At 41.2% G+C, this 57,671-nt stretch carries 54 protein-coding genes and 1 pseudogene (1 of these 55 running past the window's edge); 37 read left to right on the forward strand and 18 right to left on the reverse strand.

Annotated features, from left to right (window positions below; translation table 11 throughout):
- From JCM16418_RS09865 to groL, 5 genes are all read left to right on the forward strand, one after another.
- On the forward strand, positions 1-164 hold the 3' end of the coding sequence (locus tag JCM16418_RS09865; RefSeq protein WP_036648210.1) for a MogA/MoaB family molybdenum cofactor biosynthesis protein. The gene continues 322 nt to the left of window position 1, outside the view; 164 of the gene's 486 nt are visible here — the last part of the coding sequence; its start codon lies beyond the left edge, outside the window; its stop codon occupies positions 162-164.
- 203 nt (positions 165-367) lie between these two features.
- The gene (locus tag JCM16418_RS25775; protein ID WP_036648213.1) at positions 368-664 is read left to right on the forward strand and encodes a twin-arginine translocase TatA/TatE family subunit; all 297 of its coding nucleotides are present in this window, start codon (positions 368-370) and stop codon (positions 662-664) included.
- 90 nt (positions 665-754) lie between these two features.
- Entirely contained in the window at positions 755-1,534 is a 780-nt protein-coding gene (tatC, locus tag JCM16418_RS09875) for a twin-arginine translocase subunit TatC (protein WP_036648216.1), read from the forward strand.
- Between the two features lie 316 nt (positions 1,535-1,850).
- Complete coding sequence (groES, locus tag JCM16418_RS09880; protein ID WP_036648220.1) at positions 1,851-2,132, forward strand: co-chaperone GroES; 282 nt, start codon at positions 1,851-1,853, stop codon at positions 2,130-2,132.
- Positions 2,133-2,192: 60 nt separating this feature from the next.
- Positions 2,193-3,824 (forward strand): chaperonin GroEL, encoded by a 1,632-nt coding sequence (groL, locus tag JCM16418_RS09885; RefSeq protein ID WP_036648223.1) that lies wholly within the window; start codon positions 2,193-2,195, stop codon positions 3,822-3,824.
- A 92-nt stretch (positions 3,825-3,916) separates the two neighbouring features.
- On the opposite strand, the gene JCM16418_RS09890 is transcribed toward groL, so the two are convergent.
- Positions 3,917-5,512: a response regulator gene (locus JCM16418_RS09890; RefSeq protein ID WP_036648226.1), complete on the reverse strand. Its 1,596-nt coding sequence runs from the start codon at positions 5,510-5,512 to the stop codon at positions 3,917-3,919.
- Entirely contained in the window at positions 5,509-7,152 is a 1,644-nt protein-coding gene (locus tag JCM16418_RS09895; RefSeq protein WP_242403770.1) for a sensor histidine kinase, read from the reverse strand. The genes JCM16418_RS09890 and JCM16418_RS09895 overlap by 4 nt, the downstream gene beginning before the upstream one ends.
- A 365-nt stretch (positions 7,153-7,517) precedes the next feature.
- On the opposite strand from JCM16418_RS09895, the gene JCM16418_RS09900 reads away from it, so the two are divergent.
- From JCM16418_RS09900 to JCM16418_RS09925, 7 genes are all read left to right on the forward strand, one after another.
- Positions 7,518-8,858, forward strand: coding sequence for an ABC transporter substrate-binding protein (locus tag JCM16418_RS09900; protein ID WP_052020180.1), 1,341 nt, complete (start codon positions 7,518-7,520; stop codon positions 8,856-8,858).
- Positions 8,859-8,932: 74 nt separating this feature from the next.
- A complete protein-coding gene (locus JCM16418_RS09905) occupies positions 8,933-9,817 on the forward strand; it encodes a carbohydrate ABC transporter permease (RefSeq protein WP_036648230.1) in 885 nt (294 codons plus the stop codon).
- Positions 9,818-9,835: 18 nt separating this feature from the next.
- Positions 9,836-10,660, forward strand: coding sequence for a carbohydrate ABC transporter permease (locus JCM16418_RS09910; protein WP_036648232.1), 825 nt, complete (start codon positions 9,836-9,838; stop codon positions 10,658-10,660).
- A 112-nt stretch (positions 10,661-10,772) separates the two neighbouring features.
- Positions 10,773-11,858 carry a beta-N-acetylhexosaminidase gene (locus JCM16418_RS23685; protein ID WP_052020181.1) on the forward strand — a complete coding sequence of 362 codons (1,086 nt, stop codon included), beginning with the start codon at positions 10,773-10,775 and terminating at the stop codon, positions 11,856-11,858.
- Positions 11,859-11,955: 97 nt separating this feature from the next.
- Positions 11,956-12,696: a hypothetical protein gene (locus JCM16418_RS23690; protein WP_052020182.1), complete on the forward strand. Its 741-nt coding sequence runs from the start codon at positions 11,956-11,958 to the stop codon at positions 12,694-12,696.
- A gap of 28 nt (positions 12,697-12,724) precedes the next feature.
- Positions 12,725-14,173, forward strand: coding sequence for an RICIN domain-containing protein (locus JCM16418_RS09920; RefSeq protein ID WP_036648234.1), 1,449 nt, complete (start codon positions 12,725-12,727; stop codon positions 14,171-14,173).
- Positions 14,174-14,411: 238 nt separating this feature from the next.
- Complete coding sequence (locus JCM16418_RS09925; RefSeq protein WP_036648236.1) at positions 14,412-15,539, forward strand: glycosyltransferase family 61 protein; 1,128 nt, start codon at positions 14,412-14,414, stop codon at positions 15,537-15,539.
- Positions 15,540-15,556: 17 nt separating this feature from the next.
- Here the strand turns inward: JCM16418_RS09925 and nagA are convergent, their stop codons facing one another.
- Together nagA and JCM16418_RS09935 are read right to left on the reverse strand one after the other, a co-directional pair.
- Complete coding sequence (gene nagA / locus JCM16418_RS09930) at positions 15,557-16,699, reverse strand: N-acetylglucosamine-6-phosphate deacetylase (RefSeq protein ID WP_036648237.1); 1,143 nt, start codon at positions 16,697-16,699, stop codon at positions 15,557-15,559.
- Between the two features lie 23 nt (positions 16,700-16,722).
- A pseudogene (locus JCM16418_RS09935) lies at positions 16,723-17,453 on the reverse strand (DeoR/GlpR family DNA-binding transcription regulator).
- Positions 17,454-18,070: 617 nt separating this feature from the next.
- On the opposite strand from JCM16418_RS09935, the gene JCM16418_RS09940 reads away from it, so the two are divergent.
- The 5 genes from JCM16418_RS09940 (at position 18,071) to JCM16418_RS09960 (ending at position 27,048) form a co-directional block, all read left to right on the forward strand.
- Positions 18,071-19,471 (forward strand): RHS repeat domain-containing protein, encoded by a 1,401-nt coding sequence (locus JCM16418_RS09940; protein ID WP_036648240.1) that lies wholly within the window; start codon positions 18,071-18,073, stop codon positions 19,469-19,471.
- A 24-nt stretch (positions 19,472-19,495) separates the two neighbouring features.
- The gene (locus JCM16418_RS09945) at positions 19,496-20,380 is read left to right on the forward strand and encodes a selenoprotein S family protein (protein ID WP_036648242.1); all 885 of its coding nucleotides are present in this window, start codon (positions 19,496-19,498) and stop codon (positions 20,378-20,380) included.
- Between the two features lie 4 nt (positions 20,381-20,384).
- Positions 20,385-25,559, forward strand: coding sequence for an RHS repeat-associated core domain-containing protein (locus JCM16418_RS09950; protein ID WP_036648245.1), 5,175 nt, complete (start codon positions 20,385-20,387; stop codon positions 25,557-25,559).
- A gap of 1 nt (position 25,560) precedes the next feature.
- Positions 25,561-25,851 (forward strand): hypothetical protein, encoded by a 291-nt coding sequence (locus JCM16418_RS09955; RefSeq protein ID WP_036648247.1) that lies wholly within the window; start codon positions 25,561-25,563, stop codon positions 25,849-25,851.
- Positions 25,852-26,715: 864 nt separating this feature from the next.
- A complete protein-coding gene (locus JCM16418_RS09960) occupies positions 26,716-27,048 on the forward strand; it encodes a hypothetical protein (protein ID WP_052020183.1) in 333 nt (110 codons plus the stop codon).
- On the opposite strand, the gene JCM16418_RS09965 is transcribed toward JCM16418_RS09960, so the two are convergent.
- The 3 genes from JCM16418_RS09965 to JCM16418_RS09970 form a co-directional block, all read right to left on the reverse strand.
- A complete protein-coding gene (locus JCM16418_RS09965) occupies positions 27,038-27,928 on the reverse strand; it encodes a serine hydrolase domain-containing protein (protein WP_306304767.1) in 891 nt (296 codons plus the stop codon). The genes JCM16418_RS09960 and JCM16418_RS09965 overlap by 11 nt on opposite strands.
- Positions 27,925-28,065, reverse strand: a complete 141-nt coding sequence (locus JCM16418_RS26630) for a hypothetical protein (protein ID WP_306304766.1) — start codon at positions 28,063-28,065, stop codon at positions 27,925-27,927. Before JCM16418_RS26630 ends, JCM16418_RS09965 begins: the two co-directional genes overlap by 4 nt.
- A 159-nt stretch (positions 28,066-28,224) precedes the next feature.
- Positions 28,225-28,767, reverse strand: coding sequence for an NADPH-dependent FMN reductase (locus JCM16418_RS09970; RefSeq protein WP_036648249.1), 543 nt, complete (start codon positions 28,765-28,767; stop codon positions 28,225-28,227).
- 303 nt (positions 28,768-29,070) lie between these two features.
- On the opposite strand from JCM16418_RS09970, the gene cdaS reads away from it, so the two are divergent.
- Complete coding sequence (cdaS, locus tag JCM16418_RS09975) at positions 29,071-29,697, forward strand: sporulation-specific diadenylate cyclase CdaS (RefSeq protein WP_036648418.1); 627 nt, start codon at positions 29,071-29,073, stop codon at positions 29,695-29,697.
- Between the two features lie 108 nt (positions 29,698-29,805).
- Here the strand turns inward: cdaS and JCM16418_RS09980 are convergent, their stop codons facing one another.
- The gene (locus JCM16418_RS09980; RefSeq protein WP_036648251.1) at positions 29,806-30,522 is read right to left on the reverse strand and encodes a hypothetical protein; all 717 of its coding nucleotides are present in this window, start codon (positions 30,520-30,522) and stop codon (positions 29,806-29,808) included.
- Between the two features lie 399 nt (positions 30,523-30,921).
- Here JCM16418_RS09980 and JCM16418_RS09985 point away from each other — a divergent pair, with 399 nt between their 5' ends.
- The gene (locus JCM16418_RS09985) at positions 30,922-31,839 is read left to right on the forward strand and encodes a prenyltransferase (RefSeq protein ID WP_036648254.1); all 918 of its coding nucleotides are present in this window, start codon (positions 30,922-30,924) and stop codon (positions 31,837-31,839) included.
- 36 nt (positions 31,840-31,875) lie between these two features.
- Positions 31,876-32,643 (forward strand): DUF6081 family protein, encoded by a 768-nt coding sequence (locus JCM16418_RS09990; protein WP_052020184.1) that lies wholly within the window; start codon positions 31,876-31,878, stop codon positions 32,641-32,643.
- A gap of 151 nt (positions 32,644-32,794) precedes the next feature.
- On the opposite strand, the gene JCM16418_RS09995 is transcribed toward JCM16418_RS09990, so the two are convergent.
- The 3 genes from JCM16418_RS09995 to JCM16418_RS10005 are packed head-to-tail and all read right to left on the reverse strand — an operon-like array spanning position 32,795 to position 35,739.
- Positions 32,795-33,709: a glycine betaine ABC transporter substrate-binding protein gene (locus JCM16418_RS09995; protein ID WP_036648257.1), complete on the reverse strand. Its 915-nt coding sequence runs from the start codon at positions 33,707-33,709 to the stop codon at positions 32,795-32,797.
- Position 33,710: 1 nt separating this feature from the next.
- Positions 33,711-34,544 carry an ABC transporter permease gene (locus JCM16418_RS10000; RefSeq protein WP_036648259.1) on the reverse strand — a complete coding sequence of 278 codons (834 nt, stop codon included), beginning with the start codon at positions 34,542-34,544 and terminating at the stop codon, positions 33,711-33,713.
- Positions 34,522-35,739 carry a quaternary amine ABC transporter ATP-binding protein gene (locus JCM16418_RS10005; protein ID WP_036648261.1) on the reverse strand — a complete coding sequence of 406 codons (1,218 nt, stop codon included), beginning with the start codon at positions 35,737-35,739 and terminating at the stop codon, positions 34,522-34,524. Before JCM16418_RS10005 ends, JCM16418_RS10000 begins: the two co-directional genes overlap by 23 nt.
- A 326-nt stretch (positions 35,740-36,065) precedes the next feature.
- On the opposite strand from JCM16418_RS10005, the gene JCM16418_RS10010 reads away from it, so the two are divergent.
- The 5 genes from JCM16418_RS10010 (at position 36,066) to JCM16418_RS10030 (ending at position 40,058) form a co-directional block, all read left to right on the forward strand.
- Entirely contained in the window at positions 36,066-36,626 is a 561-nt protein-coding gene (locus tag JCM16418_RS10010; protein WP_036648264.1) for a GbsR/MarR family transcriptional regulator, read from the forward strand.
- Positions 36,627-36,716: 90 nt separating this feature from the next.
- Positions 36,717-37,412 carry a response regulator transcription factor gene (locus tag JCM16418_RS10015; protein WP_036648267.1) on the forward strand — a complete coding sequence of 232 codons (696 nt, stop codon included), beginning with the start codon at positions 36,717-36,719 and terminating at the stop codon, positions 37,410-37,412.
- A gap of 1 nt (position 37,413) precedes the next feature.
- Entirely contained in the window at positions 37,414-38,346 is a 933-nt protein-coding gene (locus JCM16418_RS10020) for a sensor histidine kinase (RefSeq protein WP_036648271.1), read from the forward strand.
- A gap of 106 nt (positions 38,347-38,452) precedes the next feature.
- Complete coding sequence (locus JCM16418_RS10025) at positions 38,453-39,376, forward strand: ATP-binding cassette domain-containing protein (RefSeq protein WP_036648273.1); 924 nt, start codon at positions 38,453-38,455, stop codon at positions 39,374-39,376.
- The gene (locus JCM16418_RS10030) at positions 39,369-40,058 is read left to right on the forward strand and encodes an ABC transporter permease (protein ID WP_036648275.1); all 690 of its coding nucleotides are present in this window, start codon (positions 39,369-39,371) and stop codon (positions 40,056-40,058) included. Before JCM16418_RS10025 ends, JCM16418_RS10030 begins: the two co-directional genes overlap by 8 nt.
- A 24-nt stretch (positions 40,059-40,082) precedes the next feature.
- On the opposite strand, the gene JCM16418_RS10035 is transcribed toward JCM16418_RS10030, so the two are convergent.
- Both JCM16418_RS10035 and JCM16418_RS10040 read right to left on the reverse strand, forming a co-directional pair.
- Complete coding sequence (locus JCM16418_RS10035) at positions 40,083-40,595, reverse strand: DUF4188 domain-containing protein (protein WP_036648277.1); 513 nt, start codon at positions 40,593-40,595, stop codon at positions 40,083-40,085.
- Positions 40,588-41,250: a TetR/AcrR family transcriptional regulator gene (locus tag JCM16418_RS10040; protein ID WP_036648279.1), complete on the reverse strand. Its 663-nt coding sequence runs from the start codon at positions 41,248-41,250 to the stop codon at positions 40,588-40,590. The genes JCM16418_RS10035 and JCM16418_RS10040 overlap by 8 nt, the downstream gene beginning before the upstream one ends.
- A gap of 204 nt (positions 41,251-41,454) precedes the next feature.
- On the opposite strand from JCM16418_RS10040, the gene JCM16418_RS10045 reads away from it, so the two are divergent.
- Together JCM16418_RS10045 and JCM16418_RS10050 are read left to right on the forward strand one after the other, a co-directional pair.
- The gene (locus JCM16418_RS10045; protein ID WP_162832473.1) at positions 41,455-42,057 is read left to right on the forward strand and encodes a YkoP family protein; all 603 of its coding nucleotides are present in this window, start codon (positions 41,455-41,457) and stop codon (positions 42,055-42,057) included.
- Positions 42,054-42,845 (forward strand): polysaccharide deacetylase family protein, encoded by a 792-nt coding sequence (locus JCM16418_RS10050; protein ID WP_081765387.1) that lies wholly within the window; start codon positions 42,054-42,056, stop codon positions 42,843-42,845. Before JCM16418_RS10045 ends, JCM16418_RS10050 begins: the two co-directional genes overlap by 4 nt.
- A gap of 32 nt (positions 42,846-42,877) precedes the next feature.
- Here the strand turns inward: JCM16418_RS10050 and JCM16418_RS10055 are convergent, their stop codons facing one another.
- The gene (locus JCM16418_RS10055; protein WP_036648280.1) at positions 42,878-43,936 is read right to left on the reverse strand and encodes an acyltransferase family protein; all 1,059 of its coding nucleotides are present in this window, start codon (positions 43,934-43,936) and stop codon (positions 42,878-42,880) included.
- 131 nt (positions 43,937-44,067) lie between these two features.
- Positions 44,068-44,628 (reverse strand): QcrA and Rieske domain-containing protein, encoded by a 561-nt coding sequence (locus JCM16418_RS10060; protein ID WP_036648282.1) that lies wholly within the window; start codon positions 44,626-44,628, stop codon positions 44,068-44,070.
- Between the two features lie 462 nt (positions 44,629-45,090).
- Between JCM16418_RS10060 and JCM16418_RS10065 the strand changes: the two genes are divergently transcribed.
- Genes JCM16418_RS10065 through JCM16418_RS10085 form a run of 5 tightly spaced genes read left to right on the forward strand, consistent with a single transcriptional unit; the run spans position 45,091 to position 49,263 of the window.
- A complete protein-coding gene (locus JCM16418_RS10065; RefSeq protein ID WP_256203049.1) occupies positions 45,091-46,542 on the forward strand; it encodes a sulfatase family protein in 1,452 nt (483 codons plus the stop codon).
- Positions 46,543-46,572: 30 nt separating this feature from the next.
- On the forward strand, positions 46,573-47,340 hold the full coding sequence (locus tag JCM16418_RS10070; RefSeq protein ID WP_036648285.1) for an ABC transporter permease: 768 nt from the start codon (positions 46,573-46,575) through the stop codon (positions 47,338-47,340).
- Complete coding sequence (locus JCM16418_RS10075) at positions 47,316-48,167, forward strand: ABC transporter ATP-binding protein (RefSeq protein WP_242403773.1); 852 nt, start codon at positions 47,316-47,318, stop codon at positions 48,165-48,167. Before JCM16418_RS10070 ends, JCM16418_RS10075 begins: the two co-directional genes overlap by 25 nt.
- A complete protein-coding gene (locus tag JCM16418_RS10080) occupies positions 48,164-48,778 on the forward strand; it encodes an ABC transporter substrate-binding protein (RefSeq protein ID WP_036648288.1) in 615 nt (204 codons plus the stop codon). The genes JCM16418_RS10075 and JCM16418_RS10080 overlap by 4 nt, the downstream gene beginning before the upstream one ends.
- A 17-nt stretch (positions 48,779-48,795) precedes the next feature.
- Entirely contained in the window at positions 48,796-49,263 is a 468-nt protein-coding gene (locus tag JCM16418_RS10085; protein ID WP_036648290.1) for an ABC transporter substrate-binding protein, read from the forward strand.
- Here JCM16418_RS10085 and JCM16418_RS10090 read toward each other — a convergent pair.
- From JCM16418_RS10090 to JCM16418_RS10100, 3 genes are read right to left on the reverse strand one after another with little or no spacing between them, the layout of a single operon-like run.
- On the reverse strand, positions 49,260-49,958 hold the full coding sequence (locus tag JCM16418_RS10090) for a response regulator transcription factor (RefSeq protein WP_036648292.1): 699 nt from the start codon (positions 49,956-49,958) through the stop codon (positions 49,260-49,262). The genes JCM16418_RS10085 and JCM16418_RS10090 overlap by 4 nt on opposite strands.
- Before the next feature lie 14 nt (positions 49,959-49,972).
- Entirely contained in the window at positions 49,973-51,472 is a 1,500-nt protein-coding gene (locus tag JCM16418_RS10095) for a sensor histidine kinase (protein ID WP_036648294.1), read from the reverse strand.
- A 40-nt stretch (positions 51,473-51,512) separates the two neighbouring features.
- Positions 51,513-52,349, reverse strand: coding sequence for an AraC family transcriptional regulator (locus tag JCM16418_RS10100; protein ID WP_036648296.1), 837 nt, complete (start codon positions 52,347-52,349; stop codon positions 51,513-51,515).
- A 150-nt stretch (positions 52,350-52,499) separates the two neighbouring features.
- Between JCM16418_RS10100 and JCM16418_RS10105 the strand changes: the two genes are divergently transcribed.
- The 5 genes from JCM16418_RS10105 (at position 52,500) to JCM16418_RS10125 (ending at position 57,623) form a co-directional block, all read left to right on the forward strand.
- The gene (locus tag JCM16418_RS10105; RefSeq protein WP_036648298.1) at positions 52,500-54,011 is read left to right on the forward strand and encodes a sulfatase family protein; all 1,512 of its coding nucleotides are present in this window, start codon (positions 52,500-52,502) and stop codon (positions 54,009-54,011) included.
- Positions 54,012-54,262: 251 nt separating this feature from the next.
- Positions 54,263-55,366 (forward strand): LolA family protein, encoded by a 1,104-nt coding sequence (locus tag JCM16418_RS10110; protein ID WP_036648432.1) that lies wholly within the window; start codon positions 54,263-54,265, stop codon positions 55,364-55,366.
- A gap of 198 nt (positions 55,367-55,564) precedes the next feature.
- Entirely contained in the window at positions 55,565-56,797 is a 1,233-nt protein-coding gene (gene alr, locus JCM16418_RS10115; RefSeq protein ID WP_052020185.1) for an alanine racemase, read from the forward strand.
- A 190-nt stretch (positions 56,798-56,987) separates the two neighbouring features.
- Complete coding sequence (locus JCM16418_RS10120) at positions 56,988-57,269, forward strand: CopG family ribbon-helix-helix protein (protein WP_036648438.1); 282 nt, start codon at positions 56,988-56,990, stop codon at positions 57,267-57,269.
- 3 nt (positions 57,270-57,272) lie between these two features.
- Complete coding sequence (locus tag JCM16418_RS10125) at positions 57,273-57,623, forward strand: type II toxin-antitoxin system PemK/MazF family toxin (protein WP_036648300.1); 351 nt, start codon at positions 57,273-57,275, stop codon at positions 57,621-57,623.
- The last annotated feature ends 48 nt before the right edge of the window (positions 57,624-57,671 follow it).

Raw genomic sequence — 57,671 nt, forward strand, 5'->3', positions numbered from 1 at the left:
AGAACAGCGCAGCAATGCTATTCAGAGGTATTTGCGGAATCCGAGGACGTACGTTAATCGTTAATCTGCCGGGGACTCCGAAGGGTGTTCACGAACATTTGGCAGCCATTATGGATCAACTACCTGAAGCGCTGCTCATGGTAACGGGTCAATATAAACAGTAGGAAATATTTACCCTACTATTTTCAAAATTGTCACACTTATCAGATAGGTATGTGATATCAGTTATGGTATGATGAATTTGTGGCAGAACTTTGTCTATTTCTTGTTATGATGTCGTTGCCACTCTTTTAAATGAACTAAGGAACTGCTTTCTTGTATAAGTTTGAACGAATGCAGACAAGGAAGTATCGAGAGGAGAATAAATATGCTAAGTGGAATCGGTGTACCAGGAATCATTCTACTGGTTATTTTGGCGCTACTGTTGTTCGGACCGAACAAGCTACCTGAATTGGGACGCGCTGTAGGACGTACATTCCGTGAGTTTAAAGATGGTGCTCGCGATATTATCGGTGAAGATGATCCAGCTCCGCGTAAGCAAGAAACACCAACACCTCAACCGCTGGCTTCTCAAAGTCAAACGTATGTTGCTGCTCCGGAGAAGACTCAGACTCCCGATGCTGAACCAATCACAGCTGATCATAATAAACGTCTTCCGGAATAAGCCGTTGCCGGATAGATTGAAGTAGATCCCTTCCTTTCGGGGAGGGATTTTGTTTTGTCTACAAGGCAGATGAAAATAGGTGGTGACAATATGCCAGGCAGGCAGGATGAAATGTCAATCGTCGATCACTTGGGCGAACTGCGCAAACGGATTATTTATATATTAATCGTGCTTGTAGTGGGTTTGATTATCGGTTTGTTCTGTGCCAACCCCGTTTATCAGTACTTAATAAGTGTCGACTCAGCTAAAGATATTCAGCTCCATGCATTTGCGTTCTGGGATGGTATCGGGATGTACATGAAGATCGCTATGGTGGTTGCACTTGTACTTGCCATTCCATTTACTGCTTTTCAGCTATGGGCTTTTGTCAGCCCGGGTCTGAGAGAAGTTGAACGTAGTGCCGCGCTGCGATATGTTCCTTATGTATTTATATTATTTTTAATCGGACTAGCGTTTGGATATTATGTGGTATTCCCTATGGCTCTGTCATTTACAACGACGATTACGAGGAATATGGGGCTGACGGAAACCTATGGGATTAGCCAGTACTTTAATTTCATGTTTACACTGGTTCTTCCGATTGCGTTACTCTTCGAGCTCCCACTCGTGGTGATGTTCCTGACGAAGCTGAGAATTTTGAATCCGAAGCGCTTACGCAAGATGCGGAAGCTTTCATATTTTGCTTTAGTATTTATAGCAGTGATTATTACGCCACCAGACTTTATTTCGGATTTCTTAGTGACGATACCACTTCTGATCTTGTATGAGTTCAGTGTGTTTCTGTCCTCAGTGGTATATCGTAAGCAGCTTGCTGCAGACGAGGCGGCAGAAGAACGTTACCGTTTTCCAGCCAATCCGGACTCTAAATAAAGAGAGTATTCTTTTTCCACTAGGGAGAAGAGTACTCTTTTTTCATGAAAAGATTATAGTTCAACAGGCATATTTTGGCTTACAGTGGATAGAATGATGGAGGGCAGAGGGAGCATAGCGTCTATTATGGGCTTAAATATAGAGATAGATTTATAAAACTCGGAAGATATTTGAAAAAAGAATAAAGAGGACTTGAAATCTGTGCCCAAGTTGAGTATCATAAAAGTTGTTAGCACTGAGACATGTCGAGTGCTAATACATACATGACAACAACAGTAACTTTATCACAACATATTAATTAAGGAGGCTATTTTTCATGATCAAACCTTTAGGTGACCGCGTTTTGGTAGAACCAATCGAACAAGAAGAAACAAATTCATTTGGGATTGTTCTTCCTGACTCTTCAAAAGAAAAGCCGCAAGAAGGTAAAATTATTGCTGTCGGCGGTGGCATTACTAAAGATGGTGCTCGTGTTCCTTTGGAAGTTAAAGAAGGCGACCGCGTATTGTTCTCTAAATATGCTGGAACAGAAATCAAATATGAAGGTAAAGAATATTTGATTATGAAAGAAAGCGACATTCATGCAATTGTAGGCTAAGTGCCTGTATATAGGAAGTATAGAACATTTTTATAATCCATTAGGGAGGTTTTTATCACAATGGCAAAAGATATTCGTTTCAGTGAAGATGCACGTCGCTCGATGCTTCGTGGTGTAGATGCTTTGGCAAACGCAGTAAAAGTTACGCTTGGACCGAAAGGCCGTAACGTTGTTCTTGAGAAAAAATTCGGAAGCCCGCTCATTACAAATGACGGTGTAACGATCGCAAAAGAAATCGAATTGGAAGATGCTTTCGAGAACATGGGCGCACAGCTCGTTAAAGAAGTAGCTACCAAGACAAATGATGTTGCCGGTGACGGTACAACAACTGCTACTGTTCTTGCTCAAGCGATGATTCGCGAAGGTCTGAAGAACGTAACTGCTGGTGCTAACCCAATGGTTATCCGCAAAGGTATTGAGAAAGCAGTTAAAGCAGCTGTAGCTGAATTGAAAAACATCGCTAATGAAGTTCAAGGCAAACATGAAATTGCACAAGTTGCTGCAATCTCTGCTGCTGACGAAGAAGTTGGCGAATTGATCGCTGAAGCTATGGAAAAAGTAGGTAAAGACGGTGTTATCACTGTTGAAGAATCCCGTGGATTCGCTACTGAGCTTGAAGTTGTTGAAGGTATGCAATTCGACCGCGGCTACATTTCTCCATACATGATCACAGATACGGATAAGATGGAAGCCATTCTTGATAATCCTTACATCTTGATCACGGATAAGAAAATCAGCAGCACGCAAGAAATCTTGCCAATTCTTGAGAAGATCGTTCAACAAGCTAGACCGCTTGTGATCATCGCTGAAGATATCGAAGGCGAAGCTCAAGCTATGCTGATCGTAAACAAACTACGCGGAACATTCAATGCTGTTGCTGTTAAAGCTCCAGGCTTTGGTGACCGTCGTGAAGCAATGCTACAAGACATCGCTGCTTTGACTGGTGGTCAAGTGATCACTGAGAAACTTGGTCTTGATTTGAAGAGCACTTCAATCGAGCAACTGGGTAACGCTCGTCAAGTGCGCGTAACGAAAGAAAACACGACAATTGTAGATGGCAGTGGCGACAAGAACGATATCAGCGCTCGCATCTCACAAATTCGTGCTCAACTGGAAGAAACAACTTCCGAGTTCGACAAAGAGAAGCTGCAAGAGCGTCTAGCTAAATTGGCTGGTGGCGTAGCAGTAATCAAAGTCGGAGCTGCAACTGAAACAGAACTTAAAGAGCGCAAACTTCGCATCGAAGATGCCTTGAACGCAACTCGCGCTGCGGTTGAAGAAGGTATCGTATCCGGTGGTGGTACTGCACTTGTGAACGTATATGGTGCTGTAGCTGCTGTAGACGTGACTGGCGACGAAAAAACAGGCGTGAACATTGTTCTACGCGCTTTGGAAGAGCCAATCCGTACAATCGCAGCTAACGCTGGTCAAGAAGGTTCCGTAATCGTGGATCGCTTGAAGAAAGAAAAAGTAGGCATCGGATATAACGCTGCTACGGACGAGTGGGTTAACATGTTCGAAGCAGGTATCGTTGACCCTGCTAAAGTAACACGTTCTGCTCTTCAAAACGCTGCATCTGTAGCTGCAATGTTCCTGACTACTGAAGCGGTAATCGCTGATAAGCCAGAACCAGAAAAAGCAGCCGGCATGCCTGATATGGGCGGCATGGGTGGTATGGGCGGCATGATGTAATAAGGCTGATAAAGCCTTATGCATCAAGCGTTTTCCATATTAATTTAATAAGGCCTCTCAGGTTTCATACCTGAGAGGCCTTTTACATTTCTTTAATTTATAGTATTACGATATTGGTTGGGTGTCACCCCAGTATATTTTTTGAAAACCTGAAAGAAATATTTATCATCGTTGTAACCGACGCTATGTGCAATTTCCGTGAGTTTTAAGCTTCGGTTATGTAAATATTCGCAGGCCTTATCAATACGGATATGATGTAAATATTCCAGGAAACTCATTTTCATTTCTTGCTTGAAGAGTAAACTTAAATAACCCGGCGTAATAAATACTTCACGAGCAACAGTTTCCCGGTTGATATCTTTAGTGTAATTGGTTTGAACATAATCAAGAGCACTTTGAAATAATTTGTTTGTGTTTTTCCGGTTACTTAGTTTATCTGAAATCGTGAGAAGTAAGTCATAGAGCAGGTTTTGAATCAGTTCCAAGCTGGATTGAGACATAATATGGGACAATTTGATCAAATCATCTCCAAATATCTCTCCGGTATTTAAATTTTTCTCGACACAGGTCTTATACAATGTAAACACCAAGGCAATCATGGATCGTACGATATGTTCTTTCGAGCTACTCTCGGGTTTGAGCGCATTGTTAAATTCTTTCAGATGGTTAAGTAATTCTTCTTGCTTCCCCTGAAACAGAGCTTGTAATATTGCTTTCTCCTCTGTTAAAGGATATGAAGAGTGATCAGGATCATCGATGGAGGTCGTATAATCTACGATTTTCGCCAAACCCATGTAATATCGATGGTTGAGGGCTCTTGTTGCTTCCCTATACGAGATGTTTAAATGCCTGACAGATGCTTCAATACTTCCTATCCCAATTGAAACTTCAAAATTGAGATGTTGCTGCACATTCCGTTGTATTTCCTGAGCCAAAGGGGTCAAAGTCCCTGAACTAATTAACTCTTCGCTGTTAAGAATGAGTACGATATCATCCTGATGCTCAAACGCAGCACACATATAAAAAGTAGATGTTGTTTCCTCGGCAATATTTTTGAGGCTGTATTTATATAATTCAATATCTTCGGGACCATACCGTTGCTGAAGAGAATGGAAATTATCGATTTGTAAAACCATCACACCAAAGCATAGATGGGGAAATTCAATTTGGTTAAGTCGTAAAATTGAAAATAGCTGATTAAAGGGCGGATTGGCCGTTGTAACAAGCTTTCTTAAGGTATCTTCTTTTAAAAGAGGGAAGCTCTCACGAAATCCCATGTTTAACTTTTCAAGTGTAAGTTCCTGACGTCTTTGCGATTCAATAATATTAGCTAATTTTATAACGGTGTCCAAAATTTCTTGGGTGCGACTTGGCTTAAGCAAATACTCGGTAACACCAAATTGTATGGCTTTTTTGGCAAAAGAGAACTCGTCAAAACCGCTCATAACGACACATTTGATATGAGGATAATCTCTAGCGACATGCTCAATTAAGGTTAGTCCATCCATCTCTGGCATTCGAATATCTGTAATCAGAATATCAATCTCAATGACCTTGAGCTGCTCCAACGCTTCGATACCGTCCCTGGCTTCAGCTTGGATGCTCACCCCGTATTTGCCCCAATTGATTAATGTCCTTATTCCGGTACGCGCTCGTTCCTCGTCATCCACAATCATGATTCGAATCATTTTGTTTCCTCCTGGTCAGCAAGAATTGCGGGGATTATTAGTTCCACTTGGGTACCTCGTCCAACTTGGCTATCGAAGCGAAGTTGATAGTTGTCGTTGTAATAGTACTGAAGTCTGGAGATGATATTTGAGATTGCATACCCATTGGTATTGAAATCCGTATTAATATTGCTTTCAGGTTGGACCACTAATATATGCTGTAACGTATCCGCATTTATACCTGCTCCAGAATCCTCAATAAGAAATCGCATGCGATTGCCTATCAAATCACCGCTAACGGTTATACTGCCACCCCCTCTTTTTTGCTCGATGCCGTGAACGATCGCATTCTCAATGAAGGGTTGAAGAATCAACTTCATGATCACATAGTTATGGAGTTCGGATGAAATATTAATCTGGTACGTTAACGAATCCTTGAATCTCATTTTCTGCAAAGACAAATAGAGTTCAAGCATTTCAATCTCTCTCTCCACATTCGTAAAACTTTTTCCTCGGTTTAAACTTAAGCGAAACAATCGAGACAAATGGACAATCATCTCACTGATTTGGGATTGTCCTGCTGACTCTGCCTCCCAAAATATCATGTCCAGTGTATTGTAAAGAAAATGTGGATTGATCTGAGATTGAAGCGCCTTCAGTTCAGCTTCTCTTTCTTTTAATTGAAGTACATACACTTCATCCACTAATTTTTTAACGTTTTTGACCATTTTATTATAGCCCCGACTAAGATGACCGATTTCATCACGGTATTTAATATCGACGCGTTCCTCGAAATTCCCATTTTGAAATCTCTCCATGGAAGCGACAAGATTTTTGATAGGAGCGGTAATAATCGTGGTGAGGACCATCATAAATGGCAAGCTTAATAACAGACAAGCAAGAATAATAATGAAGACAAAAACTTTGATTGAACTGAGCTCTTTCGTCAAGATAGATAATGGCACAAGATATACAACCCGCCACCCGTTATCATTCATAGCGCTGTATGTAACAAGCAAATTTTGACCATTAACTTTGATTACGGCATCGCCAGACTCACTACTATGAATAATACTTTTAAATTGTATATCAGATGGGTTCGTGAAACTTGCTTCCATCCCAGCTTGAAGTAGAAAGGTTCCATTCTCATTAAGAATAACGATACCATGCATGTCATCATATAAATTTTTTAAATACTGTTCTCTTATCGTTTTCTGATTAATGCCCATGAAGATGAACCCGATGGGACTTCCATTGTGGATATTGCGAACGATTCGCGTCATACCAATCTTTTCATTTTGGTTATTTTGTATAAATACCGTATCAGAGCTATTGAGGGAAAACCAATAGGAGGCTCCGTTTTTTTTGCGTGCATTTTGATATATTTCAGTTCGTTGAATTTGCTTCAAGCTACCGGAGCCATTGCTTCCGTCTGTAGCTTCTTGAAAGATTGGATAATCTTTATCACCACCATAAAGCGCAAAATAGTCAAAATTTTTAGAAAACAACATTTGGTTCATAATTGAAGCGGTCGGCCCAGAGTACAATGAGGAATCCAGACGGTTTACACTTTGATTCTTTGTAACTAAAGCCTCCTGTATTTCGGGAGCTAGACTGAATACGGTTATCCAGTCTGAAATGCTTCTCTGCATTCCTGTCATATTGTTTCTAATTTCATTGACTATACCAAGATTAGTCATGCTAACTTTGTTTACAATTTGTTTGCTAGAGGTTTGGTAAGAATAGTAACCTAAAGTGATAGAAATTAGGATAATAAGCATATAAACAAATATAAAAATTTTATATTTCATACTTAAGTGCATATATAAGTTCTTCAGTACGTATGCCCTCATTTCTGTAAGCGTTTCAATAATATTAATCGTATTGGTAAATATGATCAATATGTTATCTATCATATTCGATAAATGTAAACCTTGTTCGACTTTTCTCTACTGACGATCATTCTAAGGCGCGTTATGATTCAAAAAGGTAAACTAAGCATCTAAACTATTAGGGGGATTAATCAATGAATATGAAGATTACGTATCGAAAGGTGAATCTCATCACCACTTTCGTTTTAATGGTCGGTATACTGGCTGCATGCGGCAGCGACAATACCAAAGAGGACTCACAAAGCACTGGCAACAAAGAAAATAAGTCAGTTACTTTGCGTTTGTTCTCCAATCAGCCTGACCGTAAATCCGGACAGGGATTGGCGGAGCAAATGGTGGTCGATAACTACATGAAGGAAAATCCGAATGTCAAAATTGAGGTTGAAGCTGTGGGCGATGAGCCTTTTAGGAACAAGCAAAAGGCATATATGGCCTCTAACGAGCCAATCGACATTACCATGGTACACAGCGGGGCTGATCTGAACACATTGATTCAAGCAAAATTTGTAACGGAGCTGAATCCTAAAGATTACGAAGGACAAAATTATAATTTCTTCGATGGAGCATTTAAATCTTTTACGTTTGATGGAAAGCTTTACGGTCTTCCACGCAATAGCGATTATGAAATTATCTACTATAACAAGAAGTTATTTAGCGATAATGGTGTGAAAGTGCCGACAACTTTTAATGAACTTATTGATGCTGCAAAGACATTCCGGTCAAAAGATATAACACCGATGTCTACTAACGGAAAAGAGTTGTGGACTTTTGGCTTATTATTTCAGGATTTTGCTCAGCGCGTTAATGGAGATCCAAATGCTATATTGGATGCTGTGGACCAAAAGAAATCATTTACAGAAGACGACAGTTTTCTTCAAACGGCCAAGCTAATGAAACAGTTTATGGATGTGAAAATGTTCCAAGATGCGTATATGACTGCTGATTACGGTAGTTCTCAAAATTTGTTTACCCAAGGCAAAGCGGCTATGTGGTATATGGGTTCGTGGGAAGCCGGAATGGCGAGCAACGAAAAATTGTCTGCCGATTTTCGGAACAACCTCGGTGTTATGAGAGTGCCTCTGGTAGAAGACGGTAAAGGGAAGGCTACGGATCTGCTCGCATGGAACGGAGGAGGATATGCCTTAACGACATCTTCGATTCATCCTGAGGAAGCTAAGAAATTCTTTGACTATATGATGAGAGCTGATCAATGGGCGAAAGCTGCTTGGGATACGGGTGCAGCCGTACCGGCACAAAAATATCAATTAACAGGAAAAGAAAGCGAGGTTCAAAAACAACTAACGGATATTCTAAATAATGGAACATCGATGCCAGGAGCTTCGTTTATCGATTTCGGTACTCCCGGCTTCAAGGATGATGTCCAAAACGCACTTGGTAAATTCTTTGCTGGTACTGCTACATCGGAGCAGCTTATAGCCGATTTTCAGGCAGCTGCAGCCAAACAGAAAAAATAGACAGTTTATAGAAGTTTAATTAGGGACAGGTTTGCGCCTGTCCTTAATTAATACATAGGATTGGAGTGAGAACGATGCAAAAAGTATTAAGCAATAAGCTGGCTATTTTTTTGTTCGTGTTTCCAGGCATTCTTTTGTTTGCCCTTACATTCTTAGCACCTATTGTTCTAAGCTTTTATTATTCCTTTACAGATACGCTTGGCCCAGGTACCAAGCTCACCATGATCGGATTTGAAAACTATAAACAGTTGCTGTTACACGATTCGCGATTCTGGAGATCGCTGTTGAACGCGGTTCTATTGGGATTGGGATTTATTATTTTGCAGCATCCGGTTTGCATTCTGTTTGCTATTCTTTTGGATAGGCTCGGCGGGAAGGCCGAGAAAATATTTCGTACCATCTTTTTTATCCCTTGTGTAATCTCGGTTGTGGTCATTTCGAGAATGTGGCTAAATCTAATGGATCCTTCCTTTGGTATGGTTAACAAGCTATTGGATATTGTTGGATTAAGCAGCTGGAAGCATGCTTGGCTAGGAGACACATCCACGGCACTCATTTCTTTATTATTCATCCTCATTTGGTCCGGTTTCGGATGGGGACTGCTCTTTTATTACTCGGGTATTAAAGGCATTCCTGAGGATTTATACGAAGCGGCACATTTGGATGGAGCCTCTGGTATCAAACTTCATTGGAAGATTACTGTTCCGCTACTTTCACCAGTAATAGCAGTTCAAGTCACATTAGCTATGATTACAGCACTTAAACAGATGGAAACCGTATTCCTGACCACAAACGGCGGTCCTGGAGATGCAACACAATTTTTAGGTGTTTACTTGTATAATAAAGCCTTTTCTGCAAGCCAATATGGTTATGCAAATGCTATAGCCATTTTGTTTATTATCGTATGCCTTGTAGCTACGTATTTAAGTAATAGATTTATCCCAAGTGAGAATGCGTAATATTTGGAGGTGATAGAAATGAAAACTTGGAATAGATCAATTATATGGATCATTTTTCTCGTCGTCGCATTAGGGCAACTATTCCCGCTAATTTGGCTTATAGACTTTTCTTTTATGAAAAGCAGCGATTTCTTCACGTCTGCCGTTCTAAAATGGCCAAGCTCTCCAGAATGGACGAATTATATCAATGCATGGATCGACGGGAAATTTCCTGAATATTTATTCAATAGTGTGTTGGTATCAGCGACTACCATTATATTAACAGTGATCTTTTCTTTGTTGCTTGGATATGCTTTTACCCGAATGCAATGGAAGCTTCGAGGTCTATTTTTCTCCATCATACTACTTGGAATTATGATTCCGATCCATGCTACCCTTATTCCCAATTTTGCTATTTTTAAAGCGCTTCATTTAACCGACACCTATCTGGGTCTTATTATTCCTTATACGGCTGTATCCGTTCCCCTTGGAACCTTTATTTTATCAGGCTTCCTTCGCAGTCTTCCCAAAGAGATTGAGGAATCGGCTGTCATCGATGGTTGTAGTATTTATCAAATCGTGTTTCGCATCATCATGCCACTCACCATGCCGGCACTGGTTACCATTGCAGTTACAACCTTCATTAGTTGCTGGAATGAATTCATTATGGCTGCGACTTTTCTAAGTAAGGATTCATTAAAGACATTACCCTTCTCCGTGATGAACTTTGCTGGTCAGTATTCCTCTGATTATGGTTCGCAATTTGCTGTTATGGTGCTGACATCAATTCCGGCTATTGTGATCTATGCTTTGTTTAATGAGCAAATTACGAAAGGTATAACAGCCGGTGCTGTTAAAGGTTGATGCCATAAGCTTCTGTAGAACAAATTTTAGAATCGTAAAGATCTACGACACAGAGAACATAAGACGATGACCCTGAAATAAAGAGGAAAAACATGAGGAGGAGATATGTAGGATGAAAATTCATTGTAGCGGGGATGATTCTTCTCTATTCAAAGGTATACACCGTTTGGCAAGCCGCCTTGACCTCCATTTCATCACGGAGAGCCATGTAGATGCCACCACCTTGACATGGGAGAAACGGGAAGGTCCTATTGAGGTGGAATGGAACGGCCAATCGGGAATAATCCGATACGAAAAAACTCACCATGCCTTCCGTGCCTTGGGTTTATGGGTGGAGAAGATGAGGAGTGGTAATGCCGATATAGAACTGCAGCAACATTCATTTACCATCTGTGAAACACCTCAATTCCAATCCGTAGGTACCTTGTTTGATGTGTCTCGTAATGCTGTACCCACCGTTAAATCCATTCAAAATGCCTTGGTAACAATGTCCTTAATGGGCATGAACCAAGTCATGTTGTATACAGAGGATACCTATGAGATCAAGGGATATCCATACTTTGGATATATGAGGGGACGTTACAGTCATGAGGAATTACGTGAGATCGACGATTGGGCATACGAGATGGGAATCGAGGTTATCCCCTGTATTCAGACATTGGCACACTTAACCGAAGCTCTTAAATGGAAATATGCTGCCGAAATAAGGGATACATCCGATATTTTACTCGTTAAGAAAGAGGAGACTTACACATTTATTGAGAACATGATCCGCTCCGCCTCCTCACCATTCCGAAGTCGGCGAATCCATATTGGCATGGATGAGGCACACCAGCTAGGACTAGGGCAATTCTTAAAAGATAATGGCTACCAAAATCGATTCAAGCTGATGAACGAGCATTTGCAACGTGTGCTGGGTATAACAGAGCGACTGGGACTATCTCCTATGATCTGGAGCGATATGTACTTTCATCTAGGCCCCCGCAACGGAGAGCATTATAATGTGGATGAGGTAATTCCCGAGGAGGTGATTAAGGATATTCCAGAGGGAATTAGTCTGGTCTATTGGGATTATTATCACACGGAACAGAGCTTTTACGAATCTTCTATTCAGAAACACCTGAGTATTGGCCGGCTATTATATTCGCTGGTGGAGTATGGACTTGGAATGGTCTTGCACCAAATGTGGGGAAGATGATCTCCACAACTATCCCGGCGCTCCAAGCTTGCAAGGCTATGGGGGTGCAGGAGGTTGTAGCTACAATGTGGGGGGATAACGGGGCGGAGACTCCTGGATGTCAGCATGGTATGGCCTCCAGCTTTACGCTGAATACGCGTATGCCGACACCGTAGATGAGGAACGGCTAGAGGCTAGGTTCCGTTTTTGCACAGGAGGAGAAGCAAGGGATTTTCTGAACCTCGGGAGTTTCGATGAAACGCCGGGTGTAGAGCCGGGGAATGGAAGAGAGTCTAATCCATCTAAGTTCCTGCTATGGCAGGATGTTTTGATCGGACTCTATGATGCAAATATAGCGGGCATCCCGCTAGAAAATCACTATCGTAAGTTGGCTGAGAGTCTGGAGGGTTCTGTAGAACGTAATCTACATTATCAAAGTATGTTCGAATGGTACAGGGAGCTGGCCCAGATTCTAAGTCAAAAGTGTACTTTGGGACTGCGACTTAAGGCTGCCTATGATCAAAATCAGCGGTCCAATCTGGAACAGTTGAAGGAGGATCTACAGAGTTTGATTCCCCAGATGGATAAGCTTCGCCGACTACATCAGAAGCTGTGGTTTGAAGACTTCAAGCCTTTTGGTTGGGAGGTAATCGACATGCGGTACGGATCGATATTAGTTCGGCTTCAGAGTACCGTTGAGCGACTGGAGGATTATTTAGAAGGGAAGGTAATGTTGCTTCCTGAATTAGAGGTGGAACGGCTACCTTTTGATGACGAATGGGGATTTAGCGATGGCACACTAGGAAGAGGGATCTACCACCGAATTGTAAGTCCTAACTGTTTATTTAATCCTGTATAAATTCTTTTAATGAAGGGGAGTAATCTAGATGTCTATTACTAAAGCTATTAAATATGTTGTAATTCTTTGCATAGCTATTGTTATGCTTGTTCCAAGCAAGGTTATGGCAGCTAGTAATACCATTACACCAGGAATCCCTTGGAATGATACAAACGGAAATTTCATTCAAGCGCATGGCGGTGGAATGATCAAAGTCGGAAGTACTTATTATTGGGTTGGCGAGGATAAAACAGGCATTACAGATAGCGGTCGATTTAGAGGCGTCAATATATATTCAACTACAGATTTTGTCAACTTTAAGTTTGAAGTTCAGGCATTAAGCCCACAGCCTTCAGGTGACTTAACGAATGATCGTATCGTAGAGCGTCCTAAAATTATATATAACAGTAGTACAAACAAATACGTGATGTACATGCATATTGATAACTACTGTTATTGTGACGCTAAGGTAGGGATTGCAACCAGTTCATCCATTACTGGACCTTGGACGTACCAAGGATCATTTCGTCCGCTGGACCATGAAATTCGTGATATGACGATTTACAAGGACTCAGATGGAACCGCTTACTTAATGGGGGCGACGGATGAGAATGCCAACTTTACGATATTCAAATTAAGCTCGGATTATTTAAGTGTAACTAGTTTGGTGCACTCATGGAGCAATGTATATTTGGAGGCTCCGGCAGTAGTGAAGAAGAATGGAGTCTATTTCATCCTGACTTCGAGACAGAAAGGTTGGGACCCGACAATTCAGCAGTACGTCTCCGCTACTTCGATGGGCAGCACGTGGAGTGCCTGGAAAACAATAGGGAATAGCAATAATTATAATTCTCAATCTACTTTCGTTATACCTTTAGAAGGTACTACGGGTACAACCTATTTATATATGGCAGACCGCTGGAATCGGTATAACTTGCAAGATTCCCGATATATTTGGCTGCCATTAAGAGTGGAAGGACATGAAATCGCCTATGGTTGGTTTGATCATTGGAATCTGGATGCCGCAGCAGGTTCATTTAGCATCCCATCCAGCTTTACGTCTCTAAATACAAATTCATGGTATAAGATTGTCAACAGAAACAGTGGATTAGTATTAGATGTAAGTGGTCAGTCGACATTGGACGGAGGAAATGTTATTCAGTATACGGATAACGGTGGATGGAATCAACATTGGAAATTCGTCTCGATTGGTGATGGAAACTATCAGTTGATTAATCGAAAGAGTGGTAAGGTGCTCGCTGTCACTAACGGTTCAATTGCTTCTGAGAGCAATATTATTCAATGGAGCAGTACGGGAGGAGCAGACCAGCAATGGTCTTTGCAGAATACAGGTAGCGGGTATTTTAAAATGATGAATATGAACAGCTTAAAACCCGTAGATGTGACTGGTTCGTCTACGGTTCCAGGCAAGCAAGTCATTCAGTGGGATGATCTGTTGCAAAATAATCAGCAATGGTCTATTGTGCCGGTGAACTGAAAGATTGAAGATGATGTATTGTGTTAAGCCACGTTCATTAACAAAACCGGAGAACGCCTATTTGGGGGGTTCTCCGGTTTTGTTTTCAGGTTAATCTTCTGACATATCATAATAAGTATGATATGACGTAGCCCAATTATTGCAACCGAGTGTTGAGGGCGTTCAATGTTACATACGATACTTTAGAGTAAATTATCGAAGATTCTAATGTTGTCTTATAAAGAGGTGTGTATAGCAGATGAATGCGAATACGGATGGAATACGGCCTGCCGGATATGTTGAGAGTACGGAAGATTGGGTAATGGAGAAGAAAAATGCTGGCTTTCATGGCTATTTCATTCAAACTTTTGACTTCGGCGGTGAGTCACATTTTGTTGCTCCTCAAAGCGTAGAGAGTGGACATCATCCTTATTTAACAGCCTACAGCCTAAAGCCACCTAGAGGATTTGTGGCCTCAATTCCCGGGGGTAGGCTATGGGGGCGATCCGCTGCTGTACTGACTCCGGAAGGAAGACTGCTGTCAGATGTATCACATGAATATGACGAGAAGCTACATACCGTAGTAAAAGGGGCGAATCATCCTATTTTCACGGATTGGAACCATTCCAATCTTATTTCTGCACAAGGAACGACAGCGTCGCTAGGCTTTTGTGGCAGCTACAATTATTTTCACTGGATGTACGATGTGATGGCAAGATGGGGAATGCTCCTGGAGACGGGGATATCTTTCGATCAGGTCATGATCAATCCTAATCCATATGGAACGTTTGTTGAACAAACGCTGTCCATGTTAGGTACACCTAAGGAGAAGATCATTCGTACGTATTCTACAATGTACGTGGAGGCGGAGCAATTGCTGGTGCCATCCTTGATTATGGATTCTCATTATCCTGCGTGGGCAACGGAGATGCTACGCAGGATGTTTCTGCCTCACCAACATGTTTCTTATGCAGCTTCAGATCGATTCTATATATGCCGGAAGAGAGCCGGCGCGCGGCGCATCGTTAACGAAGAGCAAGTGATGGATTACTTAGCATCGATTGGTTTTCGCCCGCTGGTACTTGAACAGATGTCCTTAGCCGAGCAAATTCGTGCTTTTGCAGTTTCAAGGGTCATTGTAGCACCACATGGAGCGGGATTAACGAATCTTGCATTTTGCGAGCCAGGTACAAAAGTGATTGAAATCTTTCATCCCGAACATATCATGCCGACCTACTGGATGATCAGCAATCACCGTCAACTGAACTATTACTTCATGTATGCTAACAGGCAGTCAGTGCAAGGGATTACCTTTGCGGGCCTGGAGGATATCTATGTGGATATAGATAAGCTGAAAAGGACACTTCGCCTCGCTGAGATTGAATAAGGTGCTTAAAGATGGTTTTACAATACTTGGCCACCGACCATTGTCCATAGAACTTGAAACTCCTCATCCAATAAGACCAGGTCGGCATCGGAACCAGATGAAACTATACCCTTGTGTTGTAATCCTAAAATATTGGCTGGTGTAGTTGACGCCATCTGAACGGCATCCAACAAGGGAATTCCAGTTTCGACGGTATAACGTAATGCTTCATTCATGGTAACTGTGCTGGAGGCTAGCGTTCCATCTGCCAGTCTTGCAATGCCATCGGATACCGTAACATGATGGCCGCCAAACATATAATCTCCATCGCCCATACCCATTGCTTGTAAAGCGTCAGTGATTAATACCATTCCTTCCGGTCCTTTCAAGGTATGCATCAATCGAATAATAGCAGGATGTAGATGGACATGATCCACAATAGCTTGAAGACTCACATGTTTCTCTTCGAAAGCTGCCACGATTAGACCCGGATCTCGATGATGAATCGGCCTCATGCCATTAAAACAATGCGTAACATGGCTTGCACCGGCTGTAAAGGCTTCTTTGGCTTCCTCGTATGTGGCATCAGAGTGAGCAATGGCTATAACGACTCCTTTGTTCTTCAAAAAAGAAATTAAGTCCATTCCTCCTGGTAATTCAGGAGCAATCGTAACCATTTTAATGAGTGAACCTGCTTCCTTAAAAATGATCTCCATTTCATCCAAATTTGGATGCCGTAAATACTTCTCGTTCTGCATTCCTTTTCGCTTTGGATTTAGATAAGGTCCCTCTAAGTGAATCCCTGCGATCTTAGCTCCCACTTCATGTCCTATTACTCGTTTGACACTACGAATCATTTCTAGTAGATCTTCTATTGTAGAACTGACCGATGTAGCTAGAAAAGAGGTGCATCCCGTTGAAGCACAAGCACGTGACACTTCTTGAATACTTTCTTCAGTTCCATCCATCATGTCAAAACCATTAGCGCCGTGGATATGAACGTCAATCATTCCAGGTATTAATAAATGTCCGCTACCATCAATCAGTTCATGTTCTCCCTTTGGAATAGTTAGATCTTCTGTATCGATTCTCATAATTTTCCCTTCAAGAATCCACACATTGGCTGATGGAATGATTCTGTCTGGAAGTACCGCTTGTACATGATGCAAAATAGTATACATCGTTAACCTTCCCCTCACTTTGGTTATTCATCGTTCTTTTGAACCTCATCAATTTCTTCACGGCATTCAATAACCGTAATGTTCTTCTGATCTAGGACTTCTCTGATTTCAATCGGAATTTCTCGATTTGTAATGATTATGTCAACGAATTCAAAGTCTAGACGATGAAATGATTTACCATTAAATTTGGTGTGATCAGCCACGACAATAACCTGATCTGACCTACCGGCCATTTCTCTTTTTACTCGAGCATCTTCTTCATAGGAATAATAGAGACCATCAGCCTGATTGCCACTGCCCCAATAAAAGCTTTATCCGCACGAATTTCACTTAGTTTAGTTATAATAGAAGGCCCATATAAAGCACGATCCTTCACATTTAAGTAACCACCAAGAATATAAATTTGAAGATCATCTCGATTTGATAGGATGCCTACATTATCAATCGAGTGCGTGACAACCGTAATATGTTTGGCGTTAATTTGTTCTGCAACAAATTGAACCGTGGTGGATACATCTAAAATCACAGTCTCATGATCTTGAATAAGTTTCGCACCAATCGTTCCTATTCTTTGCTTACTCTCCGATTCATCAATCAATCGATCCTTATAGGATAATATTTCTTGCTTTAACTCAGGTAAAGACAGACCCCCATGAGTTCGAATAACAACGCCTTCTTGTACTAATCTAACAATATCCCTTCGTGCCGTATCTCTTGATACTTCAAACTGTGTACATATATCTACAACACTCATCGTTTGGTGTTCTTTCAAGTATTCGAGAATTTTCAATAAACGTTCTTCTTGATACACAATGCATGCACCTCCTTAAGTAATTGTAATTATTAGTATAAGTAAATGCAAGTAATTATATTTAAATTTTGCGTTAATGAAAGTAATTATTAATAATATACGTATATAATTCATAGAAATAAACGAGCTTCATTTAAATTTATTTTGAATGAATACGAAGTAGTTTAGTTATTTTAAACCAATTTATTGAATAAGAGTATGATATTATAAAATCGTTCTCTAAGGGGGATTTAATTGAAAAAGTTTTTATTAAGCTGTTTCATTACGATCGTAATCATAATTGTTTTATATTATGTAATTATGAGTGTTATATGGAATGAACCTTAAATTTTTGACAACTTTATCTTTTATACTTCGATGCTAACAAAGCTTAACTGCTAACAATTCATCATCATAAAAAACTCGAAGAATACTTGATATGGGTGGCCTAATTTAATAGGGATTAGTACCTTATAGGAAAATTGTTACTATCTATTTCTTACTTAAAAAGGTTTCATGGGGTTTATCCAACTCATGTGAAGCCTTTTTTTGTATACAGTTTAGTTTTGGAGGAAATGGATATGATCCATGAAACAGAGAAGAAGAAAAGATATTCATTAGTTATTATTTTTCTAGCCTTATTAATATTCTTGAATTCGAACTATGGAGTTAATGCAGCAGACAATAACAATGAAGAAGCATACAAGCAAGAACCTGATGTGGCTTCACAAGATAAATCAGCGGTTACTGATAAAGAATCTTCAGCAAAGGATAGCCCAGATACTAAGGATACAAAGGAGTCTTCACGAAATAAAATATTTGATATTCGAAAAGAGGACAGAGAATTACTAAAGCTTGAGAATACTCTGCTATCAATAAGGAAAATTGCTGCTGAAAATAAAGATGGTGAACTTTCTAGAGAAATATACATGAAGTATCTTGAATTAAATCAAGAAAATATTACATTACATGATTTTAATTATCATTATGAAAAGAACAAAGATGCGGAATATATCAGATTAGAGAATAATTACTATGAGTATAAAAAGGCTGAATTTTTAAAATTACAAGATAAGTATGAAACTCTGATATCTGATTACGCAGGGTTATTAAAGTCATCTCCAAGTGTATTAAATCTATCTAAAAGTGAAATAAGCACAAAGTTAGATTCTCAGAATTCAATTAATCAACCAGTTGACGATATTTCTATCAACAAGCCCCTTATTTCTAAGCTTCCCAAGATTTCCGTTACAGTAACTGTTTATTACGTACAACCAGATAATATAGAAACTTTGAGTGTGACTGATGATGTATATATTCCCGAAGAAAACAATATAGTTTTTTTTCAGAAAACCTATGAAAATGTCATAACGGGTAAAGATTTTGAATTTTCTCTTCCAAAAGATCCAACGATTTCAGATGGAACATATCTAGTAGAAATGAAATATTCAGATTCTGAGATGACAACGGATTATTTTAGAGTAGCGGCAGTACCACTTGCTCTTACAAGTAATCGGACAATTAATGTGAATGATTCTTTTGACGTAAGCTTAGGAGCTGGTGAGACTCAAGTATTTGAATTTACTGCTACTAGTTCTAAGGCTCACCGGATATTTACTAACCCTTATGGTGGTGTTGGTGGTTCGAACGATACGGTTCTAGAGATTTATAGTGATGCAGCCTTAACTAATATGATATCTAGAAATGATGATTATAACGGAACGGTCTTCTCATCTATTAGTTTTAAAACAGTTATGGGAACTAAATATTATGTTAAGTTGCGTACGTATAGTAGTTCAGGTTCTCTATATTGCCGACTAAGTCTATTATCTCTAGAACCAATCGTCTTTACAGAAACATCAGCTCAGTATGTGTATAATGCATCCAACAGAATAAGCTATATTTTGTACGCATCAGGAAGACAAATCATATACCTATATGATAATAACGGCAATTTATTGAGAAAAGTGCTATTAAATTAATTTCAAATAGAAAAGGTGAGGGAATTGAGAAAAAAGCAAAATAAAACGAAAAAATTAATGATATGGGCAGTCTGTGGTGGTTTAGTTGTCTCCATGTTTTCTTCTGTAACAACAGGGTTTGCAGAAGAAGTTGTAAATCAAGTCAATGAAACTATTCTAGGGTTACCTTCAAATGATCATACGATACAGGTTCCTCATTCTGATCCGAATATTGTAGCTGATCAAAATGACCATTTACCTAAATTCACTGGATTTCAGAGTGAAGAAACGAAAATTCATACATCCAAGGAGATTCAGCCTAAAGTCAATTCCAAAGTTGCAAAGTCGCTTATTGTGGATACAGCAAAAAAGAAGGATGTTTACAATTTGAGTCCTGATCAGATAGAAAGCTTGATAACAAAAGGATATTCAATTGATGATCTCTACCAAGTAGACGAGCTCTCAAATCGTTTTCTAATGGATCCACAAACATTAATCGAGCGTAAAGAAGCAACTGAGGCTGACTGGGCTACATTAAAAAAAGTGTTACAAAAAGAGAATGATGAACAAAATTTGCTGGAGTTAAAAGAAAAATATCCTGAGGAATTTAAGCAGTTAGAACAAGAAAGTCTGAAAGCTCAAGAGAAGATATTATTGCTTAGTCTATATGAACAGGGAAAAGGAACTTTGGCGCAATTACTTCAACAATATAAAACAAATGGAGAAAAAGGAGTCATTAACTATAAAAGTATTGAACAAAAAAGTGCAGCAAGTAAATCCTTTAAGTTAAATACAAATGCAGTACCTGAAGATGTCTTAGCTAATCTAAAAGAAATTTCGCAAAACACAGGTGAGCCTTTAAATGAATTGATTTCGAAATACAATATTGCTAAAGAACTGAGTAAGCAAGTTTTAGTAGAAAAGGAGTAAGGCGATGAGAAAAATTTGGATATATTTCAGGAATATAACTCTAGCATTAATTATATTTGTGATGGGTTCACAATTAAACCAGTCTACGGCACATGCAGCGGTTGATACAAATGTTCTAGAAAAAGTATTAAATGGATTAGTTACTCCTAAATTAGTAAACGGTTCTAATAAACCACAGCTTTCAGACCGTAATCAAACGAATGAAGTAATTGATCCTGCAACAGGTACGCTATCATTGAATGAAACAGACTTAAGTCTTCCTGGTAAGGATGGTTTGAATTTAAATTTGGCAAGATATTATAATTCAAGTCAAGCAGAAGTGGGGACGAAGAGAGTATCTGTTACTTCGAGTACGAGTCAACTTCAAGGTTATGGATCAGGATATTATCTAACCATTCTTTATTACAATAACAGTACACGAAATTATGAAACTTATGTTCCAGGCTATTACTCTACATATAATCAGGCTTATGAGCAATCTAGATATTATGATAAACAAGATTCAAATGGTAGATCTTTCGTGAGTTATAGTATTGATTATAAAGATGTATTGTACACACAAATCACTTATACAACAACAACAACAGTTTATCCGGATGAGAATTCCTATAGTCGTTTACGATATGATCTTGGCGGTGGATGGAGTTTTGCATTTCCTTCCCTACAAATAGAAGGGGGTTATGTTCATTATCATAATGGTAGCGGTGGCGCATATGTCGTTAAGTTTGATGGAAGCAACCGAGGTACGTTAGAAGACTACGGACGAACGGATGTAGCATTATTATATGATTCGGGCTATTCTAATGGACAAATGAACTCCACATATGTATTTGTAGATGAGACTCAGAACAAAACGTATTTTGGGAGTGATGGTCGGTTACTTGGAGTCAGAGACCTCTTAGGAAATGAGATAAAATTTACGCATATTAATCGAAATATGAATGGTCGTACGTATCCTGTGATTTCTAATATTGTTGATACCATCGGTCGAAATATTAGTTTTAATTATGAAACAAAGTTAAATGACCCCAACTTTGACACACAGAATATGACAGAGAATATTACTGTCACAGTTACACATCCTTCGACAAATGAGAAGATTACTCTTACTTATGCAAAGAAGAGAGAAGGGGTAAGTAAATTTGAGAATGGGAACTTAATAAGTAAATGGTATGAGCCATATTTATTCTCTGTAAAAGACACTAAGGGTTACAGTACGTATTATGATTATTACTTAGCTTCCGAGAAATTTGATGCAACTAGTAAATATTTAAACAATTCTGCAGGCACGGCAGTGTACTTACTTAAATATGCTATGTATCCGCATTCAACATCTTTCTATCAATACAACAGTCCTGTAACTAGAAATTGGGGTGCAGATGGGGCTTACCAAGGCTTTCAAGTGAGTAACCGCTGGGATAGTCTTAATATTTATGAGTATGATAAACCTAACCCTCAAATTGCTGGACGTGGTCTTTATAATGGAAGAGATTATACTTATTTTGGAGATGTGACAGGGTATCCAACCTATTATTCAGAAGAATCCATTCCAGAGTCCTATCGTTTTGGATCAGAGGTAGTAAATAACGATCAAGTAAGAACGAAATATACCTTCAACGGGAAGAAACAGTTATTAACAACTGAACAAACTGCAAAAAATGGGGAGAAATCAGTAGAAACGGTTCAATCCTATGATAGCAATTTTAAATATAAACCAACCAGAATTGAAAACAAGACAATTAGTGGTAGCCGTGAAAATAATTTGTATACTCTGTATCAATATTATAATTGGGGAGATATACAAACACAGACACAACCATTGACATCTTCACAGTTAAATAATACGAATCAGCTCAAAGAAAATACAATGTCCTATGAATATGATCCAACATTAAAATTGCCAACGAAGAAGCAATTCTATCAAAATGCGAGTGCATTACTTACAGAAACTTTTACATACGATACTCAAGGTAGATTGAAAACTTCACAAAATGCAAATGGAGAAATTACGACAGTTAATTATTCAACTTCAGCAAGTGGGAAAACGGAAGAAGTAACTAAACAACTAGAGAATGGTAAGACTGCTAAATCGATTTCATTTTACAGTCAGACTTCATATCAATTATTCCCTACTTCTGTGAAAAATGTATATACAAATGATTCGGGTCTATTGATAGAATCCGAGAATAAACAAACCTATAACGTACTACTCGGGGTTGTTACTTCAACTACAGATGCGGATAACAAAACAATACAATATCAGTATGACGCATATGGAAGGCTAGCTAAAACGATATATCCTGTCACTAATAATCAAAGCGGACAATTATATCAGGTTGAAGATGTTATCGACTACCAAGATCAGACTGTCGATAACTCTCCAAATTATTTTGATAGTGAAAATAAATATTTAATTACAACAAGAGTAGATGGGTATACCAAAACAACTCGACGAAGCGATAATGCAGTGAGTTATGATAATGTAACACATTCTTTTTACGATGGATTTGGAAATTTAGTATTACAAGGGCAATTTGACGGTGTAAAGAACTCTGAATTGGTAATGGCACAGTACCATTATGACATTATGGCGCGTCCAGAATATGTAGTGGATACGAAAGGGAACACGTCTACTGTTAAATACGATACTTGGGGTAGAGCATTTGAAACGATTGATCCGTTTGGGAATTTATATCGATCAGATGTAGATATTATTGATCGCTCAAATACATCCTATTTGGTTGCCGCAAATGATATTTCAACCTTTAGAAGTAATCCAACGAATAATTTGAAAAAAAATGTTCTTCAATCTTATTCTGACGCTTGGGGAAGGGAAGTAACACGTAAAGCTTATCCTAATTGGCCAAGTATGAACGTAGTGGTCGAAGGAAATTATGAATATGATGACTTGAGTAATATGATTGGCTACACGGATCCCAATCGTCGACGAACAAGTTACGCATATGATAAATTAAATCGATTAATCTCAACTACAGATCCACTAAACCAAACAACAAGCTATGCATATAATACTCTTGGAAATCTTAAATCGACTACACAATCAGATGGGGCAAGTACATGGGTAACTGCCAAGGATTATGATGAAACAGGTTTTCTAAAGAGTAATGCTGATGCCAATAATAGTAAGGATATTTTCACGCGTAATGTACTAGGACAAATTTCTACTCGTAAGGATGCAAATAACAATTTAATTAATTATGTATATGATGAGACAGGTAGAACTATTATTAAAAATGTAAATAATACACAACTGAAAAACGAATATCAGTTTAGGCCATTTGGACCAGCTGTGCAGCGTGAATATCGCAATGGTTCTAATATAAAGAATGTAGTGAATGATTACGATATATTAGGAAACCAAAAGTATAAAAGAGTCGTATATAACGCAGTGGACGCTACAGTTCTTCATCAATATGACTATCAATCGAGATTGTTAAATGTAACGGATCCATTTAATTTCATGACCCAATATGCGTACGATAAAACGAGAATTAATCGAGTTCAAACGAATGGTTTGTCAGTTATGAATACTTCGGATAGCAATAATGCAAAATATGAATATGAAGCAGATGGAAAGCTTAAAAGTGTGACTTATCCAACATTATCAAACGGTATAGTGATCAAAAGTGAAAATAGTTATGATAGCATCGGAAGACTTCTTAAGGTAACGAATCGGAAAGGAACGGAAATACTATCTGAATTTCAATATTCTTATGATAACAATGGCAACATTCTATCCGTGACCGATAAAACGGGGACGACAAGTTATCAGTATGATGTATTAAATCGCTTGACAAAAACTACTCGTCCTACAGGACAAGCAATCTCATACACATATGATGTACGAGGTAATCGTAGCACAGTCGCATCTGCAGATTTAGTGCAATCTTATTCAGATATAACAGCTACTTATAATGAATGGGATCAACTCAAAACTTCTACAAACAATGGTATTACTACTAATTATGATTATGAGTTACAAGGATTGCGTCTAACTAAGAATACAGATTCTTCGTCCACTAACTACGCTTATAATAATAGTGGTCAGATTATATCAGAATCCAATGCATCGAATCAGGTTACAGCAAATTATGTGTGGGGGCCTGATCGTTTACTGGCTAAAAAAGATGTAGCCGCAAGTCAAAACTATTATTATATATATAATGGACATGGTGACGTGGTTCAAATTATTGATGCTAGTGGACAAGTTACGAACAAGTATCAATATGATGAGTGGGGAAATATATTAACTCAAGAAGAGAAAGTACCAAATTCGTTTAAGTATGCAGGAGAATACCAAGATGAAGAAACTGGGTATTATTATCTCCGGTCAAGGTATTATGATCCCTCCGACGGTCGGTTTATTAGCAAGGATTCGTATGAGGGGCAGATCAGTAACCCTTTGAGTATGAATCAATATACGTATGTGCATAATAATCCGTTGAGATACTTTGATCCATCGGGGCATCGTATTGATAATGATAAAAATTTAACTAAAGTAGATCAGAAATTAATTGATCAATATACTAATGATTTTAATAATGCTAAAAAAGCAGGTAATAAGACTGCTATGCAAATAGCACATAATAATGCAGTCAACGTGCGTTTGGGAAGTGGTAACTATGAGCAGGTGAGAAAAACCGATTATACTACTGGAAAGTTTACAGATATTACAGTTCATTCTGGGTCAGCTAGGGAAGATTGGTTGTCCACATCATTAGCAGTTCCTGCCTTAGCAGCTGGTATATTTTACGCACCTATAGTTGCACCAACAGTATTTGCAACGGCAGATGTCGCTACAATGGGGACAACATTATCAACAGGTACGGTTATTGCAGCACAAGCAATAAATACTAGTTCCAAAGTTGTTACTTTATACAGATCAATGAATGAATCTGAATTAGTTGGAATAGCAAAAACAAATGCCTTTGATGATGGGTTCAACATGTCGGGTAAATGGTTTGCGACTAACTTTGAGGATGCCTCGAAATGGGGGGCTGTTATGGGAGGGAATCCGAGAATTGTATCAATGACTATTCCTAAAAGTATGCTAGAGTCAGCGTATTATTCGAAAAAACTTGACAATATTGGTCCAGCATATTATTTTGAACTAGATCTTCTAAATTCGGGTTTTGGTAAAGTAACGGTGGTGAAATAAGATGAATAAAAAAATTATTGCTAGAATTAGATGGGTTCCTACAGATCAAGATGGGAAGAAAAGATTTCCGTTAACTGAATATTCAACTGCAGCACATTTTCATACTGATGAAAATGGTCAAGATTGGAGTGTTGTATTAAAGAATTTTTCAAGTCATAATAATTATGAAATGATTTGTGATCTTTGTTTCTTATTTCCTGACAATGTACCAAATAGATTGCTATTTATCGGAAGTAAATTTGAACTCTACGAATCTAAAAAAGTTGCAGATGGAGAAATAATAGAATGTTAGATTAAAAATTCTAGTGACCACATGTGAGTATGACATCTCCATGTGGTTTTTTAGGTACCCCCAGCACTGTGGCTATCTCTAGGGTTCAAGTATTGAATTTGCGCTAAACTGATCCACTTTATGAAGATGTTCTCGATGAATATTGAAGGAAACAAGATTCAATTAACTAATCACTGACAATATAAACGATGAAATAGACCCATCAGAGAAAGTATTTTTTATAGAAATTAATTTATAATTGTGCAACTCACCTTGATTGGATTCATGCCTTCCAGTACCGAATGAAAATATTAATCAACGAATAACACACTTAACCTGTGTAATATTGCTATAATTATTTCTTGATTACCACTTTTGACATAAATGCTTGAAAAGTATAACATAAGCCATTACAACAAACAGGTTGATTTGGTCAGATACCACAATTAATATTTTGTTACTAAATTCTAAATCACTATCAAATATTATTAATCTAATGAAAAAAATGTTGACAGCTTATACTAAGCATAGAGTTGAATTTTATGATAAGGAGGCAATCTTCTAATGCTACTGAACATAAGCCAAGTAGAACTGAAGGATATCACATTAGAATGCAAGCAAACCTAGGATAGATCATTTCACTTCAATCGATGAGCGTCTAAGTCATATTTCATATACATTTATCGCTGGTAATGCGTATGGAATAGCTAGCAAGCCTGGGAGTGGGGGTGGAGCATTGCCCTATTTGCTATCTGGTAAATCGAGGGATTATCGAGGTCGTATTTATATAGATCATGTATTAGCTCAAAACGAATTACTTAGTTCATGTGGATGATACGTTGGCGAAGGTCAAATTTTAAAAATGCATGAGGATTTCCTCAAAAAATGACTATTCGAGAACAGTTAGAGCGTGCGACTTCGAACCATTTCTCTATGAGTGAATTGATATATTTACTTGAGCTTTCACCTTCAAGGTTGGATCGAGAAATGAAACATATCAGTAATGAGCGATGGAATGCTTCGATAGCCATTGGAATGGGCCAAGGAAAACGTATATTTTGTTTTCCTTGGCTTAACCATGTCTGGAAGGATGCTCTTAAAGTAAGATTGGAACATTGTTCTGGAGTGTTAAAACAACTCAACTGCATATTGCTTATTCCCACTCACAGCCCAACGATTATTGAGGACATTGTGGATGAAATGATATTTATACATTAAACCATTCATCTTCGATCGCAGAAATCATCTCATAAGCACCATCGGATTGATTCGAGCACACCACAATTTTCAAGGCAGTATCCTTATAAAATGCTGCGCGGAAATTCACTCCTGGATCGTACCCCATTAGAACATACTTTATCACTTTCTTATCATGCATCTTAATCCATACACCGTACCCATATGCAGCATCTTCTCCAGCTTCGCAGTGAGGATACAACAATTGATCGGTTAACTCTTCATTCAGCAGCTGATAGCTCGTTAAAGCATCCCATAACTTAACCATATCGGTCGCAGTAACGTATGCCCCTCCGTCAGAGCCACCTTTTGCAGGGAGTGAGTATATATTCGTTCTCCAGCTACCATCAGGCGAATCGATATACCCGATTGCCGTTCTTGCTGGTAATGCGTCCATTTCAAAATAACCTGAATCAAACATCGATGCTTTTTTGAAAATATTTTCTACTACATACTGATCGAAGGGAATCCCGCTTGCTTGTTCAACAATCAAACCTAACAAGATATAACCTGAGTTATTATAATGAAACTTACTGCCAGGCGTAAATTTCATCGGTTCATTTTTGAATAGAGGTAGGAAGTCTTGTAGCTTTCTAACATGATACATTGGCGTTTTCACCCAAAGCTCCTCGAAATTGTCCATGATGTCTTCATCAAAATAATCAGCTACACCCGAAGTATGCGTCAATAAATGATGAACGGTTATGCTGTCATCAAAGTTAGGAAAGTTTATATCTAAGCATTCTTTTATCGGAGAATGGAAGGACATCTTTCCTTGTTCTACAAGCTGGCATATGGCGATGGATGTGAAAATTTTACACCCAGAAGCGATACCGTAACGCGTGTTGGTCTGATTTTCTATTTTCTCAGAACGGTTGGCGTAGCATAGCTTATATCTGCTACAATATTTTCCCCATTTTGTACGATTACGGTTCCGGAAAAATGATTGTCGTTCTGCAAAGATTGGATACGCTCGATCAAGCTACTATGTATTGTCATTTGGTAAAAACCTCCTTTTAAATATCATAACATGAAAATATAAAGGATAAGGACATCGTAGTAAAATCTAACACAAAAAGAGGCATCACACGAAAGTTCAACGAACTCGTGATATGCCTCTTTCTTATAAACATTTGAAGCTTACAAACCTTGCAAATATTATGAACGCAATGTTTTCAATGCACCGCTCCAAGCATTTACTTGGTCAAGCATGCCATTTAGATTTACAAGGTGAAGATCAGCAGGTATGAACACAGTTCCGTTCTCAAAGTCAGTGAATAGGGAGAGTGCAGGATGTATACGAACATCTGCTACAGACAATTCTCCCAAAATTCCACGTAGATGCTCAGCTGCACGAGCGCCACCTACGGAACCATAACTTACGATACCTGCTGCTTTGTTGTTCCATGCGTCACGAGCGTAATCAAGTGCGTTCTTCAATGATGCTGAGATACTGTGATTGTATTCTTGAACAATAAACACGAAGCCATCCAAGCTAGCTAGCTTCGTATTCCAAGCTGTCGCTTGTTCTGTAGCATCGGCTTCACCTAGCAGTGGAAGCTTGAAGTCTGCAATATCAACGATTTCATAATTAGCATCTCCGCGTTGGTTAGCTACTTGAAGTACCCATTCCCCAACTTGTGGACTTAAACGACCTTGACGCGTACTTCCTAAGATAATTCCGATATTTAATTTTGACATTGTATTTTCCCCCTCAGTAGTTGTTCTACCTAATAATTTATTTAAAAAACCCATGTATTCCACCGCCTATTCACACTATCTTTAATTAAAGTATTTTGAATATGAGATAATAATAATGAATTACATTTCTTTTGTCAAGTTACTTTATAAAAGTTAGTTATTGGAGTTATCGGAATTGGTGGAGTGATAAGAATAAGACGCAAACGTATAAAAGATGGGGAGATAAACAAACTAAATATGATTTGTTGTCTAGAGGCTTTAATCCGTTAAAAAGAGGGTGGCAATGTGGACAGTGTAGAACCGATGGAAACCAATCAATGTGATTTCTCTCCTTTGAAATTGGAGGTGAAAAATCAACTATTGCAAATCAATGTATCCATAGACATGTTGCTAACAGGATTAGACCATGATGCAACCCACTGTATGCTAAATGAGTTCCATAATATGAGAGAACGATTTGTAGAAACAGAATCTCTCGCATCCACCTTTTATTTGAAATGCTATCTCGCGCCGTATACTGCAAAATATGATGAATTATCGCAAGCAATTATCCATTTATCACAGCGGAGGCATGGGGCACTTATTGTTATAAGAAGATCCGATCCAATTGACTCATTCATAACGCCTGGTGTAATTGTAGCTGCTACGTTGACACATGCCTTGCTGGAGTCAATTTTCATTCCCGGTAGTCCGCTGCATGATGGGGCAGTCTTCATTCAAGATGACATGATCTTCTCAGCGGCTAATGTGCTTCCCTTAACGCAGAGAATACATACACAAGAGAAAATGGGAACAAGGCATCGTGCTGGATTGGGATTATCTGAATTATGCGATGCACTTGTCATTATCGTATCGGAAGAAACGGGACAAGCATCGTTTAGTTTAAATGGAAATTTATATCCTTTTTCTCCACAGAGGCCTATAGGATAGATTTCTGCGTTTTTTGTTCTTCTACATAGAAAAAAAGCTGATACCGATAAATTATCGGCACCAGCTTTAGGTTTAAGAATCTTTAATTATAACCTTTGGTTGGTTAGGTTAAGGTATCCAAACCGCGATAAGTGGTTTATTGGCTCCTAGCCATCCGGAATCTGGGTCAGCAAGAATCAGTTTGGTGAGCGGCTTATTCTTCAAATCCCAGTAGTTCACAACAAGCTGATGCGGCTGGCCATCATTCGGAATTCTGATATAACCATCGTTAGCATACAGTTCATTTTTGACAAAAGCATACCATTGGCCTGCATAATCTTTATTTGTCGTATTGGTTACGTTAAAATAGGTTTTGCTGCCCTCAGTTCTATCAAACTGAATATCTATTTTTTTCTCTACCTCACATACAGCAGGCTTGTATTGAAGAGATTTATAGTCTTTATTAGCGATATCTAACCGGGCGGGGATGTTTTGGCCAGAGAACTCGCCCCATTTCGTAATGTTGAACTCAATGCTGACTTCTTCACCAGCAGCAATATTAGGCAGCCAATGATCTTTGACGATCCAGCCTTGACCATCCTCAGTGTGATTACGGGCAATCCAATAACCTCCATTTGGCCAACTACTACTGTAGTCAAAGGAGGTGGGGTTTTTGATTGTCCAAATTTGAAGGGTTTCTGTTGAAGAACAATCATATGTAATTACCAGATCTGATTCGGTGACATTCTGCGAACTTTCAGCGAAAGATGCAAGAGGTAAAGCTAGTAAAAAAATGAGGGTAAATAAGCTTAAGCTAAGCCATCGGATACCTTTTTTGTGATTCATTAATAGGATCATCCTTTCACTTTATAAAGTATTGAAGTGGTGCATAATTCAAACTATGTGAACGGATACAATAACATTCCTAAGTCATGTTCAAGAAGGGTTAATCTGATTTATCCGCATTCTATGATCGGAAGAAGGTAAATATCTACAACTTCATGACAAAATTCGATAAAATGTGATATTCTTATTAGTGAAAAATGACTTTCTTCTAATAAGCAAATCTTAAGCAAATCAGATTGGTTCTGATTCGTAGGGAAGGGCTTATCTTGAAGATTATACTTTGTGAAATTTGTCATTTGATGAATTTCTTAAGATATTTTGATTTTTCCGTGTTCGATACCATTGTTTTTGATACAAAAAGTACAGCACGGGTATTTTATAGAGAAAGGGGCTGTGGATATGAACAAGCTCAAAACATTTATGAAGGCTACGCGTTTTGGCGTTGTTCCAGTTATGCTGATTCCCGTAGCTTTGGGAGCATTCGGAGCATTTGTTTGGAATGGAACATTTCATGTTTGGTTATTCTTACTTACATTGCTGGGTGCAGCAGCTGCCCATTTGTTTTCCAATATGGTGAATGACTTGTGGGATTTCAAGAGCGGAACGGATACGGCTGCAAAAGAAGCTGTTGATGCTGTTTCCACAAACTCTGGATTTTTGACGAATGAAATCTGGAGCTATCGAACATTTGCATTGGTAACATGGGCATTATTAGGGGTCGCTGCCGTATGCGGCATCGTACTAACTATTTTTACAGGACCTTGGGCGTTGATTTTTGCCGTAATAGGTGGTTTAATTGCCTATTTCTATGTAGCACCTCCGCTACAGTTTGGTTACAGAGGGAAGGGCTATAGTGAAGTCGCTATCTTGCTTTCCTTTGGTGTATTGCCCGTTATGGGGTCTTATTATGTGCAGACTTCGCATTTAGATATGCGTGCACTACTCCTTTCCCTACCTATTGGTCTACTGACCACACTGATTCTATTTAACCATCATTTTCTGCACTGGCAGGCAGATCGTCAAGCGGGTAAACGCACCTTAGTTGTAGTTTGGGGAGAGAAAAGAGCACTTGGCTTCTCTAGAGTCTTATTATTCTTAGCTGTGATTACTCTCATTATAAGTATCATTGCGGGTGCACTTCCGATTTATGGACTACTCGCACTACCTGCATTAATTCCACTCTACTTGGTTTATGGCAAACTTAACGATGAAAATAATTCGCATGCTTATATACCTTTGATGGGTGCTTCAGTAAAAGCGGCGCAACGCTGTGGATTAATTATGATTGTGGCGTTATGTATCCAAGGTCTAATCTGATTTAAGATATAAATATGAAGGGAAGTCGAAATCAGCATGGAAAAACAACAAGTTATCGGTGATTTTCATACGATCTTATCTGAAGGTGAAGTATGGAAGGTTGGTGGATTCCCATTGCCTGATGGTACGTTCTGGGAATACCGTGAACCTAATGCTGTCGTGATTGTTCGCAATGGTATCCTGTATGTGCGTGCACCACTCAGCCGTCAGAACAACCAAATTCAAATTCTGGATAATGCGAAGCATATGTATTATTCGGTTGAGACGATTAAAGTGCCAGAAGCCGGAGAAGTAAGCTTTGAGCTACAAATTCGTGCTCGTTCTGAGAATACGGCTCCAAACGATCTGTACGACGGTTACGTTTCCCTTAATCTATTGGACTTCTCCACAGGTGCTGCACTAGACTTCTTCGCTGGAAACGATAAGTACGCAAGTGTGTACGCTGTGCTTCCATTCCCAGGTGTCGAAGTTCCGCCATCCGATAAAACTCGTTTCTTTTGTATCTTTAAGGAAGACACGAACTTTAAGCCTCGTGAATTTAATACGTACAAAATCACGTATGACCGCGGCAATGACGAAGCCGTATTCTATCTTAACGGCGTTGAAATTCGCCGCGAGAAGAATGTTCCCGTTAAATTCAATGAGTTTACCATTGCACTTGGTATCATGACGGAAAAGGATCTTACTCCACAAGGAAGTGTATCGGTACATGGACAAACGGTTATTGCCGAATACTCTCCAATTACGGTGACAATAAATGATCGTAGTGAAGTTAAGAGAACTCCAATAAGCACAGAAGAATAAGACAATATAGCTTTTGTGAATCACGCGAAAATAAGAATAATGACAAAGAAATCCCAAACCTTTATAAAGGATTGGGATTTCTTTAATTTCAAAAAGTGAATTCATTTTATCAAATATAAGAGTTGATTTGAGTAGGTTATAAGTTCTGACCTTATTTCTTCAAATCCTCAATGGAATTGATATCTACATAAGACGGTACAACGAGACCCGTTTTCACACCGGTCATATTGGCTCCTAGATCATCAAACTTACCTTTAAATTTCTCATAATAGTCCGCATGAGTTAGAGGAAGCCATGCCGCTGCAGTTGCATCAATATCGCCCTTAGCTACGCCAGTCCACATCGGTCCAGCTTCAACTTGAAGCGCAGTTACTTTGTATCCTAATTTATTTTCTAAAATATATTTAAGCAGATTTGTACTTGCTATTTCGGAATCCCAAGCAACATAACCTAGCTTAATCGCCTTACCATTAACAGGTTTCAAATCTTTAATCCACTCATTGACGCGGTCGCTATGGTCATCGGCCCACTTCTTAGCGGCTGCTTCCGGCTGCTCACCATCCTCAATAGCAGTCATGATTTCACCCATTTCATCCGACGACCATTCAAAACGATCAAGGAACGTATACGCTACAGGTTGATCCTCTTTCAATCCTTTGCGAGCAAGGGTATGAATTTCTTCCGCCTCGCCGTAAACCTTCTTAGGATCATCCAAATACTTGAGATCATATTTGGAGAACATCCAGTGAGGTGTCCAGCCCGTAATGATGATGGGTTTCTTATTCTTCATATCTTTCGCTAGTGTAGCTGTCATCGCAGCACCTGATCCTTCAATTAGTTTCCAGTCGGTTAGTTCATACTCTTGCAGTGCTTTGTTGGTAGCCTTCATAATGCCAGCACCAGGATCGATACCAATAATCTCATACTTCACTTGTTTACCGAAGGATTCGCTGTTAGAACCTGGTTCTTTATCACCACTGCTTGCGTTATTGTTCGAATTGCAGGCAGAAAGCATGAGTACACTAGCGAGTCCTAGCATCATCATCCATTTGGTTTGTTTTTTCATATTATCGTCTCCTTTTATTCGAAGTAAATAATCGTTGCGTAAAGCGATCTAATACGATAGCCAAAATAACTACAGCAAGTCCAGCTTCAAAACCTTTACCAATTTGGAGCTGTGTAACTGCGCGGTATACTTCGGCACCAATACCTTGGGCACCAATCATGGAAGCAATGACAACCATAGAGAGGGATAACATAATCGTCTGATTAATTCCTGCCATTAATGTTGGTAATGCCAAAGGAATCTGTACTTTAAAGAGCTTCTGCATCGATGTTGATCCAAAGGCGTCCGCTGCTTCAGTAAGCTCGCCCGATACTTGCTTAATGCCGAGTAGCGTCAAGCGAATTGTAGGGGGAATAGCAAAGATAACAGATGCAATGACACCCGGTACCACACCAAGACTAAAGAATGTCACAGCTGGGAGCAGATATACGAATGCTGGCATGGTTTGCATGAAATCGAGCAAAGGAGTAATGATTCGTGCTGCGCCTTTGCTATATGCACACCATATTCCAATCGGAACTCCGAGAATAACGGAGATCAATGCTGATGTAATGACTAGACTAAGCGTATCCATGGTCTGTGACCAGAAGCCCAAGTTGTAGATTAACAGAAACCCGACTACAGAGAACAAGGTCAATGAAATCCGTCCTACCAAGAAGGCGAGAACACCAAGTATGGCAATAAACAGCAGCGGATGGGGAAGCATGAACAGCCAATTAAAGGCGTTTACGACCCCTTCAATGACAGAGGATATAATGTCAAACAAGAATACTAAATGATCCTCCATCCAGCTAACGATCGTTTCAATCCAATCAGCTAATGGTATTTTCTGCATTAGGGCCCACCTCCTTGGCATTGCTTTCTCCAGCGAGTGCACCGAGAACGGCTCCTCGCACGATGACGCCGACTAATCGGTTACTATCATCGACAACGGCCAAAGGTACCTTGGCCAGACTTGTTACTTCAAATAGTTCATTAATAAGAACATCCGGATGTACACGTGGTCCATCCACAATGAGTATATCTTCGAGTGTTCTACCACTGCGCATGGCTTCAGAAGCATCCTCTGCTGTAATTACGCCTAACATCCGCTTGCTGCGGTCGATGACGAATAGATTAGAAATTCCGCGCTCACGCATCAGTTCCAGTGCTACACGAGGTCCTCGGTCGATCATGATTGTCTCTGGGCGGCGCATCACATGAGAGGCTGTAAGAACTTTAGATAAATCTACGTCCTCGACAAACCGTTCCACATAGGAGTTCGCAGGCTGGGTCAATATCTCTTCAGGCGTACCTATTTGTACCACAGCCCCATCCTTCATTAAGGCAATTCGATCTCCAATCCGCAAGGCTTCATCGAGGTCATGTGTAATGAAGATAATAGTCTTCTTCATTTTCTCTTGTAGCTCCAGTAATTCATCTTGCATATCCCGGCGAATGAGCGGATCGAGTGCACTGAAGGCCTCATCCATCAGTAACACTTCAGGATCATTGGCTAATGCTCTTGCGAGTCCGACACGTTGCTGCATACCACCGCTTAACTCATCTGGACGTTTATTCTCCCAACCTTCGAGTCCAACCAAAGCAAGTGATTGTTTGGCTTTGTCACGGCGCTTTTGTTTATCTTTCTTTTGAATTTCTAGGCCGTACTCTACATTTTCGAGAACCGTACGATGTGGAAATAGCGCAAACTTCTGAAAGACCATACTGATGGTCTCGCGTCGAACCTTACGCAACTGTTCCTTGTTCATTTTCATTAAATCCTTGCCATGAACAAGAATTTCTCCCCCCGTAGGCTCGATAAGTCTGTTTAACATTCGCACTAAAGTAGACTTACCACTACCGGATAGACCCATAATGACGAAGATCTCACCTTCCTCAATAGAGAGGCTGGCACGATTAACGCCAACCGTTACAGATTTTTCTTTGGCTAGCTTCTCTTTAGTCCAGCCTTGTTCGAGGAGCTCTAAACTCTGCTCGGCATGTGGACCGAACAATTTACTCACTTGTTTAATTTGTAAGATGGACATCATATACCCCCTTGATTGCTTTTCCTATAAAAAGAACCTTCGAACGCTCATGATACTTAAAAACCTATGCATAACATTGTAACAATCAGTCTATATAGTATCAAACGTTTTAACGGTATGTAAAGAACGTACAGATAAAACTGTACAAAGCATACTCCGATTTCCTTCGAGTTTCTCCCAATCGCTGACTTGTTGCCAGCTTTACATTTAAAAATGGTTTTTTTACAATAGACATTGAAGGTTTGGCCTTATTAATTTCTGCTTGGATGATGGATAATATACAAAAGGCATGTAAAGAATGGTTGAACTATAAGGAGGTTGCAAGCATGGGCTTGGACCAATTCAGTGAAGAACACGACGAAGCTTTGCATAAGATGCGAAAGCGCGTCATTGAAACAATAGGAAGAAACATGGATTTATATGGAATATCTCAATCTACAGGACATCTATACGGCATGTTATTTTTTGCAGATCAACCGATGACGCTGGACCAAATGGGCAGTGAGATGAAGATGAGCAAGACCAGTATGAGTACGGGTATACGAACATTACTGGATTTGAAAATGGTTAATAAGGTGTGGGAAAAAGGATCACGTAAGGATTTGTATGAGGTTGAGTATGATTGGTATCAAACCTTCACCGACTTTTTTGATGTTAAATGGAGAAAATCAGTTGAAGCAAACATTATGATACTTAGAAAATCCATAGATGAGATGGATCGAATGCTGGAAGAGTATGCGGGGAATCCTGAACTCTTCGCTGCGCTTCAGAAGGATAAGATGAAGCTTCACGAGGCAGTATCATATTATCAATGGCTGGACAGGCTTATTGATACGTTTGAGAGTGGGGAAATATTTAAGTTGGTCCCGAAGGAGCCACCTATGTAATTTGATAAAGACTGGAAACCGGATACTCTTGTATCCGGTTTTTTAGCGTATAGTATACTTATACATATTTGAGGGATAGGCGGGGATAAAATGACGGTAAGTATACTACTTGTTGAAGATGACTCTTCTATTGGCGAAATGGTAGAAAGCTATTTAACGATGGAGGGATTTCGCATTGTACATGCGAAGGATGGCGAAGAAGCGCTTAAGCGATTCAGCGAGGAACCGTTCGATCTGGTACTGCTGGATATGATGCTTCCTAAGATCAGTGGAATGGATTTTCTGAAGAAGATTAGGCAAAACAGTCATGTGCCCGTCCTGATCGTATCCGCCAAAGATAGCGAGGTGGATAAAGCCCTTGGACTAGGCTTCGGCGCGGATGATTACATTACGAAACCATTTTCAATGATTGAACTTACAGCTAGAGTGAAGGCGGCTGTTAGGCGTGCAACGCATTATATCATCCCTCAAGAAAAGCCCGCGCAGGTTGTTCAAATCCATCAGCTAAGTATGGATATGGATAATCTGACTGTAAGCAAGAATGGTGTGGAGCTCAAGCTAACTGCGAAAGAATTACAGCTTTTGAAGTTATTTTTACTAAATCCCAAAAAGGTATTTACGAAGCAGCAAATTTTCAATTCCGTGTGGAATGATGATTATTTCGGGGATGAGAATGTCATTAACGTACATATGAGTCGTTTACGTGAGAAGATTGAGGACAACCCTTCTGAGCCTATGTACATCAAAACCCTATGGGGAATCGGCTATCGGTTAGGTGAATTTTAAAATGATCCTTGCGTTGCTGGTTGTTATTGCGCTGCTGCTCTTCTGGAATGGTTTTCAGTACTTTTCTAGGAAAAATCGTAATCAGGATATACAGTATATGACGTCTAAGCTAAGCCGTATTTTGAATGAATCTTCCTCGGAGCAATTAATGGTCGTTACGGATGATCATCATATTCGGTCCTTATTAAGCGTGATAAATGAAATGCTAACAATGAAGCTTCAGACGGAGGCGGATTTTACCCGCACAGAACTTGCTATGCGAAGAATGCTTTCGAATATTTCACATGATCTAAAGACACCTCTAACGGTTGTGCTCGGATACATGGAAACGCTGCTAAGGCATCCGGAACTAAGCCCTTTGGAAAGAGAGAAGTTATTAATTAAGGTACATGCGAAGGCAGGAGAGGTGGTTGAATTAATGAACCGATTTTTCGATCTTGCGAAGCTAGAATCAGGGGATAAAGAGCTTCCCCTTACCCGTGTACATATGAATGAAATTTGTCGTAACAATATGCTGATGTTCTATGATTCCATAGAGTCTCATGGTTTTGAAGTGGTGATTGATATCCAAGACGCACCGATCTATGCATGGGCAAATGAAGAAGCACTTGACCGCGCTCTGGGCAATTTGTTATCCAATGCGATCAGGTATGGTAATGATGGGAAGGCCATAGGCATGGCGCTACGCAGCGATGAGCAACATGTATACATCGATGTGTGGGATCAAGGAAAGGGAATAAGTGAACGTGAGCAAGAGCTTATTTTTGAACGAATGTATACGCTAGAAGATTCTAGGAACAAAGCTTTTCAAGGAAGTGGACTTGGACTCACGATAACGAAAAGACTGATCGAACAGCTTGAAGGTGATATCCAGGTGCGTAGTAAGCCCTATGCTCAAACCGTGTTCACGATTCGTTTGCGACGTCTTTCTTAACCTCAGACATGAACCTTAAGATATTCGTAAGAATTAAGCAACAAAAATGAAAATGTTAAGGGATAGAATGATCTTAAGGAAGTAAATAAGAGGGGGCAAGAGCCAAATGAGTTACATCGTGAGCACACGTCATGTTAGTAAAATATATAAAGGTAAAGAAGTCGTTTCAGATGTGAGTTTAAACATCACTAAAGGTCAAATTTACGGTTTTCTAGGTCCCAATGGAGCAGGTAAGACGACTTTAATGAGAATGCTCTTAAATTTGGTGAAGCCAACTAGCGGGGAAATTGAACTTTTCGGAGAGCAATTGAAGCCAGGCTCGGTAGAATTGTTTAAGCGAATGGGTAGCATTATTGAATATCCAGTATTTTATGAAAAATTAACAGCTAAAGAAAACATGGAGCTACACTGCGAATATATGGGTTTACATAATACGAAGGCCATTGGAGAGGCGCTAGAAATGGTTAAGCTCACTTCGATTGACGGCAAGGCAGTAGGAGAATTTTCCTTGGGAATGAAGCAGAGGCTCGGAATGGCTCGTGCGATTGTTACCAAGCCTGAACTGCTCATTCTAGATGAACCCATCAATGGACTAGACCCAGTGGGTATCAAGGAGTTTAGAAGTCTGTTCCGTATGCTCAGTAAGGAATATCGTATGACCCTGTTTATTTCGAGTCATCTGCTTAGCGAAATTGAGCAGGTCGCCGATACGATTGGCATCATCCAGAACGGCAAGTTTATGGAAGAAATAGCTATGGATGATATCCGTAATCGTAATACCGATTACATTGAAGTCGTCACACCGCAATGCAAACAAGCAGCATTCATTCTGGAAAATGACCTGAACATTCGTAATTTTCGTATTATCGGAAATAATATCATTCGTATTTATGAATCGGGCATCTCGCAACCAGAAGTGACGAAAGTGCTAGTCCTTAACGATATATCTATTGAATCGATCAACCATAAACACACTTCACTTGAGGAATACTTCATGCATCAGATCGACGGAGGTGAGAAATATGCTTAAACTAATCAAGCTCGAAATGAAAAAGAATAAGTTTGGATGGTATTGGAAAGGTGCAGCGATTGCCAATATTGTTATTCTTCTCTTTATCTGGCTAATCGCATTTACTCAAGAGAGTGAGGATGTAGCATTCTCTAACTTTGAGGAGTTATATTCTACGATTGGTATTTTTGTCAGAGCTACGTTCGCTATATTCGCTTCCGTATTAATTAGTAGACTGATCATTGATGAGTATAAGAATAAGACCATGACCGTACTTTTTACCTATCCTATCTCTAGGAAGAAATTAATGATTGCTAAACTCATTTTGATTATCGGAATGACCTTGGTTTCGATTCTGGTTTCCATGCTTTTTGTATCCACTACGTTTACCATCTTGAATGCTTATTTTCAATTTATTCCTGGATCGCCGAATGCTGATCTTCTGTTCAATCAAGGATTTCACCTCCTAATCGTAGCCATTTCTACAGCCGGGTTAAGCTTGATTCCACTATACTTTGGGATGCGTAAGAAGTCAGTATCTGCAACAATCGTATCTTCGGTTCTTATCATTTCTGTGATTAGCTCCTCGAATAAGGATTTCTCACTTGGTTCATTTCTGAGTGTATCCATTTCGCTTGGGATTCTCGGTCTCTTCATTGCTTACTTGTCATTCCGAAATGTAGATCGTACGGATATTGTGTAAATAAAGGACTGAACGAATACTCAATCATGCTTTAGGATTAGGCGGCGATGGCACAGCAGGTTCTCGGTTTAGACCGAGTCTGCGGCCTGCCGTCTCTTTTTTTCCTACTGCGGGTACGTGCATGCCTGCTTTGGCAAGACCAGAGATTGGCATATTGTTGTATACCGCTTCATATTGACCCTGCGGAATAAGATAAGTCTCGTGAAAAATACCTACGGTACCATCTGTTCCAATACTACGGTTAAAATCACGCCAAGCCTTAAGATGATTCTCCCCGTGCCGTGCATACTTCTCTAATTGTTCAAAAGATGACCAATATTGAACAAGCAGAACCCCTCGCCAAGACAGATGGTAACTACCATCCAAGAATCCAAGCTCACGGTTTATATACAGTTCCTTAATCATACGTGGCATCGCCATGAATACAGGTAACCATTTATGCACAGCCCATAGTCGGTTGATCCGCATACCAATGTGAAATACAACGAAAGAATCATCCATTTGTGCGGTATATCTACCTGGAACAACTTTACTCATCACTAAATTCCTCCTTAGATTGTTGCTTCTCAATTCGTTTCAAATGATCTTCGTATACTGGAAATACATCGGCAGCTGCATAAATTCGTGAGGTCAGAAATGCACCATAAAACACAGTGAATAAAAACTGTACTGCATCAAGCACACTTACCCCCGGCTTTAATTGCCCGTCTTGTTCCGCCTCGGACATACATTTACGGAATACCTCGAACATATCGGGCGTCCGGGCACCTTGTTCTTCATGTCCCTCAAAGAGGAGGTGGACCTCTGCCTGACTGAGTTCGGGCATTTTCGGATGCATGTTCATTTCTGCCAAGAAAGCGATAAGACTCGGCATGAGTCCATGATTTGCTCGTGACATTTCCGCAACTTGACCAAGTATATATCGCACACCTTCAAACCCGCGTAAGGATCGTTCTTCGATGTCAATGATCCATTGGGTTAACAAGACACGCATCGTATACACAAGCAAATCTTCTTTTTTAGGAAAAAATTTAAAGAAGGTCACACGTGACACTTCTGCTTGCCTGCATATATCATCCAGCATCACATCCCGGAACATCTGATCTCCAATCAATGACATGCTGGCTTGGAACAATGCAATTTTGGTCTTGGCTTTTTTAAGTTCACGTAGAGGGAACAGGGTGTAGTTCATGAGAGATGTCCTCCTTTAATCATTAACTTATGTAAATAAATTAACTTAAGTACAGTTATTTTGTCAAGATGAAGCGAGCTGGGTTGAGGTATAGTCTTAAGAAATTCGTAAGGTCCGAGTAAGAGAAAAGAGAGCCTTGTTCTATACAATATCAATTAGAGAGAGGGTAACATCGAATAAGGTTTTTCACAGGGAGAGAATACAATGACAATGATGAATATGATTAGTACAGCATCCAGAACAGGGATACAATCAGCATGGATGATATGGGAAGGTATATTCGATCAAATCACAAAGCTGCGGAGCATATCTGTTACACAATATGGCATATGTAAGCTGGTCATCAAGAAACACCGCGGGAGAACTATGACTTGTGCGGACGGATGCATGATACATGCTGGAGATTGGGTGGGGGAGCTTCATCTGGATAATCGAATGGTGTTGGAGCTGTCACGTACGAATGGACCAGAGCGAACGGCACTCATGACGGCACGGATGCTGCGTAAATCGCTTGAGCAAATCAGCAATGAAGCAGAGCATAATCCTGAGCTTAGAACGTTACAAGCCTTATCAGGTATCACACTGCTACATCGAGGCATTATTCACGGTTTAGGGTTCGAACTACATCCGATTAAATCAAAATGGCTCAGAAGGTGGATGACATTCTATCTTAGATTCTTACTTCGGGTGCTAAATCCGGTAGGTAAACAACGTGTAAAGCAGAATACTGCTAAACTTGTTCCCATGATGCTGTTAATGTCTAGAGAATCGCTGATCCATCGTTATCGAAAAGAAGTGATGTTATGAATCTAATGAACTCGTGGTTGCCGTTAGCTTTTTTATTCTGCTCCTTTGTGTACATGATGATCCCAGTTGTAATGTCGCGAGTGCTTGGTCTAGGTGTTTATAAGAAGGGAAAACAATCACAACAGGCTGAAGTAGCCTTCACCTTTGATGACGGTCCTGATCCTTGCTATACACCAGAACTACTAGATTTACTGAAGCAATTTGAAGTGAAGGCTACCTTCTTTGTACTTGGTAGTAAAGCCGAACAGTATCCGGATTTGATACGGAGAATACATGATGAGGGGCATCAAATTGGTATTCACAATTATACGCATACATGTAACTTAGTCATTTGCCCTTGGAAAATAAAGCGTCAGCATATTGATCGCACAGCTGATATTATTGAAGCGATAATCGGGGAGAGACCGTCTAGCTATCGTCCCCCTTGGGGGATACTAAATCTAGCTGATTTATTGTGGCTGCGCAAATCCTACCAAATTGTATTGTGGTCTGTGATGGGTTGGGATTGGAAGCGTCAAGAGAGTTCTCATAAGTTAACAGACCGATTACTTCGTAACATTAAACCCGGATCGATCGTTCTCCTGCATGATAGTGGTGATACGGCAGGCGCGGATGTAGACGCACCAAAGCAGATGCTGGAGGGATTACGTATCGTGCTGCAAGAGCTTAAGTCCAAGCCTTATTCGTATGTTCGGACAGATAAACTTTTACATAAGAGAGTCGTTAGCGGATATCGGATGGACCAAAACATCCACTCGTCACGACATATTAAATCCCGGATTATATGAATAACCCGGGATGAATGTGTCGTTTTTCATATCTAAGCTTTTAGGATCGTGGAGGAAGGACTTTCATGCATCGGTTTGAGACGCTTCCGCATTGTCATTGGTTTACCTATTACAAAAGGAAAATACTTATTAATAATCAGTATGACTGGCATGGAGATTAGTAATGCGACTATCGTGTAGGCGATACTAGTTAACAGGGATAGATACGCAGGAACGTCTGTTGGTAGCTGGATTAATTTACGGATGATCGCCAGTATAAATGGATGAAATACAAGTAGAACTAACGTATTAACACCGATAAACGTTACTATTATTTGACTCTGAATGGCTTGGGACAGCATTATGATTACGAAAATCCCGCTGATCGCTGAGACGTAGAATAAGATATAGTTTCCATAGGCTCCTGAGAAAATATCAATTTTCGTGTTCAATAGACCGGTTATTAGATTCATAATGAAAAAGAGGGACAGAAACTTATAATTGAAGTAAGGAGTAAGCTTATGTTGATACTGCTTAAATAGATGACCTAATCCGAAGAAAGGTAATACGATCATTGCGGCATCTAGATTCCATAGGAGCGGCTTAGCAAATAATAGATTATAGAGTAGACCAGCGATGGCAATTGCGATAATGACCATCATAAAATGCGAAGGACTATGGTGGAATTTTTTGTGAATAACATAGTACATCATTTCAACAACAAATAGACAAATGACGAACCACAAAGTACCTGTATGGCTTGTCCAATCTGTATTTCGGATGGCTAGAAATGTACCGAGAATGGGCTTAATGACAGAGATGTCTGGATGCTCGCCTGATTTCCATTCGAGAAACCACCAGGCATACGAGGGTATCGAGAATATTAGATAAGGAAGCAAAAGGGTCTTTGATTTTTTTGCCAACATCTGTTTGAATTTCGGATATCGTTCTGAGGAGAATAAGTATCCCGAAATGAAGAAGAATAGCGGCATATGAAATGTGTAAATAAATTTGAGTAAAGGATTAGGAAGTAGTAGGGTGTGACCCCATATTACGAAAATCATCCCGAACCCTTTAGAGATATCTAACCATCCGACTCTCTTGGTATTCATGTGAAACGCCCCTTATCTATGAATATATTAGCGATACAATTTGTATCATTAATACATTCATATTATCTTCCTTATATTGGTAATGTCAATCATTTATATAGGTCTTAAGGGTAAGACAAGAGTACATTGTATTATTTATTGGATGTATTAGCTGTCGTTCCCTTGATTGGCGATAAAATATCAATTAACAATTTGCCTCCTGCAATAATAGGTTGAAAGGTTTCGAGTCCCACCAATACGACACCACCTATTGCATTTCCCTTGAAGTCAAATTCGGCACCATGACAAGGACATCGAAAGAAGAGACCATCCGTCATACGACGTTCCGTTTCAGGTGCAGGGAGAACATCACATCCTAAGTGAGAGCATACCGATGACATAATGGACAAATCCCGGTCGGCATTACTTGTGACATAAATAAAACCTTTAACGTTTTTTTTGCTAATTCCATCTCCTATCGTGGTATTATATCCAATCCTGTTAACCCCATTAATTACTTTGAATTGGTTAAGATCGCCAAGTTCTATGAGATTATCTTCTTTTTTCGAGGGAATCCCACCTTGTTGCCTGATGGCTCCATAGTATAAGAAACTGGTTAAACCAGCTACAATACCAACCGCTCCTAATGCTATTTTACCGGAGGTTCCTAAGAATAATCTTCTAGTGATCTTGTTTGGAAAACGTCTGCTCACTGCCTGTACACATCTCCCCTCAATCGTTTGCTATTATATTCGTTAGATACACTTATTTTCCTTTTAATGGATAATAATCTGAATGATACGCTGAACAATCATTTTTGCTACATTTATAACATGGTCATTATTAGCCCTAATCGTTATTCCTGAGCTTCGCTTATCTGATCCAGGCTTATGAAGACAACGAGCATCCTGATACTATACCCCTTCAAATAGACACTAAGAAACCTAATGTGATTACAGGAGGAAACGAGTGAACTTGGAGGGGATTTTTGTTATGACTTTTTTTAATTCCCGCAAAAGGATGTCGTTGATAATGGTTCTCCAGAAAAAGTTGTAAAAAAGTTCAACCTTTTGTATTCAAGAAATCAAAATTATACTTAATTAATGAAAGCGGATACATATCAGTGATAGCAACTTAAACAAAATTTTGGAGCAAAGGATTTGATAAGCATGAGAATGATCTATCTGGATATTGACTCGCTCCGCCCGGATCATATGAGCTGCTATGGTTATCACCGGAAGACAACACCGAATCTGGACCGAATTGCAGCGGAAGGAATGCGGTTCGATCGCTGTTATACCGTATCTTCTCCGTGCGTGCCATCGCGCGCAAGCTTTATGTCCGGTCGATTTGGCGTCAATCATGGTGCGCTTACTCACTGGGGACCGGGCTGCGACTTTCAGTATCCGGAAGGGGATGGGCACAGCGAACGCATTCCTTTCTTTACCCGCTACCTGCGCAAGGCAGGCATGAAGACGGTCACCTTCTCGACGTTCGGGGATCGGCATCACGCCTGGTGGTATTTTGCCGGCTGGAATGAGGTTCACACCCATACGCTGAAGGAAGGAAACGAGAATGCGGACGAGGTGAACGCGGCCGTGATTCCTTGGCTTAAAGCTCACGGGAAGGAGGATAATTACTTTCTGCATATTCAGTACTGGGACCCGCACAGCTTTTATACGTATCCAAGATCATACATGGATCAGTGGAAGGATTCACCTGTTGGAGCCTTCCCGGACGAAGCGCAGATTGAAGAACAGCAAAAGAACACCTTCCCGCGTTCTGCATCCTTTCTGCACTGGGGAGATCAATATCCAGAGACGATGCCTGGTGCGATTCGCAGCCGTGAGGATTTCAAACATCTAATCGATGGCTATGACGGAGCGGTATCCTATATGGATTCCTTCGTGGGAGAATTAATGGATACGCTGCAAAAACTCGGCATTGAAGACGAGGTTTGCATCGTCGTCAGCGCGGATCATGCGGAATCGATGGGAGAGCAGGGGATCTATGTAGAGCATCCATGCGCAACGGAAGCGGTGCATCACATTCCGCTAATTATTAAGGCGCCTGGCATCGCGAAGGTACGCGGAACCTATGATGGTTTCCTCTATAATGTGGACGCTATCGCCACAATCACCGACATGGTTGGGCTGCCGATCCCACGCGGCTGGGATGGAAGGTCGTATCTTCAAGCGCTTCAAGGCGAGGAAATGGAAGGCCGTGATTATCTGGTCATGGAGCATGCCTTGTATACGTGTCAACGTTCGGTCCGTGATCCCAAGTGGTTCTTTTTAAGGACTTATCACACAGGACTCTACGACTTTGAAGAAGTAATTCTGTATGACATGGAGCAGGATCCCCATCAGACGCGGAATGTAGCTGCGGAGTACCCGGAGGTTGTGAACCTCATGGAGCATCGCATCGCAAACTGGCTGCAGGAGCAAATGAATAAACCGGGATACAAGGCCGATCCCATGCAAAAGGTGATTGAAACAGGACCTTATAAATACCTAACAGAGAACGACTGGGTCAGCCGCCTGCGCAGCAGAGGGTATGAGGAAGCTGCATCGAAGCTTCTCAGCCGGAGGACAGATGAGGGAATGAAGCCCGCTTATGAATTTTAGTACAGCATGAATAAGAGGAGGGGCAATAACATGAACGCAAGCCGCGTATCTACACGACTCATTACGCCACTCTCGGTCATTTGTGGGATATTGATCTGGTATGCTTTATCCAAAATACCGAGCGTGGGCGCTATTATTACGGATCCGATCCGTATCGCCAAAACGCTGTTCGCGGAAGCAAAGGCTGGAAGCCTCTGGACGAATATATCCGCCAGCATGCTGCGCGTGCTCGGGGGCTTTAGTCTTGGGCTTGTCGTAGCTATACCTGTCGCGTTTGTCATGGGCTGGTATAAGAATATCAGGGCGGCCATTGAGCCTTGGATCCAGTTTTTTCGTACCATTCCGCCCATTGCATTAATTCCGCTGGTCATTGTATCTCAAGGAATCGGGGAGTCAGCGAAGATTGCCGTTATTTTTATCGCAACCTTCCTGGTTATGGTGATCTCCATTTTTCAGGGTGTGCGTAACGTCGATCCAACGCTGATTAAAGCCGCACGTGTGCTGGGCGCAACCGACCGTCATATATTCTTTGAAGTAGTGGTTCCGGCCTCATTTCCTTATATTCTAATTGGTGTCCGGCTGGGTTTGGCTAGTGCCTGGACCACACTGGTTGCTGCAGAAATGACCGGAGCAAACAAGGGGCTGGGCAACATGATTATGGAAGCGAGTCTCTACTTCAGGATGGACCTTGTCATTATGGGTATTTTCGTCATCGGTGTTATTGGCCTCGCTATGGACAAAGGCGTACTCTATCTCGAAAGGAGACTGACAGGATGGCAGGAACTGCGCAAATCGTAACCCCGGGCGTAACCACATTAGAGCAGCCCAAAATCAAAATTGAGAATCTACGTAAGACATATGAGGTGCGAGGCGGTGAGGTGATTGCGCTGAATGATGCTAACCTGGACATTATGCCCAATGAATTTATCAGCGTGGTCGGACCCAGTGGCTGCGGCAAAACCACTTTACTGAACATCATTGCCGGGTTAGAAAAGGCCACCTCAGGCCGGGTAGAAGTGGATGGTAAGCTTGTTACTGAACCAGGAAAGGATCGGGGGGTCGTATTTCAGCAGTATGCCTTGTTTCCTTGGAAAACCGTCATTAAAAATATCGAGTTTGGTCTGAAGCTGCGCGGATACAACAAGGCCGAGCGGCGCGAAAAAGCTGAACAGTACCTAGAGTACGTCAACCTAAAGGATTTTGCCCATGCATATCCGAAGGAGCTGTCAGGGGGGATGAAGCAGCGTGTCGCGATTGCACGAGCCTATGCAGTTCAGCCGGAGGTACTGCTTATGGATGAGCCATTCGGTGCGCTGGATGCCCAGACAAGAGCACAGCTGCAGGAGGATCTGCTTAAGACATGGCAAACGGAGAAAAAGACCTGCTTCTTTATCACCCATGATGTGGAGGAGGCTGTCATTCTCGCCCAGCGTGTAGTCATCATGAGTGCAAGACCGGTAGAATCAAGGAAATTATCGATGTGGATATTCCGTATCCACGGGATCAAACGACGAAGATGGATCCGAAATTTATCGCAATCAAGAATGAGATTTGGGCTAAAGTATACAAGGAGTATCTGGAAGTACAAAAATAAGAAATGCCAAGGGGGAATGGGTTGTTTATGAAAACAAATACAAAAAAAGGCTTTCGTGCTTCTCTTCTGTTATCTGTAGTGATATGTTTGACACTTATGATAAGCGCCTGCGGTTCTGGCACCAAAACGGCTACAGGGGAAACGGCTGTGGAGACATCCGGGCAAGAGGCTCCTAAGGAAACTAAGACTGACTCTCCCAAATCGATTGTGAAAATCAACGTTGGATACATACCCGATCTAAATGGAGCTGCGCCGATTGTGGTGGCGGATGAAAAGGGCTATTTCAAGGATGCGGGCCTAAATGTTAACGCAGTTAAATTTTTGAGCGGTCCGCCTGAATTCCAGGCAATGGCTTCTGGCGATTTGGATATCGCCTATATTGGACCGGGTGCAACCTTCTTGGCTGCCCAAGGCCAAGGCAAGATTATCGCGCTGGCCAGCCTTGGCTTCGGTGATATGGTCTATGCGACCAAGAAATCCGGCATTCAGGATTGGAAGGATCTCAAAGGAAAAACCGTTGGAGTGCCCAAGGGAACCTCGGGTGAAATGATTCTAAACCTAGGTATTGAAAAGGGTGGACTTAAGCCATCGGATGTCAACATCGTCAACATTGACGTTGCTGGGGCGGTCTCAGCTTCGTAGCGAACAAGGTAGATGCAGTGGCTATCTGGTCACCATATACGAAGGAAATTGAGAAGCAGCTTGGCAAAGAGAATATCGTGAAGCTTGGGGATAACCGTACGTTCTATCCAGACTATGTATTCCCAGCAAGCTGGGTCGTAAATCCGAAGTTTCTGGAAGAGAAGCCTGAGGTCGTGCAGCAATTCCTAGAGGCATGGGTTAAAGCAAATGACTATAAAATCAAAAACGTGGATGAGACGATCGCTCTGACCTCAAAGTATACGCAGGTTCCGGAGGATTCATTGAAAGAGCAGTATGAAACGATGGAATGGATTGAATCCTCCAAGATCGCAGGGTATATGAAGGACGGAACAAGTGTGAAATGGTTTGAAAATTTGGAGAAGATGTTCGTGGCGAACGGCAAAATGGCTGAAGTTGTACCAGGCGACAAGTTTATCGCCACCGAACCGTTTGTGAAAGCGCAGGAAGCAGCCGGCGGCAATTAAGGCGCGCCGCGCACCTTATGGATTAAATGAATGATATTCAGCTCGCGGAGCAGGGAGATGACCTCCTTGCTCCGTTTCTTTTGGAATTTTTTCAGAATGACGTTGATCTGCGACTTAATCGTGGAAATCTCCACCTGCCGCTGCTTGGCAATTTCGGAAGTCTTGTAGCCACTGTATAGCAAATGGATGATTTCAAGCTCACTTGGCGTCAGCTGGGACAGGATCATAGTGGCCTGAAACAGGTTTTCCTGATTCTTGCGGATGCGTGTAAATTCATTCTTGATCTTACTGGTGATTTCCGGATGCATTTGTGACATACCTTCATGCGCACTGCGGACCCGCTGGACGATTTCTTGATCCGGACGGGTCTTAAGTACATAATCCACGGCTCCAGTCTCAAAGGCACTGAAGATGGTTTCATCATCCTCATGAACCGTCAGGAATACGATTCGGGCATGGGGGAATTCTTCTAAAATATGCTGCGCATAAATAATGCCGTCATGCTTGGCGTCCATCTCAATATCCATCAGAAGCACATCGGCACCAATCGTCCGCATTAGCTGTAGTGCCTGCTTGCCACTCGCGGCTTTCCCAGCAATCTGGATATCCTTATGTATGCTAAGGATGGAACAGAAATGCTCACGCAGTATGTCTAAATCCTCCGCAACGATGACCTGAATGGGTACGGTGTTCATATCGATGTTCCTCCCTAAGCTGTATGCTTTTGATAGATTGGCAGAACAATTTGAAAGGTGGTTCCATAATCAGGCTCGCTCTCGACATGAATACGCCCGTCATGACCATGCACGATCTGCTTGGCATAGGATAGACCTACGCCCCAGTTGCGGGTCGTATTTTTGCTTGTGACAAAGGGGTCGAAGATGGTTTGCAACTGTTTCTTTTCCATGCCGCAGCCATTGTCCGTCACGCTGATAATGTTGAAATTGCCCTCAGGATAGGAAGTGATCTGGATGAAGCCGCGTATCTCCTCCGGAATGGCTTCCGCCGCATTGGTCAGAATATTGTAAATCGCCTCAGACAGATGAGCCTGATCAGCGAGAATGGTGATTCCTTCATCCTCCAAGCGGATACGGACCTCAAGCTGCCTTGAACCTGAATCGAATCGGCTTAGGATGTTATTCATCAGCTCGTGCACGTACACGGAACGCAGCTGCAGGTGGGTGGTTTTGATGGAACGATACAGCTGATCCAGACGCTCGAGCGTCTCGGATACGACGATGTTGGCCTTCCCCAGTGGATCCTTACTAGTGTCAGTGCCGTGTTCATTCACAGAGGGATTCAATTTGGCTTGATTCAGCAGCACCTGAATCATCAGCAGCTGATTCTTAATTCCATGTGTGAATACCTTGATACCCATATCTGCCGTCTTTAGCTTGCGATCCAGCATTAGGGTTTCCTCTCCCATTCTCTTCTCAATATCAGTGTAACGCCATATAGATAAGAGGCTGACTGTGGATAGAATTCCTGTAATACCGATGCCAAGATACCACTCAAACAGGTTCAGCGGCGGATTGAAGTTGGTGAAATCGGAGTACAGTACATAATAAGTGTGAACATCCGTGACCTGCATGGGCCCCATGAAACCCAAATAAAAATAAAACATAACCAGCGCAAACACGCCATAGAGAATATGCTTGATCTGCCTTTTCAGCCAGGGAATTGTGACATGGGAATAATAGTAAACGATAAGCGAAGTGGCGTAGAGCGCTGATATAACAAGCCATCCGCGGGTAATAAAGCTGATGATATAAGTGCTTCTCGGACTAAGCAAGCTAAGCATGGGTTTATAAATGACAGGATCATAAAAAATGATATTGATGAGAGGTAGAATGGCATGAAGCGTCAATACCAGAAAACGATGCTTTATATGATTATTGTAGAAGAGAGAAAGGGACAGGCCTATAAAGCCAAATATGAATAGAGATCTGCCGATCGTAATCATGCGGCTGACGCCATCGATGCTGATTGGGGAATGAAGCAGCATGTTGCGAATCATGTCATTGAAAAAGAGCACAATGTTGACGCGATAATAGAATCCGCCGTATTTGGCGATAAACAGGACGAGTCCGGACATGCTGAGGAACCATCCAAGCAAAACAATCGACATCCAGTAGACGGACGGATTCTTGGCTTTGGTAATAAACATGATAATCATGGCCGACATGAGGAGGATTAGTAGAATCGTCATATCTGTAAAGCTCCTTTGATGGTTCTATTAGCTACGCCTTCTATTTGTAGTAGTGGGTTGGCGCGGAGCCGAAATAACGATGGAATGCCCGTGAAAATGAGGCGGTGTCCGAATATCCCAGACTTAGGGCTGTTTCCAGAACCGAGTGGCCTTGCTTCAGCATAAGGAGTGCTTTGTCCATTTTCAGCCGCTTCAGATATCGGGTAGGTGTGGTGCCAACGCGTTCGGTGAATAGTTTAGAAAAATAAGAGCGATGCACCCCTACATAGGCCGCGGCACTCTGAACGGTAATATCCTCGGTAAAGTGGGTATCCATATAATTTTTACTGTCCTCGATCCAGTGATCTGGTTTGGTTAGAATGCTGTTCACCGGTTCCGTAGGTAGCAGCAGGCTGAGTAACCGATACAGCAGAATAGAGCGGTTCAAACGATCATGCACAGAGCTTCCTGTTCCGATATGAAGCAGTTGCTCGAAGGAAAGCAGGAACTCACGTGTCACTTTTTGCGATGCATAGGGTACCGATTCAACGAGTGGGATCGAGGTAAGAATGAAGGAGGCCTGCTCACCTTGAAAAGCAACCCATCCCATGCGCAGCTTGTCCGGGTTCGGATGAATACGGTACGTGTAGGTATGATCTGGGAATAGACAGAATATATCGCCCTTATGCAAGATAACCGTCTGCTTACCTGTATTTAACTCCATAGCACCTGAATTTACAAAATGCAAACTATAGTAGGGTACCATTCGCGGCCCGGCATGATAACCTGGCTTGGCTTCATTCATACCCGCATGAATGGGCCAAATCCCTCCGCTTTTATCATATTCATCAGGGTTGAAATGGGTAACGTTATAGTACTCTTCAGCCCGTTCCAGCAAGAATGTATCCCCTTTCATAATACATGAATTTGCCTGAATTGTACCATACAACCTGACAAAATGTTAAAGATAGGCAACTTGCGATCATTGTTGAACGGCCTTGCTGGCAGATAAGATGATAGAAACGAACCCAGCAAAGGATGAAATGCTATGCCAAAGCCCAATATTTTACTTATTACAAGCGATCAGCAGCATTGGGACACCATCGGTGCATTTAACCCGGAAATATCAACGCCTCATTTGGATCGTCTAGTTAAAGAGGGGGCTACATTTACTAGAGCGTACTGTCCTAATTCGACCTGCACGCCTTCACGATCATCGATCATTACGGGCAAGTATCCAAGCCAGCATGGTGCATGGACGCTAGGAACAAAGCTGCCAGAAGAAGAAGTAACCGTCGGCGATTTATTGCAGGAACAAGGCTATCGGACGGCTCTGATAGGGAAAGCACATTTTCAGCCTATCTTCACCAAGGAACCATACACGACGCTGGAGGGGCGCGATCAGCTTCATAATTTTGAATTTTGGCGTGATTTTCATGGTCCATTTTATGGCTTCGAGCATGTTGAACTGCTGCGAAATCATACTAATGAATATTTAGTAGGCCAGCATTACGCGCTTTGGATGGAAGAAAGAGGCTGTGAGAATTGGCGAGATTATTATTCGGCTCCGACCGGTACGATGGATGAATCCATACAATTCTCATGGCCGATCCCTGAAGAAGTTCATTACAATACATGGATTGCCGAGCGGTCTAATCAGCTTATGGAGAAGTATAGCGGGGAGGAAGAACCATTTATGCTATGGGCCAGCTTTCCGGATCCACATCCTCCTTATCTGGTACCAGAGCCGTGGGCAAGTATGTATGATCCTGATCATTTGACGGTGCCACAGATTGTGCCGGGTGAGCATGATCATAATCCACCGCATTTTCAAATGACCCAGCAAAGAAATCCTGACTTTTCAGAATATAAAGAAACTGGCTACGGTATTCACGGTTATCATTCACATCTGGGCATGACGGAAGAGGAGCATCGGAAAGCGGTGGCTACATATTATGGGATGATCAGCTTTATGGATGAAGCGATTGGCAGCATTCTAAATAAACTGGATGAACTCGGAATTGCTGATCATACCATTATCGTATTTACGACAGATCACGGGCATCTGTTCGGCCAGCACGGCATGATGTTCAAGGGCGGCTTTCATTATGAAGACTTGCTGCGTCTTCCTTTCATCGTGAGATACCCAGGACAAACGCCTGCCGGCGTGGTCTCAGATTCCATTCAGTCGCTGGTTGATTTGGCTCCGACTTTTCTTAGATTCGCAGGTGCCATCCCGCCTCATGACATGACAGGCGTGGACCAGTCCGAAGTATGGCTTGCTCCGGAGAAGTCCGTCCGCGATCATGCAATTTGCGAATTCCGGCATGAACCGACTACGATTCATCAGAAAACCTATGTGGGTCATCGTTATAAAATTACGGTCTATTACAACCAAACCTATGGGGAACTGTTCGATTTAGAGGAGGATCCGCAAGAGATTCATAACCTATGGGATCAGGCAGAATGTCAGTCTTTGAAAATGGAGCTGCTGATGAAGTATATATGGGCGGAACTGGGGAAGGAATCGATGCCCATGCCGCGCGTATCCCATGCGTGAGCATCAGAGTTGATCATCATGCGCCCCATACGCATGTATGGGGCATGCCGTGTATACACTGTGGCCTAAATGTCAGTTTTCCGCCGTCCTAGTTGCAGATGAATCCTGGTTTGCTGCATCTGCATGCCCGAAGGCGGTAAGGAAAAATGTACATTCATCCTTCAGCTTGTCATGCTAGTCTGCATAATGTGACCAAGTCCCTCATAGACATGTATCATCAATTCAAAACAAGTGCTAAAGGGGATGATGTCATGCGCCGGATATCATGGGTTCTCGCCATGATCTTGTGCGTTACTGTGGTGTTAGCAGGATGCGGCAAGAAGGATGCTACTGCTGTGGTCAAGGATTTAAATGATGTGGCCGATACACTTCAGAGTAAGCAAGGATCGTACAAAGGTTCAGGCACGATGACGCTGTACACAGGCGAAAAGCCGCAGGATTATCAGGTGGAAGTATGGTACCAGAACCCGTCTTATTACCGGATCAGTTTAGCGAATGCTCAAAAGGACGTTAAACAAATCGTCCTGCGTAATGATGAAGGAGTTTTCGTACTAACGCCGAGCCTCAATAAGAGCTTCCGTTTCCAAAGTGATTGGCCGGATAATCAGGGGCAGGTTTACTTGTATCAGACTCTGGTACGGGGAATTCTGAGTGATAATACTCGTCAGTTTGTTAACGACAAGGATAGCTATGTCTTTGATGTTGCTGCTAATTATCACAGTCCATCTCTTGTACGGCAGAAAATTTGGCTTAATAAAGATAACTATGCACCTAAACAGGTTCAAGTGTCTGATTCCGAGGCTCATGTCGTGGTTGAAGTGAAGTTTACACAATTTGATTTTGACGCTAAGTTCGATAAGGATTCCTTCGATATGAAGCGTAATATGTCGGCAATGAACGATTCTTCCATCGGCACGGTTGCTCAAGTGGATGAGAACGGAAATTTAATAGATGTTGATGGAATGGCAACAGGCGATGATGATTCTACAGATACTCCAGTTACCAAAGAATTAGGGGATTTCGGTCTCATTATTCCTGACTATGTTCCCGCAGGAGTGAAGGTTAAAGATACGAATAAACTAGAAAACAGCTCGAATCACACAGCGCTATTACGGTATGATGGTACATACCAATATACAATTATGGAATCCCGTCCGCTGGACCGGGCCGTATCCCTCACTTCCGGTACCGTGGTGGATTTAGGGTTTACGGCAGGGCTGTTAACTGGTGATGAACAACAGACGTTAACATGGATGAATGATCAGGGTGTAGAGTTCCGAATTACGAGCGCAAATCTCCCAGTTAGTGAAATGTCGCAAATTGCCGCGTCTTTAGAGGCACAATCGGGTAAATAACATAAAGTAGGCGGAACCCTGAGTTGTTAGAGCTATTTTCCCTCTACCATTTCAGGGATTCGTCTATTCTTTATTTCAAAGCTGTGGTACGGGAAACATGCTCAAATCCGATCGGTTGTGGTTCATTGACAGTGGCTCTCTTGAACATTACGATTAGTTTAACAATGTAGTGTTAAAACTTAGAGAAGGTGACTGTAATTGCAAGGACAATATAGACCTACAACTGTAGAAGTGAACTTAGATCATTTACGCGCCAATTACGAAGCATTTCGCCAAGCATTGCCTACAGACATGAAGCTACTTGCTTGTGTCAAAGCCGATGCGTATGGACATGGTGCGGTTGAAGTGGCGCGTGAGATGGAGAGAGCTGGAGCAGATTATTTGAGCGTAGCATTTCTAGATGAAGCAATAGAGCTTCGAGAAGCTGGATTGAAGATGCCGATACTCGTACTGGGATATACACCGCCAGAAGGGGTTCAAGCAGCTAGAGATTATAATGTGACGCTCACATTATTCAGTTTGGATGTGCTCCAAGCCATCAAGGAGCTTCCATTTCAGGATGATCTACTGCCACTCAAGGTTCATATCAAAATTGATAGCGGAATGGGCAGACTGGGGCTATTTCCAGGACAGGATGCCATTTCATTTATCATGGAGGCTCTTTCATTACCACAAATTCAGGTCGAAGGCATGTTTACTCATTTTGCCAAAGCAGATGAACAAGATAAAAGCTATACACTGATGCAGTTCCAGCGTTTTCAGGATGTGGTGGTTGCACTGGGGGAGAAAGGATACACCCTCCCTATAATACATACGGGCAACAGTGCTGCTGCAATTGATACACCTCAGCTTTCGTTTAACATGGTTCGTGTAGGCATTAGTCTATATGGTCTATATCCATCGGATGAGGTAAATCGACAGACCGTGGAATTAACCCCGGTCTTGACGCTGAAGACACAGGTTGTATTTGTCAAAACGCTTCCACCAAACTCGGGCATCAGCTACGGTACGCGGTATATAACTGAGCATGACGAAGTCATTGCTACCCTGCCGATTGGTTACGCTGACGGTTATTCCCGAATGTTGAGTGGTAAAGCGGAGGTACTGATTCGCGGCCACCGCGTTCCTGTTGTTGGAACCATCTGCATGGACCAGTGTATGGTTACGCTACAATCTTTTGCTGAAGAGGCAGAAGAAATTAAAGCAGGTGAGGAGGTTGTGCTCATCGGTCAGCAGTCTGGCGCACAAATTACGGCAGATGAGCTGGCTTCTCAGCTAGGTACGATTCACTACGAAGTGATCTGCATGATAGCTCACCGAGTACCGCGTCTGTATATCAAAGACAGTTCTTTATATACTCGGGTAAATCCACTGATTCACTCAAAACATTGCCCTGTACCAGACCAGAATATTGATTTATATGAGGATTGAAGGAATATGAGACCAGAGTCACGAATATAGGTTGTGACGAGATAGTCTATACGTAAAGGCCGACATTAGTTTATAATGAATGCAGCATACCTGATATATCTTCGGCATATATATTCCTTTGTATAAATTTCCTTGAATAAAGTTATACTGGTGCACAGGGTGAGAAGGTATTGTGGGGGTGGAAGAGAAGGTGGCTAATATGCAGAATACCAAAAGAATAATGATCAGCTTGCCGGATCATCTTTTGCAGGAAGTGGATGGAATCGTTGCCATGGAGAATTCTAACCGCAGTGAATTAATCAGGCAAGCCATGAAACTGTATTTGACTGAACGGAAGAAGCGTTATATTCGGGAGTCCATGCAGCGTGGCTATATGGAAATGGCCAAAATCAATTTGACTATGGCCTCTGAAGCCTTTCACGCGGAAGAAGATGCAGACAGCACTCTTGGCCGCTTAGTGAGCGGGGTGTAAACATTGATCGTAAAACGCGGAGACGTCTTTTTTGCGGATCTTTCACCCGTTGTCGGTTCTGAACAAGGTGGAGTAAGACCCGTTCTGGTGATCCAGAATGATATTGGTAACCGATTCAGCCCAACCGTTATTGTGGCGGCGATTACCGCGCAAATTCAGAAGGCTAAGCTGCCTACGCATGTTGAAATTGATGCAGCTTCGCATGGATTTGACCGGGACTCCGTTATTTTGCTGGAGCAAATTCGCACCATTGATAAACAAAGGCTAACGGATAAGATTACCCATCTTGATGAAGAAACGATGAAAAAGGTGGATGACTCGCTCCAAATTAGTCTGAGCTTAATTGATTTTTGAACTTGAGTATACGAAGTACTAAATCATGAAGGCGTGCCCTATGGGTAC

Origin of the sequence: Paenibacillus pini JCM 16418 (genome assembly GCF_000576305.1) — a bacterium.
Classification (GTDB): Bacteria; Bacillota; Bacilli; order Paenibacillales; family Paenibacillaceae; genus Paenibacillus_AQ; species Paenibacillus_AQ pini.

Bases quoted from the DNA above. Each gene is read 5' to 3' on its own strand.
- JCM16418_RS09950 (WP_036648245.1), top strand. From the start codon at position 20,385: ATGAGAAAAATTTGGATATATTTCAGGAATATAACTCTAGCATTAATT.
- cdaS (WP_036648418.1), top strand. From the start codon at position 29,071: ATGGAAACCAATCAATGTGATTTCTCTCCTTTGAAATTGGAGGTGAAA.
- JCM16418_RS09900 (WP_052020180.1), top strand. From the start codon at position 7,518: ATGAATATGAAGATTACGTATCGAAAGGTGAATCTCATCACCACTTTC.
- JCM16418_RS26630 (WP_306304766.1), bottom strand. From the start codon at position 28,065: ATGACAATACATAGTAGCTTGATCGAGCGTATCCAATCTTTGCAGAAC.
- JCM16418_RS10015 (WP_036648267.1), top strand. From the start codon at position 36,717: ATGACGGTAAGTATACTACTTGTTGAAGATGACTCTTCTATTGGCGAA.
- JCM16418_RS09920 (WP_036648234.1), top strand. From the start codon at position 12,725: ATGTCTATTACTAAAGCTATTAAATATGTTGTAATTCTTTGCATAGCT.
- JCM16418_RS10080 (WP_036648288.1), top strand. From the start codon at position 48,164: ATGAAAACAAATACAAAAAAAGGCTTTCGTGCTTCTCTTCTGTTATCT.
- JCM16418_RS10075 (WP_242403773.1), top strand. From the start codon at position 47,316: ATGGCAGGAACTGCGCAAATCGTAACCCCGGGCGTAACCACATTAGAG.
- JCM16418_RS25775 (WP_036648213.1), top strand. From the start codon at position 368: ATGCTAAGTGGAATCGGTGTACCAGGAATCATTCTACTGGTTATTTTG.
- JCM16418_RS09985 (WP_036648254.1), top strand. From the start codon at position 30,922: ATGAACAAGCTCAAAACATTTATGAAGGCTACGCGTTTTGGCGTTGTT.
- JCM16418_RS10000 (WP_036648259.1), bottom strand. From the start codon at position 34,544: ATGCAGAAAATACCATTAGCTGATTGGATTGAAACGATCGTTAGCTGG.
- JCM16418_RS10035 (WP_036648277.1), bottom strand. From the start codon at position 40,595: ATGAGTAAAGTTGTTCCAGGTAGATATACCGCACAAATGGATGATTCT.
- JCM16418_RS23690 (WP_052020182.1), top strand. From the start codon at position 11,956: ATGTCAGCATGGTATGGCCTCCAGCTTTACGCTGAATACGCGTATGCC.
- groL (WP_036648223.1), top strand. From the start codon at position 2,193: ATGGCAAAAGATATTCGTTTCAGTGAAGATGCACGTCGCTCGATGCTT.
- JCM16418_RS23685 (WP_052020181.1), top strand. From the start codon at position 10,773: ATGAAAATTCATTGTAGCGGGGATGATTCTTCTCTATTCAAAGGTATA.
- JCM16418_RS09995 (WP_036648257.1), bottom strand. From the start codon at position 33,709: ATGAAAAAACAAACCAAATGGATGATGATGCTAGGACTCGCTAGTGTA.
- groES (WP_036648220.1), top strand. From the start codon at position 1,851: ATGATCAAACCTTTAGGTGACCGCGTTTTGGTAGAACCAATCGAACAA.
- JCM16418_RS09925 (WP_036648236.1), top strand. From the start codon at position 14,412: ATGAATGCGAATACGGATGGAATACGGCCTGCCGGATATGTTGAGAGT.
- JCM16418_RS10030 (WP_036648275.1), top strand. From the start codon at position 39,369: ATGCTTAAACTAATCAAGCTCGAAATGAAAAAGAATAAGTTTGGATGG.
- JCM16418_RS10055 (WP_036648280.1), bottom strand. From the start codon at position 43,936: ATGAATACCAAGAGAGTCGGATGGTTAGATATCTCTAAAGGGTTCGGG.
- JCM16418_RS10110 (WP_036648432.1), top strand. From the start codon at position 54,263: ATGCGCCGGATATCATGGGTTCTCGCCATGATCTTGTGCGTTACTGTG.
- JCM16418_RS10045 (WP_162832473.1), top strand. From the start codon at position 41,455: ATGACAATGATGAATATGATTAGTACAGCATCCAGAACAGGGATACAA.
- JCM16418_RS10070 (WP_036648285.1), top strand. From the start codon at position 46,573: ATGAACGCAAGCCGCGTATCTACACGACTCATTACGCCACTCTCGGTC.
- JCM16418_RS10040 (WP_036648279.1), bottom strand. From the start codon at position 41,250: ATGAACTACACCCTGTTCCCTCTACGTGAACTTAAAAAAGCCAAGACC.
- JCM16418_RS09960 (WP_052020183.1), top strand. From the start codon at position 26,716: ATGACTATTCGAGAACAGTTAGAGCGTGCGACTTCGAACCATTTCTCT.
- nagA (WP_036648237.1), bottom strand. From the start codon at position 16,699: ATGTATACTATTTTGCATCATGTACAAGCGGTACTTCCAGACAGAATC.
- JCM16418_RS10020 (WP_036648271.1), top strand. From the start codon at position 37,414: ATGATCCTTGCGTTGCTGGTTGTTATTGCGCTGCTGCTCTTCTGGAAT.
- JCM16418_RS10005 (WP_036648261.1), bottom strand. From the start codon at position 35,739: ATGTCCATCTTACAAATTAAACAAGTGAGTAAATTGTTCGGTCCACAT.
- JCM16418_RS09990 (WP_052020184.1), top strand. From the start codon at position 31,876: ATGGAAAAACAACAAGTTATCGGTGATTTTCATACGATCTTATCTGAA.
- JCM16418_RS10090 (WP_036648292.1), bottom strand. From the start codon at position 49,958: ATGAACACCGTACCCATTCAGGTCATCGTTGCGGAGGATTTAGACATA.
- tatC (WP_036648216.1), top strand. From the start codon at position 755: ATGCCAGGCAGGCAGGATGAAATGTCAATCGTCGATCACTTGGGCGAA.
- JCM16418_RS10025 (WP_036648273.1), top strand. From the start codon at position 38,453: ATGAGTTACATCGTGAGCACACGTCATGTTAGTAAAATATATAAAGGT.
- JCM16418_RS10105 (WP_036648298.1), top strand. From the start codon at position 52,500: ATGCCAAAGCCCAATATTTTACTTATTACAAGCGATCAGCAGCATTGG.
- JCM16418_RS09890 (WP_036648226.1), bottom strand. From the start codon at position 5,512: ATGATTCGAATCATGATTGTGGATGACGAGGAACGAGCGCGTACCGGA.
- JCM16418_RS09895 (WP_242403770.1), bottom strand. From the start codon at position 7,152: ATGACAGGAATGCAGAGAAGCATTTCAGACTGGATAACCGTATTCAGT.
- JCM16418_RS10050 (WP_081765387.1), top strand. From the start codon at position 42,054: ATGAATCTAATGAACTCGTGGTTGCCGTTAGCTTTTTTATTCTGCTCC.
- JCM16418_RS10065 (WP_256203049.1), top strand. From the start codon at position 45,091: ATGATCTATCTGGATATTGACTCGCTCCGCCCGGATCATATGAGCTGC.
- JCM16418_RS09970 (WP_036648249.1), bottom strand. From the start codon at position 28,767: ATGTCAAAATTAAATATCGGAATTATCTTAGGAAGTACGCGTCAAGGT.
- JCM16418_RS09910 (WP_036648232.1), top strand. From the start codon at position 9,836: ATGAAAACTTGGAATAGATCAATTATATGGATCATTTTTCTCGTCGTC.
- JCM16418_RS09980 (WP_036648251.1), bottom strand. From the start codon at position 30,522: ATGAATCACAAAAAAGGTATCCGATGGCTTAGCTTAAGCTTATTTACC.
- JCM16418_RS09905 (WP_036648230.1), top strand. From the start codon at position 8,933: ATGCAAAAAGTATTAAGCAATAAGCTGGCTATTTTTTTGTTCGTGTTT.
- JCM16418_RS09940 (WP_036648240.1), top strand. From the start codon at position 18,071: ATGATCCATGAAACAGAGAAGAAGAAAAGATATTCATTAGTTATTATT.
- JCM16418_RS10095 (WP_036648294.1), bottom strand. From the start codon at position 51,472: ATGACGATTCTACTAATCCTCCTCATGTCGGCCATGATTATCATGTTT.
- JCM16418_RS09955 (WP_036648247.1), top strand. From the start codon at position 25,561: ATGAATAAAAAAATTATTGCTAGAATTAGATGGGTTCCTACAGATCAA.
- JCM16418_RS10010 (WP_036648264.1), top strand. From the start codon at position 36,066: ATGGGCTTGGACCAATTCAGTGAAGAACACGACGAAGCTTTGCATAAG.